The sequence below is a fragment of the Kluyvera cryocrescens NBRC 102467 genome (assembly GCF_001571285.1).
Taxonomy (GTDB): Bacteria; Pseudomonadota; Gammaproteobacteria; order Enterobacterales; family Enterobacteriaceae; genus Kluyvera; species Kluyvera cryocrescens.
The window spans coordinates 56566-113568 of the sequence record NZ_BCTM01000017.1 but is presented as its reverse complement, the minus strand read 5'-3'; the positions used below and the strand labels follow the sequence as shown (position 1 = coordinate 113568).

Here is a 57003-nt window from a genome sequence, read left to right as displayed (position 1 = left end):
TTTCCAGGATCGAGGTTCGCGCGATATCCGGTAATCACCCCATCCTGCTCGAGCGCCCGCAGGCGTCGATGACATGGAGAAAGGCTTAAATTCACCCGCTCTGCCAGTTCGGTAATAGATAAACGCCCATCGGCCTGTAGTTCAGCAAGAATTTTTCGATCAATGTTATCCATTTAGAAGATTCTCTCATTTGATACGCAATTCCAGCATAACATTGAAAGCTCATTGCGCCGTATTCCCGATATTCTTTCGTTAACGCAGCAGGCGAGAGAATAGAGGGTAACGCAATGAAAAATAAAGGAAGGTGTAGAGAATGGAAATGAGTCTGGTGGCCGGATTCTGGATGGTTTCATTTCTGCTAATCATGACGCCCGGTGCGGATTGGGCCTACACCATCAGCGCCGGGATCCACGGACAGCGCATTATTCCTGCCGTTGCCGGGCTAATGTCTGGCCATCTGCTGGCAACCCTGGTGGTGGTGGCGGGGTTAGGCGTGCTGATTGCCGGGCATCCGCTGGCGCTGTCAGCAATTACGCTTTTGGGCGCATGTTATTTACTCTGGCTTGGGATTTCACTGTTGCGCCATCCGGCGACGGTTTCCACCGCGCGACAGCTCAGCGGCGGCTGGAATCAGTGGGCATTGAAAGGATTGTGCATCAGTGGCTTAAATCCAAAGGTCTTTTTACTGTTTCTAGCGCTGCTGCCGCAGTTTACTGACCCGCACGGTCAATGGCCGATTGCCATGCAGATGTCGGCACTTGGGCTAATGCATCTGCTAACCTGCACCATCATCTATTTACTGGTGGGCTATGGTTCGCGGGCGCTGCTGGCCAGTCGTCCACAGGCGGCCAGGGCGGTAAGTCGATTCTCGGGGGGATTAATGGTCGCGATTGCGGCGCTGCTATTGTTTGAACAGATCCGCTGAAAAGAAGCTGCGCCAGCCAACGCTGGCGCAGAGATTCAGGCACGAATATCATCGTAATCGCGGGTGTTATCAAACTCATGTTTGGCGAACGGGCACAGCGGAATAATTTTGCGCTGTTCCTGACGCATTTTGGCCACCACTTTTGCCACCAGTTGCTTACCCACACCCTGCCCTTTCAGGCTCTCATCGACATCGGTGTGTTCAATAATGCTCAAGTGTTCGCCGGTAGGGACAAACACAATCTCAGCAACCTGATTACCGTCAGCATCGTTGACGTAAAACTTGTTATGGCCTTCCAGAATTTCCATATGTTCTCACTTAGTCATGATGACGGTACTTAAGGGCCCCGCTTGGGCAGGTATCAATCACGCGCACCACCGTGGCAACGTCAACTTCATCCGGGATAATCCACGGTTTACGTTTCAGGTTGAACAGCTTACCGCTGCCGCGAACGCAGTTACCGGAGTGCTGGCAAATGGCCGTATTGAAGTAGACATCAATCTTCTCCCCGGTGTAGACGCGATAACCCGCGTCCTGTAGTTCCTTATCCATGACATTGCCTCTATTTTTTATTTATCTTCGAGACTAAGCATAGACCTCTCACCGGTGAAAATCGTCAATCATTTTACCGTCACTTCATTACGAATGCGGTTCTGAAACTCGGTGGACTGGGCGGCAAACTTCTGCAGTTTATCGTTGAGTTCGGCGATCACCCGCTGGCCGTCGCTCGAGCGTCCATACAGGTAGTCAAAATACACCGTACAGTCGGCTATCTTGCATAGCTTGGCGTAGTCGTCCTGAAGATGGGGAAAATAGATGAAAATCAGTGCTTTAATTTTCGAATGCAGATGAGTGTTATCACCGTTGATGCTGGCCTGGGTCCCGCGATATTCCGCATCCTGCTTTTTCTTTATCTTGGCGAGGAAGAAATGGATGCTCGCAATACGATGCGTGTGCCACTCAATTTCCATCGCTAACAGCTCTTCATATTTCTGCAGCGTTTTCTGATGTTTTTCCTCCTCTCGTTTTAGCTCGAATTCATTCAGCATTTTCTTCTCTATTTTCATTTCAGTGCGCATGATGAGAAACCATCCTCCGCCCAGAACCAAAACACTGACGATCAGAAGTAATAAAACAACCATTGCGCTATCCATACACGAGCCCCTTCGAGAATGTGAAAACAAATGACCTCGTGTAAGAGCGACACAACTGAGCAGGAATATTAAAAAATATATGCCAATGCTAAAAAACAACGTAGATGAGGTTTATCGCAAAACAGAAGGGAGAGAACCCCGACGGTTTGCCGGGGAGTCTCTAATCGCGGATTGAATTAGAAGGAGTACGCGACACCAACGCGGAAACGGGTCTGGCGGTCATCGCGGTCGTTAACGCCAACGTTACCCACTTCGCCGTATGGCGCCCAGTTTTTGTCGATTTTGTACGCCACTTTGACGTTATATTCCTGAGAATACGGCTTGTTATTGTTACGCGCGTTGCCTTCCGTACTGCGTGCGTAAACGTAGTTCAGCTCAGTACGCCAGTCGCCGAATACATAGCCTGCCCACGCATCACCACGGTTAACTTTATCATCGTCTTTATTCGCATTTGACGGATAACGGGTGTAGTCATAACGATAACGCGCTGCTACGTAGAAGCCATTATCGAAGCTGTATTGCACGCGCAGATTTGGTTTATAGATAGAACGGCTGTCGTTACTTTCAATATTGAAACCAGGCTGCACAGAGAAGTTTTTGTTGAACTTGTACTGATAGCTAATCGATTCTTCGTGGCCGTTACCAATAAAGTCTGCGTACGGCTTATCGGTATTATCGCCGCCAGATTTCCACTTCGCTTCTACAGAGAAGCCGAAACCATTGGCAAAACGGTGAGAGACTGAAACACGGTCGGCGTTTGTTTTATCTGTCTTGCCGCCATCGATAAATTCGTGACGTAAATCAACTGTTACTGCGGATGCAGCGAAAGACGCGCCACATAAAGCCATCATGACCAGAGATTTTTTAAACATTCAATAACCCTCAATTGGAATCATGTTTCATTTTTATGAAACTGAATTTTATTTTTTTAAGAAAAATATTTTAGTGATCAAGATCGTAAAGATTTATTTCAAAGCCTGGTGAGGTTAAATGACGTGATGAGGTTCAAGTTAATAGCACTTGACGGGGTCAAATTAATGGCATGGATCACACCATAAGTTAATTTACAGTAAGCTTACATAACTTTAGATAGGTAAATTAATCATTTAAAATCAATGATAAAGAGGAAAAGATAACATCCGTTATTTGTTTTTGGTTAATAATTAACTATCACAACAATATAAAACCGAAGAATAATCCTAAGTTAAAATACATATTTGATACACATTCCAGCCGGATCCAGATGGCAAATCCGGTCCCTTTCTGGATCACATTTTCAGGACAAAATCGTTATCGCAGAAAATATCCGTGTTATCGTAGTACGGTTATTTCTTTGTTACGCACTTCGAGGCCTGCATGCTGGAGAATGTCATCATCAGATAATCAGCTACCCGACCTATTCAGGCCGGACTGATTATCGCTGCGCTTAAACCTTACGCTTTCACCTGCGGGTGATGGCTCGTTTTTGCACATGATGATTAAACAGGTTCTTCAGTATGAATTTATCCCGCCAGGAACAACGTACCTTACACGTTCTCGCCAAAGGTGGCCGCATCGCGCACGTCCGCGATAGCTCAGGCCGCGTCACCTCCGTTGAATGCTACAGCCGTGAAGGATTCTTGCTCAGCGACTGCACGCTCAGCGTATTCAAAAAACTCAAAACCAAAAAATTGATTAAATCCGTCAATGGGCAGCCTTACCGTATCAATACCACCGGGCTGAATAACGTTCGTGCCCAAACGGATAACCGTTAAGGAGCCTATCATGACCACACACTTTCCTTTTACCGATAGCTACAGCACCGCTCTGCTCCAGGAAGGCATGATGGGGCCTAACGCCATGCGTATTATGGAAGAGCTGACGGCAAGGCTGGATATCCAGCCGGATATGCGCATTCTCGACCTTGGCTGCGGAAAAGGCCTCTCCTCGATTTTGCTGGCAGAAAAATATGCGGCGACCGTGTTCGCCGCTGACCTGTGGATTTCCCCCACGGAAAATGCGCAGAGCTTTGCCGGGCTGAAGCTTGAGAAGCAGATATTTCCACTGCTTGTCGATGCCACGCAGCCCCTCCCATTCGCCGAGGGGTATTTCGATCTCATCGTCAGCGTCGATGCTTATCAATACTTTGGTGGCAATGACGTCATGTTGGGAAAACTGCTGCCCTACCTAAAGCCCGGTGGACAAATTGCCGTCGCTGTACCGGGATTTATCGGCGACTATTCACCGGAAAATCTGCCGGATATCGTCAAACCATTCTGGACTCCAGAATGGTATTTCTACTCCTGCGCGTGGTGGCGCGCGCTGTGGCTGAAAGAGTCAGGGCTGCAACATTTCAGCCTGCGAGAAATGGACTGCTGCCAGCAGGCATGGGATGAATTCATGCTGTGCCCGATGGCCCAGGAGACGATGGTACCGATCATGGATGCGGGCGCTGGGCGCTACTTTAACGTCATTGCGCTAAGCGGTCGTCGGCCACAATAAGCCCCTATTCGCCCTTCTTTATGGAGGGCGGATTTCATCACGAGAAAGTTTTTCTTTATCGTGATGCTATTTCTTCTGATTCGTCAGCCTCGCGCATCCCTGCCATTATCTCCCCATCACAAGCGGCGTACCGCGGCTTGATTCTATTTTGCATACGAGGTTAACGATGAACGCATTCTTTGCCGGTAAAAAACTGTTAGTGGTGGGTGGCACCAGCGGTATGGGGTTTGAGACGGCGAAAAAAGTTCTGCAAAACGGCGGCAGCGTCGTACTGGTGGGCAATCGTCAGGAAAAAGCGGAGCAAGCTCGCCGGACGCTTTCCGGGTACGGGCAGGTTGATATCATCGTCGCCGATCTGATGACCGACGCCGGTATGCAGCAGGTCACTGAAACCGTCAATGCTAAACATAAAGATATCAGTCTGCTGGTCAATGCTGCCGGCGTATTCTTCCCGAAACCGTTCACCGAACATGAAGCCACCGATTACGACATGTACATGAGCATTAACCGCGCCACCTTCTTTATTACTCGTGACGTGGTGCGCAACATGGTGGCGGCGGGCATTAAGGGCGCTATCGTCAATATCGGTTCAATGTGGGCACAGCAGGCCATTGGGGCTACCCCATCCTCCGCCTACTCAATGGCGAAAGCCGGCCTGCACGCGTTCACCAAAAACCTGGCGATTGAACTTGGCGGCAACGGAATTCGCGTCAACGCGGTCTCCCCGGCGGTGGTGCATACGCCGATTTATGAAGGCTTCATCCCGAAAGATGATGTCAGCGAAGTGATGACCAGCTTCGATAGTTTCCATCCCATTGGCCGCGTGGGAACCGCAGAAGACATCGCCGAAACCGTGGCCTTCTTACTGTCGGATAAAACCGACTGGGTTACCGGCGCTATCTGGGATATCGACGGTGGCGTAATGGCCGGACGCAACGGCTGATGAATCTCGCGCATGCTCATGTACGAGCATGCGCATTTTCTTTGTTACGCCGCATTATCCGGCACATCGTCAAGCGTGTAATAGATCGCCAGCTTAAGCTCACGGGCAATACGCACATCGTTATCCGCACCGATCGATGCCCCTTCAATACGTAAAACCGCATCACAGCGCGTCAACAGCCGGTGCGCGACAGGATAAAGAAACGCCTCGCTGATCTCATCGCCGATAACCTTTGCGCCTGCCGCTGCCGAAAGCGGGAACGCCAGCCATTCGCCAATCACCGGAATATGTCCCTTACGATAGACCGCCAGCGCGGCCTGCTCCATACGTGCCAGGTTCTCATGTATTTGTCGCTCATCACCGTTGGTACCACTTCTAACGGGACCAGCAATCAATACGATCATGCTCTTCATTTGTACTCTCCTGAGGTGTTGTTATTCTCTGTTGCAGGTGACAGCGCCCAACCTATCATGCATAATCGTGCATATTCAAGATCAAACGCGCAAAGAGGGCATGATGTTAGCCAGCCAAAGAAAGCAGCATATTCTGGAGATACTCGCCCGGGATAAACAGGTTCATTCAACCGAACTTAGTCAGCGTTTTAGCGTTTCTGAAGACTCTATCCGTCGCGATCTCCGTGAGCTGGCCGCAGCCGGTCTGCTGCAGCGGGTACACGGCGGCGCGCTGCCGGTTTCTGCAGCCATCGCGCCATTCGAAACAAGAAAAACCGTGCAGATAGATGCAAAACGAAGCGTCGCACAGAAAGCAGCTGCACTGATTGGCCCAGGCCAGGTGGTTATCATTGACGGGGGGACAACCACAACGGAGATGATTAAGCTGCTGCCGCAGGAGATGCCATTTACCGTCGTCACCCACAGCCCAAACATTGCCGTCGGGTTGATTGACTACCCGGCGATTGAGGTCATTTTGCTGGGGGGCACACTGTTCAAACATTCGGTGGTCACGATGGGGACCGCCATGACCGAAGCCGCCCATCGTATCAATGCCGACCTGTACTTTATGGGCGTCACGGGCGTGCACCACAGTGCCGGATTCACGACCGGGAGTTTTGAGGAGGCGGGGGTGAAGCGGTTATTAAGCCTGAGGGCTTCAGAGACCATTGTGATGGCCTCGCAGGAGAAAATTAACGCGGCCTCCGCTTTCGCTATCGGTGATTTGAGTCTCGCCAGCACGCTGGTTGTGGAGAGCGAACTGGATAAACCACTCGCCGAGGCATTAGCGCGGCACCGCGTTTCGGTGATCTTTTAGTTCAATAGTACGAGTCTAGTGCCTCAGTTTTAGCTGAGGCACACAGGTTTTCTTATTGCGTTAATACGCTTGAGATATCAATCGCCGGGTCGTCCACTTTGTACGGCTGCTGGCTTAATCCAAAATCATTGGTGTCAGAAACGCCATCAAAGAGATCGTAAGGTTGGATTTTCTCTGCGCGAATCCCCATCCAGCTAGCCAGCCCATTTACAAACAGTAAACCCGACTTCTGTGAAGAGATCACTTTCCGCTCACGATCGTCCGATGATATTTTCACCAGCGGAATATCATGATGATATTTACTGACATAGTTGTTATTCAGTTGAATCACACCGTCAACGTCGCGATGAGCCATACCATGATCGGAGAAATAAATCATCGAGAAACTCCGTCCATGGTTATTTTGTGTAATAACGTGATGCAGATTTTCCAGGAACATATCCGTTTGTTTGATGCTGGAAACGTAGCACGCAATATAGCTATCGACTTTATTGGTTACGGTGATCGGGTCTTTCATGCCTTCAATACGATCGCAAGCATGCGGATGCGATCCCATGGTATGAATCACGAATAAACGCCGCTTCGCTGTCTCTTGTTTAATAATAGGCTTTAATATTCGCAGCATAGCTGTATCAGGGATATTACGCTCATTATACCCCTGAAATTTGGTGAAATAGCTTTTATCACTTTTCTTGGCAATCGCTGATATTGGCGTATCCCACTGGCCAAATTGTCCCTGATTTGAGATCCAGTAGGTGCTAAAACCCGCTTTATTCGCTAAGCCAATCAGATTGCGATTATAGTTTGGCGTCCACTTTTCGGTATCGCCCAAGGTCAACATTAAACGCAGTGAACCAATTGTATAAGTTCCAGCAGATTCCAATCCATTGACAATAACGCCCTTGGTCGAGTCGAGGAACGGTGTATTCTTCACCGGGTATCCATAGGTATGAAAGTAGTCACGACGGGCGCTTTCGCCGATCACCAGATAGTAGTCATCGTATTGATTTTTCCCGGTTTGCTTAACCGTCTGCCAATCATTTCTGTTGACGTATTTCTCAAGCTCACTGTTTTCTTTCTCCACTTTCGCCACCGATGCTTTTGTTTCGCTTAAGAACAAAAATGCCCCTGAAGAACAGAATGAGAGGACGGCAAAAGACAAAATGAACAGCTTGTTGTTACAAGGTTTGATATTAAAGCGCAGGGCTATTCGATTGAGAATAAAAGGCGCAACCAGCAGCACCACCGTATACAAATATGCCTTAAGTGGAATTAATCGCAGAAATTCCAGCGACTCGCCCACGGTAGTGGCAAACAATGATGCAACATACTGATAGGTTGGGTATCCGTACGTCAGACCAATCGGTGCGTAGAGCGTCAGAATAAATAAGAACGGAATGGTAATCAGAAATGTTCTTTTCGCCGTAAAAAGAAAAGAACAGAGACCGGTTAACAACAGAACATTAACAACTTCCGGACGCCAATCTCCCGTCGCGCGTAATAAAAAACGCGAATAAAGATAGAGCGCGGTGAAGAAAAAAAGAACAACGAGGTTGTTTTTATATCGACTAAACATTTTTATGGGCAAATTTATTCGAGTGGCGGATTGTACTCCTGGAAATATTAACCCTCAACCCAATAGGTGAAATCCCAGCAAAAACTCTTATATATAGTAGTTTTTAACGAATAATAACAATATGTTCGCCAATAAAGTTAGCTGTCACATAATCATCATGATTATTATTTTTTAGATATTTATTATCTGTATCACAACACACGGACTCTTTATTCAACATCAGCCACTAAAATTGATAACGATTATTTTCCCTAACTTGCAATACATCTGGCAATCATGACGGTAGCGTCTTGCATCATTTGCTGGCTTCCGGCGGTACCGCTGGCGCGGGATACCAATCTTCGCGCCCCACCATCACCGCACCTTTGGGCTGCATGACAAAATTCGGCGACATAATCTGCACGCCAAATTCATTAAAAACATCCTGAATATTGCTATGCAACTCGTTACGGGCATCGGCCAGAGACTGCCCCACCACCAGCCTGACCTGAAGCTCGTAAGCAATATACCAGTCCATCAGGCTCAACTGGCGAACCAAAGGCGGCTGTGAAAGATCAATACCCTTCGCCCGTTTAGCGGCCAGCTCCAGCATGGCGTGGACCTGCCGCCAGGGGGTGTCGTAACCAATCGTCACGCTGACCGTCAGGTTGACGCCGCCCTCAGCGCTTTGCGCGCTAAGGTTCGTAATTTTTCCGCTCACCACGACCGCATTCGGCACCGTCACTACATAGTTTTCGCGGGTGATAATTTTGGTCGCCAGCATACCGATTTCGCTCACCTGCCCTTCGTTATCCGCAATTCGGATAACGTCTCCTTTCCGTAAAGCGCGGGAGTAAATCAGTACTAACCCGCTCATGGCATGGTTCATTACGCCCGCCGAGCCTAATGTCAGCATCAAGCCAAAGAAGACGCTAATGCCTTTAAACGCCAATGAGTTTGCGCCAGGCAAGAAAGGATATGCGGCAGAAAGTGCAAATAGCCATACCACCACCGATATCAGCTTGCGGGTAGCACTGACCGTCTCTGGATGAATACCGGGAAGCTGTAATCGCCCCGCGGCCACCTGGTCGAGAATCACTTTAAGGAGTTTCAGGATGAACGCGGTAATCACCACAATGATGAGAACAATCATTAGGCCAGGAAGAGCCGAGACAATCGACATGGCGATATCGCGGATGACGCGGATAGACCACTCGCCCAATGATTCTCCCCACACGCGCGTCCAGGGAAACAGGCTAAACGCCCAGCTCAGCCAAACATACAGCGCGACAATAGCCAGCAAGATCATCAGCAGCGCGTAGAGTCGCGTTTCAATTGCGCCGATAAAACGCCGCCAGCTCAGGGGAACCCAACTGCGATTCTCAATAATCCGCCGCTGATAAAAACGCCGGACGCCGCGCCAGGAGCGGTATGCGCCATACCAGAGCAGCAACATGCCCAACAGTCCCGCGACGGTTTTCAACGCCGAAAGGGCCAACCTGCTGCTGTCATACTGGTCGCGAAGTGCCGTACGCTGGGTTTCCATTCTCGCCAGGACGCGCTGCGCGGCCTGATCCAGGGTCAGGTCATCCCCCTCATCCAGATCGCCCTGCGTTAGCAGCATTAGCGGTTTGCCATTCATGACGATCAGTCTGCCCGGCTGACCATAGCGGTTAACCGGTACAATCTTCAGTGGCTCGCGGACATCGGCTTCGGTGAAATGACGCAGCGTATTGCGAATGCGCAACACGCGCTCTTCTGGGGTGGTGAGGCCAAATGTTGCCTGCAGCATGACAATCGGCTGATGGAATATATATACCGTCCTAGCGCGCTCTTGTTCGCTAGGATCCTGGCGGGGCTCCGCGGCCAGCGCGGTGAAAACAGATGACATCAATAAACACGTCAAAACAGCGAGCAGTATCCTGTTCATATCCGCCACCGGGCACAAGAGCGTTATCATTATTATGCAAAGGGCCCCCCAAAGACTGAGGGCACGTTTTCAGCATAGCCCAGCCTTCCTGCGACGCAATGTTGTGCCGAGATCTAAGATAACGCTTGCGCATTGGCAGAGACGAATTGCCTGCGGCGGGCACACTTTTATATGCGTGCCGTATGTTAATTAAACTGCATTGCCACGCGGCGCCCCGCGTCTTGTCTATTCCTGAAATTAACCACGAGTCTCCTGGTGCAGCGCGGGATATTGATGCTGGCAAAGGGTGTTAACGGTACGCGTATGGCTTTTAATCCCCGTATGAAGGTAAACCGATTTCCCCTCATTAACCCAGAAACTGTCTCCCGCCTGCGCCTGCGCATTAAAGAGCGTGGCCCCTGGGTACATCTCGCGTAAATAACCGCTGCTGAGGCCAAACCATTGCCGTGAAAGATCCCTGAACGCCTGAGTGGTTAATAATTTTCCGCCGAGACGTTCACAGTGTTTACGCGCCTGCGAGGTATTGGCATCAATGACGCCATCTCCCGTCAGCCAGGTTTTGACATAAAAAGAAAAGGCCTGCGATTGCCCGGTTTTACGATTGTGGATCACCAGCGTTGTTGCTCTTTCATCGGCCTTCGGTTGTCTGACCATCCGCAGCGTCACCCGCCCTTCGTGATGAGGTTTTACCTCCAGCCAATTACGGCTCACGCGAAAAGTCAGGTCATTAAGATTTAAAAATTTGCTATTACTGCTCATGGTGACGGATGCCCCCACGAAGCCAGAGGTCAGGATATCCGCCGTGCGATATCCGGGCATACTGGGAGAATGAAAGCTGATTTTCTTCAGGTAGTCGGCGGTGCCGGCCGCTTTCTCATTCGCAATAACGCCAAAAGGTAACATTAACGGTAGAACGGCGCAGACGAGCATTGGAGCTTTCATTGTTGACCATTCACTAAATAAAGAGAGGTTAAGTATGCAGAGTAGAGTCTTTTCCCGCCTTTCAAAGCAAATTTACACGTTCTGAATAAATGGGTTATCTCGCTAAAAAACCAGACAAAACTGACTTCCGCCGCCAATGAAATGAGGTTATGCCATCAGCCCCTTTGCATTTCCCTCAATGGCCGAGCACTTCACACGCCATGACGCCCCTTGCCACCCGTTTTGCGCATTCTGTCTATACTCACGTTAAGTAAAGCGCCGCATCGGGCAAGAAAATGCGAACAACTCTAAACGCCTCATTTACCACGACTATCCCTGCAGTCCTCCAGTGGGTATTAAATATTGGTATGCTGTGCCTGGCCGTTATCCTGCTGGTTTTTCTTGGTAAAGAATCCTGGTCTTTGGGAAAGACCTTTATTAATGCCGCCACGCTCAAGAGCTATGATTTTGTCGAAGGCTTATTGACGTGGTTTTTGTATTTCGAATTTATTGCCCTGATCGTGAAATACTTTCAGTCGGGTAGTCACTTTCCGCTGCGCTATTTCGTTTATATCGGCGTAACGGCAATTGTCCGTCTGATCATCGTACACTACGATTCACCGATTAACGTGCTGCTTTATTCTCTCTCAATTCTGATTCTGGTGATCACCCTGTGGGTGTGCAGCAGTTCTCGTCTGGCAGGGGATTGACCCAATAGCCAGACTACCACCACTTCGCTACAAGCCTCACTCGCTGGCGTGCAGTAAGGGGGAATGAGTCATCTCAACGTTCTATTTTGGCAATAAATGATGAAATAAAGACTCGACAAATTATTTGCTCAGCAGGCTAACGAATTAGCTTTCATTCGCAGGTCAATGACCCGCCAATATATACAAAACCCTTATTCTCTCTTTACATTAATTCACCATTCTCACTGTTAGAATTGGCACCTATTTATATCCAGGCTGAAATAACCCCTATTTTAATAGTGCTATTTTCAGTTTCTTTTTAAACCCTAAGGGTGAATCAATGCAGCAAAAGTTACTGACCGGCCACGTTGACCAGCGACTCTGGAATGGCATTATCCTCAAGGAGGGAGAGAGTAAACAATTTATTGAACTCCCCGCCGCGGTCCTTCCTCACGTTGAGCCAGGGCAATCCCTACGCCTGCTTTTTCGCAGACAGCAGTTGGTCAGGATCTTTAACGTTTCCACTAACCAATTATACGAAGCTGACTTCTTTGCCAATAAACCCCTGCGCCGCAAATATCAGATCCTTTTATTTTTACTGGTGGCCGTCATTTGCGGCATTCCGGCTATCGGGGCGTTATTTGGTCTGGCATTGATTGGCGGACTCATCGGAACCACCTTCAGGCGCAGTGAGTCTGGGGCATTACAGGTGGCGTTAGTCAGTACCGTGACGGCACTGCTCTATGTTGGAATGGGCGGATACCTGCTTATGACCGGGCAGTTTTTACTGGCCTTCGTGATCTGCACGATACTGGTTTTTGGTGCATTTATCTTCGCCAGAACCATCGGCGCAAAAGAGGCCCGGATTCTCGATAAAATGATCGTGGGCGAAACGACCGGGCTATCGTAGTAGCTCATCAGCCCGCACTACGCAGTGACAATAAATGAATGCCAAAGGCATCAGGGAATATAATCTTTGACGACGCTCTTGTATTGATAGCGGCGCTCTTTTAGTAAGAACTCATCACTCCCGCTAAAAGAAATAACCATACTAGTTTCAAAGCACCAGTGATGAATTAGCGCAACAGTAACGAGCCCATCAGCATTCTGATGGGCTCGTTGACGGTTATTTTTTTAACAGCCGAGGAAGTTGGTTTTCAAGCTCCAGCACGCAGGCATCCATCATTTTTTGCGTTTCCTGAGTAACCTTATCGTAATTATTGGCTCGCCACTCGCTCAATGGCGCCGTCTTACGGGTAGGCGCGCACTCGGACACAATAAATGCGCTAAACATATTCCCGCCCTCAGGTCGTTTGTAAAACTTCACCCGATAAGTTAAATCATAGTTGCTGTTGTTCGCGGACATATCAGTATAAACCAGTGACCACTGAGCGGCCGCAATAAACAGAGGCTGGGTATAAGCATAACCGTTAGCATTTTTTTCCAGCCAACTCTGGATTTTCATATCCGCTTTTGGCCCCAAATAGCGGGCGGTCGGCTCAGGCATCGCATCGATTGTCGTCCCTTTATAATTGTCCTTATCAAAGGCTCCACTGCTGATCACACCACCAAAAGCGGCGCCCAATACGGCTAACCCCATTCCAGCCCCTGAGTGCATTGGCGTAACTTCGCGTAGCTTTATGTCCGGATGGCGGTTATCGTTCATGTCTTCAGGTGCAAAGATAGTTGCAACATCCAGTGAACCACCACTAACCGACTTCACCTTATGTGAGTTATTATTTCCTGCACAGCCAACGATAAATACCAAAGGAAGTACACCCGCCATTAATACCTTTATCATGATCAAATTTCCATTTCTTTAAGATAATATTGATTATTATATTGGTTGCGAACAGGAAAAATATCATAGCTGAATAACACGCAGAAGCCATATTTATTCTTTTAAAATAAAAACAGCGATGTCTGGAAAACCGCGATAATAACATCTGACTTTAGCGCCATCTCATTATCGATTTAACCAGAGCCTATAATAAGTCAGGGAATAAGGATTTGCATAAACCCCTGCTTATCACTTAAAAATAGCCGGGAGAAATTATTGATATCGAAATAATAATTCCCATGCGTGATGGTTTATTCATTTTTGTTCGCGGCATTAGGATACTAAAAAAGGACTTTCCTGCAAGTACAGATATTGGTGGGGTTTTAAGTGAAATTCCTCTAGCATCGTTAGGAATATCGCTTACCGCGCGAATACATCCGAATGGGGAACGTTGAGTCCAACAAACCATAGAACCGTTGCGCTTTTGCTATCTGGGTTAGTTTGAATTGGATTGGCTTAATGAGGTTTTTGGAGCGGGCGAAGGGAATCGAACCCTCGTATAGAGCTTGGGAAGCTCTCGTTCTACCATTGAACTACGCCCGCAAAGGTGTGCGAGGAGCATTATAAACTTTACTCCTCGTCTGGCAAGGCTTTACGTGACTAAGTGACGATAAATTAACCGTTTAGCACTTCGGCTTACTGCCCTGCGGCGGTAGATAACGCAGCGGGTCGATAGCCGTCGCACGATAGCGAATCTGGAAGTGCAGCCTAACAGAATCAGCGTCAGAGCTACCCATCGTGGCAATCTGTTGGCCAATCTTCACGTTTTGCCCGTTATTCACCATCAGCTTATCGTTGTGCGCATAGGCGGTGATGTAATCTTCATTATGCTTAATCATCACCAGGTTACCGTAGCCGCGTAGCTGGTTGCCGACATAGACCACCTTACCTGCGCCAGCCGCATAAACCGGTTGGCCGCGGCTACCGGCAATATCAATCCCTTTGTTGCCGCCTTCCGAAGTGGAGTAAGTCATGACCACTTTGCCACTCGCCGGCCATCGCCAGCAGCGTTGGCCCACAGGAGGCCAGGACGATTTCGGTACCGCTGATGATGGCGTGACTTTTGCCGTCTGGGAGGATGACTTTTTGCTGCCTGACGATTTCGACGCCCCGCTAACCTTCAGCTTTTGCCCAATCTCAATGGTATAAGGCGGAGAAATACCGTTCATGCGCGCCAAATCCCGCACGCTGGTTCCTGTCATGCGAGAAATACGCGAAAGCGTATCGCCTCGTTTCACGGTGTAAACCGAACCACTGTAGCTGCCCTCTGATTTGGACGAGTTACCCGCACAACCAGAGAGTGCGAACCCAATAATCAGGCACATCAACAGGCGGATTGGGGAAGTGATTTGGCGTCCTGCTCGCAAAACGAATCCTCAGGTAATGAATGGTGGGGCTCTATCATAGCAGGGTAACGACGGATGCTAAACCACCCGTCGCGCTAGCGCCCGGGAAAGGGATAGCCTTCAGCTACCAGTTCCATGACCTGCGAGCACCAGTTAACGCCCGGCATTTTCACCATCGCCGGATAAAATATCTGCGGCGAAGGGAAGACATCCACGACGTAACACTGTTTAAGCGTCTCTGCACACACCTCTGATGAAGGCAGCAATGTTGCGGCGGCAAGACCTGACTCCAGCCAATCGAGGATCACCCCAGGCTGGGTAATATGCATGATAACTTTAGGGTCGACGCCGGATTTTCGGAACAGATCGATGAGCATTTCATAGGTACCGGAATCTTTCGCACGGTGAAGCAACACCAGCGGCATCTGGCCCAGCGCATGATAATCAAACGGGTTCGCCGGCGGTTCGGGCAGGCACTGCTTATTAATGACGGCCACCAGCTTAACCGGGTCGAAGGAGACGAAGTCAAATCCCTCACTGCGGTAAGGGCGCTGAATAAAAGCCAGATCGATAGCCCCTTCGTTTAACAGCCCCTCAAGGTGGCTGGAGTCCGTCACCGAGATATTAATTTCAATTTCCGGGTAGCGCTGATACAGCGCCAACAGCAGCGGCTTGAAGTAAGACTGAAAAAGATGGCTCATGCCAAAGCGAAAATAAGGCCGGTCTTTTTGCGCAATCTCCGTGGTTTCACGCGCGGCATCCTCCACCTGGCGCAGGATCTCGCAGGCTTTACGGTAGAGGAAAAAACCCGCCTCGGTGGGCTCAATACGGTTACCGTGACGTAAAAATAGCGGCGTGCGCAGTTCATCTTCCAATTCCTGAATACGCTTACTCAGCGGCGGCTGCGCCATATTCAGCACCTTTGCGGCCTGGCTAATGGACCCCTGCTCCACCACCCGACAAAAATACCGTAGTCGTTTTAAATCCATCTCGTACCCGTCTCCAGAATCGCATTATTTTAGTGTACGCATGATATTCCTACGGGTGTAGTCCCCTCTTTTTGATCTTCCCAGACCCAGCAAAACGGTATTTGCCCCTGAAAAGGGTAAGGAATAGGGTAAGCGCAAACATGCTTTCGCGATGATCAACAGGAATATACTGTGAAAAATACCCCTACCGTACGCGACCTCCGCTCGGCGCTGGCGCTGCTGAAAACGCTGCCGGGCGAATACGTTGAAACCGACACCGAAGTTGACCCACATGCCGAACTCTCCGGCGTTTACCGCTATGTGGGTGCCGGTGGTACCTGCCAGCGCCCAACGCGTAAAAACGGCCCGGCTATGGTATTCAATAAAATCAAAGGCTTTGATGATATCAGCGTCGCCATCGGCATTAATGGCTCACGTAAGCGCGTCAGCCACTTCCTCAACTGCCCGCCGGAGAAGTTGGGGCATCTGCTGAAAGACTCGGTGCAAAGCCCGATTCCACCGGTCCTGACGACGGGAAAAGCCGTCGCCCAGGAAGTGGTGCATCTGGCAACCGACGCTGATTTCGATCTCCGGACACTGCTGCCAGCACCGACCAATACGGAAGAGGACGCCGGCCCGTATATCACCATGGGGCTGTGCTACGCCTCCGATCCGCTGACCCACGAATCGGATATCACCATCCACCGCCTGTGCGTGCAAAGCCGCGACGAGCTCTCTATGTGGCTCACTCCCGGTCGTCATATTGATGCTTTCCGCATGAAGGCAGAAGAGCTCGGCCAGCCGTTGCCCATCTCAATTAGCATTGGCGTCGACCCGGCCATTGAGATTGCCGCCTGCTTCGAACCGCCGACCACGCCGTTGGGCTTTGATGAACTCAGCATTGCAGGTTCCCTGCGCGGCCAGGCGGTGGAAATGGTCAACTGCCTGACCATCAATGAAAAAGCCATTGCCCACGCCGAGATCATTATCGAAGGCGAACTGCTACCAAACGTGCGGGTGCGGGAAGATCAGAATACCGATACCGGGCGAGCGATGCCGGAATTTCCGGGCTATACCGGTGAATCAAAAGACGCGCTACCGGTTATCAAAGTGAAAGCCGTAACCCACCGCCATCAGCCAATCTGGCGTACTACCGTCGGGCCTGGCGAAGAGCATGTCAATATGGCGGGCATTCCAACTGAAGCCAGTATTCTCGACATGGTCGGCCGCGCAATGCCGGGCAAACTGCTGAACGTTTTCGCCCACTCGGCGGGCGGCGGTAAGCTACTTGCCGTGATGCAGTTTAAGAAATTCTCCCCGGCCGATGAAGGCCGCCAGCGCCAGGCCGCGCTGCTGGCCTTCTCCGCCTTCCCAGAACTCAAACATGTCATTTTGGTGGATGAGGACGTGGATATCTTCGACAGCGACGATGTGCTGTGGGCCATGCAGACTCGTTATCAGGGGGATATCGATACTCTCACCATTCCTGGCGTGCGCTGCCATCCGTTGGATCCTTCACAGGTGCCGGAGTACAGCCCGAGTATTTTGCAGCAGGGGATGTCCTGCAAAACCATTTTCGATTGCACCGTACCGTTCCATCTGAAGCATCACTTTGAACGTTCGAAATTTAAAGAAGTGGACGTTAAACGCTTCCTGCCAGACTTCGAGTAGGAGGAATCGACAATGACACCCCGCATCATTATCGGCATTAGCGGAGCATCCGGTTTTCAGTACGGCGTGAAAGCGCTGGAGCTGCTGCAACCGCTGCCGCTGGAAGTTCATCTGGTGGTTTCAAAAGGCGCTGAGAAAACCTGCGTGCTGGAAACCGACTATCGTCTGGATGAAGTGATGGCGATGGCTGACGTCGTACACCCGATAGGTCATCTTGGCGCATCTATCGCCAGCGGATCGTTTAAAACGCTGGGGATGCTGGTTGCTCCCTGTTCGATGCGAACGCTGGGTGCCATTGCCCATTGCCTTACCGATAATCTGCTGACGCGCGCGGCGGACGTGGTGTTAAAAGAACGCCGCCGTCTGGTGCTGCTGGCCCGCGAAACGCCGCTCAATCTTGGTCATATTCGCAATATGGCCGCCGTTACCGAGATGGGAGGGATCCTCTTCCCGCCGGTGCCGGCGCTTTATCAGCGTCCGCAGACCGCGGACGACATCATTACGCATAGCGTGAGTCGCGCCCTCGACCTGTTCGACATCGACGTGGAAAACATTCCACGCTGGGGCGAAGGATCGCTACGCCACGACGGCTCATGCTAAAAGGACACTATTTCCATGTTAATCGGCCCTTATGTAAATGGTTCCGCCATCATTATTGGCGGGCTTGTTGGTGCGCTGGCGGGAGGGAAGCTTCCGGAGCGCGTGAAAACGGCGCTGCCGATGACCTTCGGCCTCTGCTCCGTTGGTCTGGGTATCACCCTGGTGTTAAAAGTGAAATACATGCCTGCGGTGGTGCTGGCGATGATCGTCGGTGCGCTGATTGGCGAGCTGCTGCATCTGGAAAGCGGGATCGGCAAAGTTGCGGGCTCAACCCGTGGCCTAATCAATAAAGTACTGCCGCCGGTTCAAGGCTTAAGCCACGAAGAGTTTACTGAGAAGTTCGTGGCGATTCTGGTGCTGTTTTGCGCCAGCGGCACCGGCGTTTTCGGGGCAATGACCGAGGGCATGAGTGGCGATCCGTCGATCCTGTACATCAAAACCATTCTGGATCTGTTTACCGCCGGGATTTTTGCCACCCTGCTCGGCTACGCGGTGATGACTATTGCGATCCCGCAGTTAATTATCCAGCTGGCGCTGGCAATGCTTGCGGTTTTCCTGCTGCCGATGATTTCGCCGTCCATGATGGCGGACTTCTCCTGCGCTGGCGGTTTGCTGATGGTGGCCACCGGGTTGCGCATCTGTAACATTAAGCTTTTCCCGGTTGCCAACATGTTGCCAGGGCTTGTTTTGGTAATGCCTTTTTCCCATTTATGGGCTACGCTGGTCGCCTGAGTATATGACCCGGTGGGTTTATGCCGGGTCATCTTTCATTTTCAGGAGTAGTCATGACTGGCGAACATGTCATTTTGCTCGATGAGCACGATAAACCTTCAGGCATTCTGGAAAAGTACGCCGCTCACACCCTCTCCACTCCGCTGCATCTTGCCTTCTCATGCTGGTTATTCGATGACAGCGGCCAACTGCTGGCCACCCGACGTTCGCTGAGCAAAGTCGCCTGGCCCGGCGTTTGGACCAATTCAGTGTGTGGTCATCCACAGCAAGGCGAAACCTTCGAGCAGGCGATCACCCGCCGCTGTCGTTTTGAGCTAGGGGTCGAGATTGCCGACATTACCCCGATTGCCACTGACTTCCGCTATCGCGCCGTGGCGCCCAACGGTATCGTTGAAAACGAGGTCTGCCCGGTATATGCCGCGCGCGTGACCAGCGACGTGCAGGCAAACAATGATGAGGTCATGGAGCATCAATGGTGTGATTTGGCCGATACGCTGCAAGCCCTGACGCTGACGCCGTGGGCATTTAGTCCGTGGATGGTGATGGAAGCGGCGGACGAAAACGCGCGGCTGGCTTTTATCCGCTTCGCCAAACGAAGCTAGGCGCCAGAGCGCAGGCATAAAAAAACCCGGCATTGCCGGGTTTTTGCTTTTCGCAATGGCGATTATTTTACCGGACGCATTGCCGGGAACAAAATCACGTCACGGATGGTGTGGCTGTTGGTGAACAGCATCACCATACGGTCGATACCGATGCCCAGGCCAGCGGTTGGCGGCAGGCCATGTTCCAGCGCGGTAACGTAGTCTTCGTCGTAGAACATCGCTTCGTCATCGCCCGCTTCTTTCGCGTTAACCTGATCCTGGAAGCGCTGCGCCTGATCTTCAGCATCGTTCAGCTCGCTGAAACCGTTACCGATTTCGCGGCCGCCGATGAAGAATTCAAAGCGGTCAGTGATTTCTGGATTTTCATCATTACGACGCGCCAGCGGAGAAACTTCTGCCGGGTACTCGGTGATGAAGGTTGGCTGAATCAGGTGCGCTTCGGCAACTTCTTCGAAGATCTCGGTCACGATACGGCCCAGGCCCCAGCTCTTCTCAACGTGAACGCCAATGCTTTCAGCAATGGCCTTCGCGGAGTCGAAGTTATCCAGGTCAGCCATGTCGGTTTCTGGACGGTATTTCTTGATAGCTTCACGCATGGTCAGTTTTTCGAACGGCTTACCAAAGTCGAAAGTCTGGTCGCCGTAAGGCACCGCGGTGTTGCCCAGAATGTTCTGCGCCAGAGTACGGAACAGGGACTCAGTCAGTTCGATCAGGTCTTTATAGTCCGCATACGCCATATAGAGTTCCATCATGGTGAACTCTGGGTTATGACGAACAGAAATACCTTCGTTACGGAAGTTACGGTTAATTTCGAAGACGCGTTCGAAACCACCAACCACCAGACGCTTCAGGTACAGTTCCGGCGCAATACGCAGGTACATGTCCAGATCCAGCGCGTTATGATGGGTGATGAACGGACGGGCAGACGCACCGCCTGGGATCACCTGCATCATTGGGGTTTCCACTTCCATAAAGTTGCGGCCAACCATGAATTCACGGATGCCGGCCAGAATCTGGGAACGCACTTTGAAGGTGTTACGGGACGTATCGTTGGAGATCAGGTCCAGGTAACGCTGACGGTAGCGCGCTTCCTGATCCTGCAGACCGTGGAATTTATCCGGCAGCGGGCGCAGTGCTTTGGTCAGCAGACGCAGCTCGGTGCAGTGGATAGACAGTTCACCGGTTTTGGTTTTGAACAGTTTACCTTTTGCGCCCAGGATATCGCCGAGGTCCCATTTCTTGAACTGCTCGTTGTAGATACCTTCCGGCAGATCGTCACGGGCGACGTACAGCTGAATACGGCCGCCAACGTCCTGCAGGGTAACGAAAGACGCTTTACCCATAATACGGCGAGTCATCATACGACCAGCCACGGACACTTCGATGTTCAGCGCTTCCAGCTCTTCGCCTTCCTTGCTATCGAATTCAGCGTGCAGTTGGTCTGAGGTACGGTCACGACGGAAATCATTTGGGAACGGGATACCCTGCTCACGCAGTGCAGCCAGCTTCTCGCGGCGTGCCTTCATTTCGTTATTAAGATCGACTACCTCGTCAGCGCCTTGTGCGTTTTGTTCAGACATGTTGGTTCCTCATAACCCTGCTTTCAAGCTTGCTTCGATAAATTGATCCAGACTTCCGTCCAGTACCGCCTGCGTATTACGGGTTTCTACCCCGGTGCGCAGGTCTTTAATGCGGGAATCGTCCAGTACGTAGGAGCGAATCTGACTCCCCCAGCCAATGTCCGACTTGGTGTCTTCCATCGCCTGTTTTTCTGCATTCTTTTTCTGCATTTCCAGTTCATAAAGCTTGGCTTTCATCTGCTTCATGGCCTGGTCTTTGTTCTTGTGCTGTGAACGGTCGTTCTGGCACTGCGTTACGATCCCAGTTGGAATGTGGGTGATACGCACCGCAGATTCCGTACGGTTAACGTGCTGACCACCGGCACCGGAAGCGCGGTAAACGTCGATACGCAGATCCGCTGGATTAATCTCGATATCAATATCGTCATCCACTTCCGGGTAAACGAATGCGGAGCTGAACGAGGTATGGCGACGGCCACCGGAGTCAAACGGGCTTTTACGCACCAGACGGTGAACGCCGGTTTCGGTACGTAACCAGCCGTAGGCATAGTCACCAGAAACTTTGATGGTCACGGATTTAATCCCGGCCACATCACCTTCGGACTCTTCAATAATTTCGGTTTTAAAGCCGCGCGCTTCTGCCCAACGCAGATACATGCGTTCGAGAATGCTTGCCCAGTCCTGCGCTTCAGTACCGCCAGAACCGGCCTGGATATCGATGTAGCAATCCGCGCTGTCGTATTCACCGGAGAACATACGACGGAATTCCAGCTGTGCCAGCTTCTCTTCCAGCGTATTGAGCTCGGCAACGGCCTCGTTAAAGGTCTCTTCGTCGTCGGCTTCTACGGCCAGTTCCAGCAGGCCAGAAACATCTTCCAGACCCTGAGACATCTGATCGAGGGTATCGACGATGGCTTCAAGGGAAGAACGCTCTTTGCCCAGCGCCTGCGCGCGTTCGGGTTCGTTCCAGACATCCGGCTGTTCCAGCTCGGCGTTTACTTCTTCCAGACGCTCTTTCTTGGCATCATAGTCAAAGGTACCCCCTAAGAACGTCGGAGCGCTCCGTGAGGTCCTGAATGCGATTATTTACCGGGTTTATTTCAAACATGGTCTATTTTCTTTTAATGGACGAGAAAAATGCGGTTATAAGAGCGGAATCTTAGCGGATTCCCGCCCTTAATTACAGTCTAAGAGACGCTAAATTGGCCAGAGATTCTCGATGATCAGCTGTAAGCTGCGGTTGCCGCGATATTCGTTGATGTCCAGCCGATAGGCCAGCGTCACTTCCCGCACCCCATTATCCGGCCAGACGGCGGTATCGACGTTAAATGCGATACCATCCAGCAGCGGGCCGCCGCCCACTGGCTCGACCATCACCTTGAGGTGCCGCTCACCGACCAGCCGCTGTTGTAGCAGGCGGAAACGGCCGTCAAACAGCGGTTCAGGGAACATTTGTCCCCACGGGCCTGCTTCGCGCAGCATCTGCGCCATCTCGATGGTCATCTCCTGCGACGTCAGTTCACCGTCGGAGAGAATCTCCCCCTGTAACAGCGCCGGATCCAGCCACTCAGTGACCAGATCGCCAAAGTGCCGCTGGAACTCCTCGAAGCGCGCTTCTTCCAATGAGAGCCCCGCTGCCATCGCGTGACCGCCAAATTTCAACATCAGCCCAGGATGGAGGGTATCCAGACGCTCCAGCGCATCGCGCATATGCAGCCCCTGAATGGAACGCCCGGAACCTTTGAGCTGACCGTTACCCGCCGGCGCAAACGCAATCACCGGACGATGGAAACGTTCTTTAATGCGTGAAGCCAGAATGCCCACAACACCCTGGTGCCACTCCGGGTGGTACATTGCCAGCCCGCCCGGCAGCTCGTCGCTGCTGCGTTCCAGTTTTTCACACAGGGTCAGCGCTTCCGCCTGCATGCCCTGCTCAATCTCTTTGCGCGTTTGGTTTAACGCGTCCAGTTCGTTGGCCAGCACGCGCGCTTCGCCAAGGTTATCGCACAGCAGTAATGCCACACCGACCGACATATCGTCTAAACGCCCGGCGGCATTCAGGCGTGGACCGAGCGCAAACCCGAGATCGCTTGCCACCAGTTTTGCGGCATCACGATTGGCGATCTCCAGCAGCGCTTTAATGCCGGGACGGCAGACGCCAGCGCGAATACGGCTTAAGCCCTGCCAGGTGAGAATACGGTTATTGGTATCCAGCGGCACCACATCGGCCACGGTGCCTAATGCCACCAAGTCGAGGAATTCAACAATTTTGGGCACGGCAATACCGCGGGCCTCAAACCATCCCTTTGCCTTCAGATGATTACACAGCACCAGCATCAGGTAGAACGCCACGCCGACGCCCGCCAGCGATTTTGACGGGAAAGGACAGTCGGCGAGATTCGGGTTAACCATCGCATCCGCATCGGGCAACGTATCGCCCGGCAGGTGGTGATCGGTAACCAGCACGCCGATCCCCAGCTTATGGGCATGATCAACGCCGGCGTGAGAAGAGATCCCGTTATCCACCGTCATGATCATTTGCGCGCCGCGGGCGTGAGCCTGATCGACCACCTCCGGACTTAAGCCATAGCCGTCTTCGAAGCGGTTCGGCACCAGATATTCCACGCTTCGGCAGCCCATCGCGCGCAGCGCCAGAACGCTCAGCGCGGTGCTGGTCGCGCCATCGGCGTCAAAATCGCCCACCACCATAATGCGCAAATTTTTCTCGAACGCGTCGTGCAGCATCTCGACGGCTTTTTCAACGCCCGTCAGGTCACGCCAGTGCAACATGCCCTTCAGGCCGCGTTGCAGATCGTCCGGTGTTTTCACGCCGCGGCTGGCGTACAGACGGCGCAGCAGCGGCGAAAGTTCTTCCGGTAACGTGATTGAATCGTCCACCTCACGGCGGCGCAGTTGAGTCTGTGGTTTCACGCGAGTTATTTACCGCTGGTCTGTTTTTGATGTTCGTCGAGGAAAGCTTTCATCTCTTTCGGCCCCTGGTAACCGGGAACCACATAGCCGTCGTTAAGCACAATCGCTGGCGTTCCGTTAACGCCAAACTGCACGCCCAGCGCGTAGTGATTGGCAATGTCGAGATCACAGGTCGCCGCCTGTACGCCTTTGCCGTTCATCGCATCATCAAACGCCTTGTTGCGGTCTTTAGCACACCAGATAGCTTTCATGTCCTGCTCAGCCTGGCTTTGCACGCCCTGGCGTGGGAAGGCCAGATAGCGCACGGTGATGCCCAGCGCGTTGTAGTCTTTCATCTCTTCATGCAACTTGTGGCAATAACCACAGGTGATGTCGGTAAAGACGGTGATCACGTGTTTTTCCTGCGGCGCTTTGTAGACGATCATCTCTTTTTCCAGCGCTTTCAGATGGGTCATCAGCAGGCCGTTCGTCACGTTGACCGGCTGTGCGCCGCTCACGTCATACATTGGCCCCTGAATGATGTGCTTACCATCATCGGTAACGTACAGCACACCGCTGTTGGTCAGCACGGTTTTCATACCGGCAACTGGGGCAGGCTGGATATCGGTGCTCTGCACACCCAGTTTTGCCAGAGATTGCTTAATCGCGGCATCGTCAGCATGCGCTACGCCGGAAAAAGCGGCGGCCAGCAGGGTAAACATCATTAAACCTTGTTTCATAAACTGTCCTTTTAAATCAGCATCATGCTCGCGGATGGTGCTGTTGATGAAGTTGACGCAGGCGCTCTGTCGCGACGTGCGTATAAATTTGAGTGGTCGACAGATCGCTATGCCCTAACAGCATTTGCACCACGCGCAGATCCGCGCCGTGGTTTAGCAAATGCGTCGCAAAGGCGTGGCGTAAAACGTGCGGTGACAGCTTCTCGCTATCAATCCCGGCCAGTTGGGCGTAGTGCTTAATACGGTGCCAAAAGGTCTGACGGGTCATTTGCTGCGCACGCTGGCTGGGGAACAAGACGTCAATGGCTACGCCGTTTAGCATCCACGGACGACCGTGCTCTAGCCAGTTCTCGACCCAATAGACGGCTTCTTCCCCTAACGGAACCAACCGTTCTTTATTACCTTTCCCGATCACTCGAACGACGCCCTGACGCAGGCTGATATCGCTCATCGTCAGGCCGACCAACTCGGAAACGCGAAGACCGGTCGCATACAGTACCTCAAGCATAGCCTTATCGCGCAGCTCAAGGGGTTGATCCACCACCGGCGCCTGCAGCAGCCGTTCTACCTGCGCCTCACTGAGATCCTTCGGCAGCCGCTGGGGAAGTTTAGGCGATGCCAGCAGCGCGCTGGGATCGTCAGGACGAATCTTTTCACGATACAGATGCTGAAAGAAGCGACGCATGGCGCTAAGCAGTCGTGCCGTGCTGGTCGCCTTATAGCCGCCCTGCTGACGCTCGGCGAGCAGGTTTTGCAGATCGTCGCTTTGCGCGCTCTCAAGCGTGAGGCCGCGATGCGCCAGCCATTCCACCACCATCGTCAGATCGCGACGATAGGCGCTGAGGGTATTTTCCGCCAGATTTCGCTCCAGCCACAGCGCATCGAGAAACTGCTCGATTCGTGCAAGGTCCTTGTCCACATCGGCTCCTGTGCGTGTTTAATCAGCACCATTATGCCTGAATCAGATGCCTTTCTGGTACACTAGCGGCATCGTCATCGCAAGAATCGAGAGCTGTACGTCATGAATATTGGCCTTTTTTATGGTTCCAGCACCTGCTATACCGAAATGGCAGCGGAAAAAATTCGCGACATTATCGGGCCGGAACTGGTCACATTACACAATCTAAAAGATGATTCTCCAGCCTTAATGGAGCAATACGATGTGCTCATTCTCGGGATCCCAACCTGGGATTTCGGTGAAATTCAGGAAGATTGGGAAGCCGTCTGGGAACAGCTGGATACGCTGAATCTGGAAGGTAAAATCGTCGCACTCTATGGCATGGGCGACCAGCTAGGCTACGGCGAGTGGTTCCTCGACGCATTGGGCATGCTGCACGATAAGCTGGCCACCAAAGCGGTGAAATTTGTCGGCTACTGGCCAACGGAAGGGTATGAGTTCACCAGCCCGAAACCGGTTATCGCCGACGGGCAGCTGTTTGTCGGTCTCGCATTGGATGAAACGAACCAATACGATCTGAGCGATGAACGCATTCAGAGCTGGTGCGAGCAGATTCTCGGCGAAATGGCCGAACAGTTCTCTTAGTGCTTACTCGGCGCGGGCTGCTGCAAAAGAATACGCCGCAGATCGCGCCACTCTTCCGGATTCATACTGTCAGCCGCCAGCCACAGATGGTGACGCCGACCGCCGCCACAGCGACGAATACGCAACATCATGCCTGAGCTCAGCATCCACGGCGCGCCCTGAATATCCCACTCCTGATTGCGCCAACGCAGACGGGAGTCCATCAGCAGTTTAATCTCGCCTTGATGTGAATGAATGCGCCGTTGGCTGCGCACGCAGTCGAACACCACCAGCGACAGCAACAGCAGCCAAAGCGGGGTATAGCTCAACGGCCAGGGCATCAGCAGCACAAAAGCCGCCACCAGGCCGTGGAGCAGTAAAGAGAGCCACTGTGAGCGCCATGAGACGCGTAAATCAGATTGCCACAGGACCACGTTCCCGATTCCGTGTCTGAATAAGTTGTACCATACGCTGGAGTCTGGCATCGGCCGGTTTACCGTGGTTCATCAACCAATTGAACAGGTCCGGATCGTCGCATTCCAGCAGACGAATAAAGATAGCTTTGTCTTCATCGCTCAGCGTGTCGTACTCATGCTCAAAGAACGGCATGATGGAGATGTCGAGTTCACGCATACCGCGGCGGCATGCCCAATGGATACGGGCTTTATTATTGATGTCCATAATTTCCTTCCAGCATTACGTTGTTACTAGTTTAACGTGTTTTTTGCAGTTTCTTTACTGGAATCTCACGTCACGCGCGTCATATTCAGAAAAAAACCATATTAAACGCATGGAATTCATTTTCTTACGCCCCGCTTCGCTGAACGCGCGAACGGCACAAAACGGCCGTCAAAACCGCTTGCAATGGCGGACATCTCTTTTACCATGAGGGAATAAGCGCGTTCGTTACTCAATTCAGGACACTCATATGGCTTTTACTCCTTTTCCTCCACGCCAGCCTTGCGCCTCAGCGCGTTTACCGCTGACGTTAATGACGCTTGATGATTGGGCGTTGGCGACCCTCACCGGTGCCGACAGCGAAAAGTACCTGCAAGGCCAGGTTACCGCTGACGTCGCGCAAATGAACGAACACCAGCATCTGCTGGTTGCCCACTGCGACGCGAAAGGCAAAATGTGGAGCAACCTGCGTTTGTTCCGCCGTCACGACGGTTTTGCCATCATCGAACGTCGCAGCGTGCGCGAAGCGCAGCTGACTCAGCTGAAAAAATATGCCGTTTTCTCAAAAGTGACTATCGCCGCCAATGACGATCTGGTGCTGCTAGGCGTGGCGGGTTTCCAGGCGCGTGCTGCGCTGGCGAATCTGTTTGCCGAACTGCCGGGAGCCGAAAAGCCAAGCGTGCAGGACGGAGAAACATCGCTGCTGTGGCTGGCTCATCCGGATGAGCGTTTCCTGCTGGTCACCGACGTTGCCACCGCCGAGCGCGTGATGGAAGCGCTGCGCGGCGAAGCACAGCTCAACAACAGCCAGCAGTGGCTGGCGCTGGACATTGAGGCCGGCCTGCCGATCATTGACGAAGCAAACAGCGCGCAGTTTATCCCGCAAGCCACCAACATTCAGGCGCTGGGTGGTATCAGCTTTAAGAAAGGCTGCTATACCGGTCAGGAGATGGTAGCTCGTGCAAAATTCCGTGGTGCCAATAAGCGTGCGCTGTGGACGCTGGCCGGTTCTGCCGCACGCGTCCCGGTGGCTGGCGAAGATCTCGAGCTGAAAATGGGTGACAACTGGCGCCGTACCGGCACCGTGCTAGCCGCAGTACAGCTGGAAGATGGCCAACTGCTGGTGCAGGTGGTAATGAATAATGATATGGAAGCCGACAGCGTTTTCCGCGTGCGCGACGATGCAAATACCCTGAGCATCAAGCCGCTGCCGTATTCATTAGACGAAGAGTAACCGAGTCCTTCTCCGGGCTACCCGTAAAGTGTAGCCCGGAACAACGGGAAACTACGCAGCCTGCCCGACATACAGATAAATTGCCAGGAAATGGCAGGCGCTGCCGCCCAGCACAAACGCGTGCCAAATAGCGTGGTTGTACGGTATCCGCTTGCAGACGTAGAAAATAACCCCCAGCGAATAGACAATCCCCCCGACCGCCAATAGCGTCACACCGCCTATCGACAGCTTCACCGCCAGTTGATACACCACGATAAGTGATAGCCAGCCCATCGTTAAGTAAGTCACCAGCGACAGAACTTTAAAGCGATGTGCGATGGTCAGCTTAAATAAGATCCCCAGCAGCGCCAGGCTCCAGATAACAATCATCAGACCCCGCGCCAGCGGTGAATCCAGCCCAACCAGCAAAAACGGCGTGTAGGTCCCGGCAATCAGCAGATAAATGGCGCAATGATCGAATTTTTTCAGCCACACCTTCGCACGCTGAGAAGGGATGGCGTGATACAGCGTCGAGGCAAGAAACAGCAGGATCATACTGCCGCCGTAGAGGCTGTAGCTCGTGATAGCCGTCGCGCTGGCGTTGGCGTCAATCGCCTGAACCAGCAGCAGGACCAAACCGACAATCCCCAATACAAAACCGACACCGTGACTGATGCTATTGGCAATTTCCTCTGCCAGAGAATATCCCTGCTGAATGAGTGGCTTCTTATCCATTACGCGCTCCGGGCGGACGATAAATCGAACAAACACCCTAGCGTAACTGAGAATGATTTCAGTGAACACATGTAAGCTAAAATAAAATGATGATTTTTTGTAAAATCAGATTAATCAATAAGTTAACAAAATCATTCAACTAACACGTGTACCTTATTTCAATCAATGCATTTAAATTCAATGACATAGAAAGTATTTTCACCCGGATAAATATCAGAGATAACCTGCTTTAGCTCTGACAGCGTCATGTTTTCCTGCTCGGCATGGCGATCCGTCAGCGTATCCATGGTCACCGTTGACGTTGCCACTACGCGGATTGTGCAGAAATAGCCGTTATCTTCGTAACGCCCCACGCGAAGCACATCCCCAACCTTAAAATGGGACTCCGATGCATCGCGCAGCGTAATGGTCTTACGCCCAGCAAGAATGTCGGCCTGAAAGCGCTGAAAAAAAGTGATGTCGTTAGGCTGCATGGTATCATTCCCTGTAGATGATTTAATTGTACGAGTATCGCTACCGTGAGCCTATTCTCCCACGCTACTATCGCCAGTCTCAATAATCTTGAGATGATGGTCTACCACTACGTTATCAAAAATCGTGATACGGTGATGTATATGACCATCCGCGAGCTGGCCGATGCGGCAGGCGTTTCGACGACCACGGTGATGCGTTTTTGCCGCAAGCTAAACTGTGAAGGGTATTCAGAGTTTCGCGTACGCTTTAAATTATATTTAGAACAGGATGAACCGCAGCAGGCTAATTTCGGCGCCAGTGAGATCATCAGTTTTTTCAAAGGCGTGAATAATGACGAGTTTGATAAACTGCTCGATCATGCAGTCGATATTATTCTCTCATCCGAACGTATTATTTTTGTCGGTGCAGGGACCTCAGGCTCACTTGCAAAATATGGTGCACGATTCTTTTCTAATATTGGAAAATTCAGCAACCATATCGACGACCCTTATTTTCCCGTCACCAATGATATGGCAAAAAATGCACTGGCGATCGTGCTCTCGGTCTCTGGTGAAACGGAAGAAATTCTGCGTTTTGCCGGACAGTTCAGTCTGCACCGCTGCAAAGTCATGTCCATCACCAGCCACGAGCACTCGCGCCTGGCCAAACTCGCCGACTTTAATCTCTCCTGGCACGTCCCGCAAACCCGCATAGGCGGCGTCTACGATATTACGACACAGATCCCAGTTATCTATATTCTGGAATCACTTGGTCGTAAATTGGCGAAGAAATTAGCATAAAAATACAGGGTGTTTTTTCGATGTAACATATTCCCTGTGGTGGAATTTGTTATATCGTGACATTTAATTATCCTTTGTTAGACTCAGCGTTATTAAGCCCAATATATGAGCATAGCAAAGATGAAAAAACTGACCTTACCGAAAGACTTTTTATAGGGTGGCGCCGTTGCCGCACACCAGGTTGAAGGCGGCTGGAATAAAGGCGGCAAGGGCCCCAGCATCTGTGATGTGCTAACCGGCGGTGCCCACGGCGTTCCGCGCGAAATCACTCAGGAAGTGGTGCCGGGGAAATATTATCCGAATCATGAAGCAATCGATTTTCATGGCCACTACAAAGAAGACATCAAGCTGTTTGCTGAGATGGGCTTCAAATGCTTCCGAACCTCAATTGCCTGGACCCGTATCTTCCCTAACGGCGACGAAGCGCTGCCAAATGAAGAAGGGCTAAAATTTTACGACGACATGTTCGATGAGCTGTTGAAATACAACATCGAGCCGGTGATCACCCTCTCCCACTTCGAAATGCCGCTGCATCTGGTACAAGAATACGGCGCCTGGACCAACCGCAAAGTGGTCGATTTCTTTGTGCGTTTCGCTGAAGTCGTTTTCGAACGCTACAAGCACAAGGTCAAATACTGGATGACCTTTAACGAAATCAATAACCAACGCAACTGGCGCGCACCATTGTTCGGCTACTGCTGTTCCGGCGTGGTCTATACAGAGCATGAGAACCCAGAAGAGACCATGTACCAGGTGCTGCACCACCAGTTCGTGGCCAGCGCGCTGGCGGTGAAAGCCGCTCGCCGAATTAACCCGGAAATGCAGGTCGGCTGTATGCTGGCGATGGTGGCACTCTATCCATTCTCCTGCAAACCAGAAGACGTGATGTTTGCGCAGGAATCAATGCGTGAGCGCTATGTCTTTACCGACGTGCAGATGCGCGGCTACTACCCGCGCTACGTGCTAAACGAGTGGGAACGTCGCGGCTTTAATATCAAAATGGAAGCCGGCGATGAGGCCATCTTACGTGAAGGCACCTGCGATTACCTTGGACTCAGCTACTACATGACTAACGCCGTGAAGGCTGAAGGTGGCAGCGGCGACGCGATTTCTGGCTTTGAAGGCAGCGTACCAAACCCACACGTGAAAACCTCTGACTGGGGCTGGCAGATTGACCCGGTCGGCCTGCGCTACTCGCTGTGTGAATTGTACGAACGCTACCAAAAACCGCTGTTTATCGTGGAAAACGGCTTCGGCGCGTACGATAAAGTCGAAGCCGACGGCAGCATCAACGATGACTACCGCATCGACTATCTGCGTGCCCACGTCGAAGAGATGATGAAAGCCGTCACCTACGATGGCGTTGACCTGATGGGCTATACGCCGTGGGGCTGCATCGATTGCGTATCGTTCACAACCGGGCAGTACAGCAAGCGCTACGGCTTTATTTACGTCAACAAGCATGACGACGGTACCGGTGATATGTCGCGCTCACGCAAGAAGAGCTTCAACTGGTACAAAGAAGTGATCGCCAGCAACGGCGAAAATCTGTAATCACTCGCCCCTCTGCTCACGAGGAGAGGGGCTAACTTCGCTATTTACCGCCCGCCAACTCAATAAAACTGCCCGTCACGTACGACGCCTTTTCACTCAGTAACCAGACAATCGCCTGCGCCACCTCTTCCGGCTGGCCACCGCGCTGCATGGGCAACATCGACTTCACGCGGTCAACGCGGCCCGGCTCGCCGCCGGAAGCGTGCATCTCGGTATAGATAAGCCCCGGCCGCACGCAGTTGACGCGAATGCCCTGCGCCGCCACCTCAAGCGCCAGCCCGGTCGTCAACGTATCGACCGCCCCTTTTGAGGCAGCATAATCGACATATTCGAAAGGCGCCCCCAGCCGCGACGCCGCCGAAGAGACATTAACAATCGCGCCGCCAGCACCGCCATGCGGTACCGCCATGCGTTTTACCGCCTCCCGGCAGCATAGGAAGTAGCCGGTAACATTCGTCGTTAAAACCCGGTTAATACGTTCGGCGCTCAGCGCTTCTACGCGGCTTTGCGTAAACAGGATACCGGCGTTGTTCACCAGTGCAGTCAGAGGTTCAGGCCGTTTATCCAGCAGGTTAAACATGGCTTCAACCTGCTGTTCATCGCCAATATCCGCCTGCACGGCAAACGCTTTCCCCCCCGCCGCCTGAATAGCGTTAACCACCGCATCCGCCGCCTGCGCATTCTGATGATAATTTACCGCCACCGTATAGCCTTCCAGCGCCAACTGTAACGCCGTTGCCCGTCCAATCCCCCGGCTCGCGCCGGTTACCAATGCAAGTGTCATCCCATTCTCCCCAAAAAATAAAGGCGCCGAAGCGCCTTTAAAAGATAGTGTCACTCGCGGATTACTGGTATTCGCTCATCGGTACGCATGAGCAGAACAGGTTACGGTCGCCGTAAACGTCATCAAGACGTTTCACCGTCGGCCAGTACTTGATCGCCATGCCCGCCGGGAAGACGGCAACTTCACGGCTGTAGCCGTGGTTCCACTCTGCCACCAGCTCATTCTGGGTATGCGGAGAGTTGACCAGCGGGTTGTCTTCCAGCGTCCATTCACCGGCTTTCACGCGCTCAATCTCGCTGCGGATTGCCAGCATGGCATCGATAAAGCGATCCAATTCGGCTTTGCTTTCTGATTCCGTCGGCTCAACCATCAGCGTCCCCGCTACCGGGAAGGACATCGTTGGCGCATGGAAACCGTAGTCGATAAGACGCTTAGCGATATCCAGCTCGCTGATCCCCGTCTCTTCTTTTAACGGGCGAATATCCAGAATACATTCATGCGCCACGTGGCCGTCGCGACCGGTGTACAGCACCGGATAAGCGTCTTTCAGACGGGTAGCAATGTAGTTAGCGTTAAGGATGGCGACCTGACTTGCCTGTTTCAGCCCTTCCGCGCCCATCATGCGGATGTACATCCAGCTGATTGGCAGAATAGAAGCGCTGCCGAATGGTGCTGCGGAAACCGCACCCTGACGGGTCAGCATCCCTTCGATATGCACTACGCTGTGCCCCGGAACGAACGGTGCGAGGTGCGCTTTCACGCCGATTGGCCCCATACCTGGGCCGCCGCCGCCGTGCGGGATACAGAAGGTTTTATGCAGGTTAAGATGCGAAACGTCCGCGCCGATAAAGCCCGGCGAGGTAATACCAACCTGCGCGTTCATGTTCGCGCCATCGAGGTAAACCTGGCCGCCAAACTGGTGGACGATTTCACACACTTCACGGATGGTCTCTTCATACACGCCGTGGGTGGACGGGTAAGTCACCATGATGCAAGAGAGATTCGCCGCGTGCTGTTCTGCTTTGGCACGCAGATCGGCCAGATCGATGTTGCCGTTCTTATCGCAGGCCACCACCACTACCTGCATCCCCGCCATTTGCGCAGAAGCCGGATTGGTACCGTGCGCAGAGCTTGGGATCAGGCAGATATCACGGTGACCATCGTTGCGGCTTTCGTGGTAGTGACGAATCGCCAGCAGGCCGGCATATTCGCCCTGCGCGCCGGAGTTCGGCTGCATGCACAGTGCGTCATAACCGGTTAACTTCACCAGCCAATCGGAAAGCTGACCGATCATCTGATGATAGCCTTCAGCCTGCTCAACCGGGCAGAACGGGTGCAGTTCAGCAAATTCTGGCCAAGTGATTGGGATCATTTCCGCCGCGGCGTTCAGCTTCATGGTGCAAGATCCCAGTGGGATCATCGCCTGATTCAGCGCCAGATCTTTGCGTTCCAGAGAGTGCATATAGCGCATCATCTCGGTTTCGCTGTGATAACGATTAAACACCGGATGACTCAGGATTGCGTCATCACGCTGCATCGCTTGCGGGATAGAGCGGCTATCGAGCGCCACGTCTTTGTCGAGGGTGTCGATGTCCAGGCCGTGGTTGTCGCCCAGAATCACGCTAAACAGGCTCAGCACATCTTCGCGGCTGGTCGTTTCGTTCAGGGTGATGCCCACGGCGTTCAGGATGTCGCTACGCAGGTTAATTTCAGCAGCCTGCGCACGCGCCAGCACCGCGGCTTTATCTGCCACTTCTACACACAGCGTGTCAAAGTAGTGAGTGTGGCGCAGTTTCTGACCTTTTTGCTGCAGGCCGGCGGCCAGAATATCGGTCAGGCGGTGAATGCGGTTAGCAATACGTTTCAGGCCAACCGGGCCATGGTATACCGCGTACAGGCTGGCGATATTCGCCAGCAGAACCTGGGAAGTACAAATGTTGGAGTTGGCTTTCTCGCGGCGGATATGCTGCTCACGAGTCTGCATCGCCATGCGCAGTGCGGTATTGCCAGCGGCATCTTTCGATACGCCGATAATACGGCCAGGCATGGCGCGTTTGAATTCATCTTTAGCGGCAAAGAACGCCGCGTGCGGGCCACCGTAGCCCATCGGTACGCCGAAGCGTTGAGCGGAGCCGAAGACAATGTCCGCCCCTTGTTTACCCGGTGCAGTTAACAGCACCAGCGCCATGAAATCTGCAGCAACGCTGACCACCACCTTGCGGGATTTCAGCTCTGCTATCAGCGCAGAGTAGTCGTGAACTTCACCGGTCGTGCCTACTTGCTGCAACAGCACGCCAAACACGTCCTGGTGATCCAGCGCTTTGGCTGCATCATCAACAATCACGTCGAAGCCGAAGGTTTCTGCACGGGTACGGACCACATCCAGCGTTTGCGGATGCACGTCGGCTGCCACAAAGAAACGGTTCGCATTTTTCAGTTTGCTCACGCGCTTAGCCATCGCCATCGCTTCGGCGGCGGCGGTCGCTTCATCCAACAGCGAAGCGGAAGCCATATCAAGCCCGGTCAGATCCAGCGTAACCTGCTGGAAATTGAGCAGTGCTTCGAGGCGGCCCTGAGAGACTTCCGGCTGATACGGCGTATACGCGGTATACCAGCCCGGGTTTTCCAGCATATTGCGCAGGATAACCGGCGGCAACTGCACGGGGGCATAGCCCATGCCAATGTATGACTTAAAGCGCTTGTTGCGGCCGGCAATCGCCTTCAGCTCCGCCAGCGCGGCGAATTCTGTGGTGGCGTCGCCTACCTGCGGCGGCGTGGCAAGCTGGATATCTTTCGGCACGATCTGCCCAATCAGTGCGTTTAATGAATCCGCGCCAACTGTTTTGAGCATCTCTTGCTGCTGCTGGGCATCCGGCCCGATGTGACGTTCAATAAACGCGCCACGGTTTTCAAGCTGGCTTAAAGTCTGTGTCATGAGCGATGGTTCCTGAAACGTGCGGTGAATCGTGATTGTCTAACTAAGTTGCCCGGTGGTGCTTCGCTTACCAGGCCTACAAACTACGCCAAATACGCAAAATAATTCACGTTGCAGGGAGGCGGCAAGTAAGTGAATGCCCAGGAGCGTACATAAGTACGTGACTGGGCTGAACGAACGCAGCCAACGCGCCTGCAGCGCGAAGTATGAAGCGTATTTATTCGTCTTCGAGCAGAGCTTCGTATGCGGTCGCATCCAGCAGCGCGGCAACTTCGGCTTCGTCGCTGGCTTTGATTTTGAAGATCCAGCCACCGGCGTACGGTTCGCTGTTAACCAGCTCCGGAGAGTCGCCCAGCTCATCGTTGACGGCCACAATTTCGCCGCTGATTGGTGCGTAAATATCGGAGGCCGCTTTAACGGACTCAGCTACCGCGCAGTCGTCGCCAGCGCTCACCGTGGCACCCACTTCCGGCAGGTCAACAAACACCATGTCGCCCAGTAATTCCTGCGCGTGCTCGGTGATGCCGACGGTGTAGCTGCCGTCAGCTTCTTTGCGCAGCCATTCATGTTCTTTACTGTATTTCAGTTCTGCTGGTACGTTGCTCATCAAAGAATCTCCAGAATAATAATGGGTTACGCTACGGATTTACCGTTACGTACAAAAATAGGTTTCGTGACCTTCACCGGCATTTCACGGTTACGGATCTGCACAATCGCCGTCTCGCCAATTCCAGCCGGGACGCGAGCCAGTGCAATACTGTGGCCTAACGTCGGCGAGAACGTTCCGCTGGTGATCACCCCTTCACGGGCGTTGCCATTGGCATCGGTAAAGCGGACCGGCAGTTCGCCGCGCAGCACGCCTTTTTCAGTCATCACCAAGCCAACCAACTGTTCGGTGCCTTTCTCACGTTCCAGCTCCAGCACTTCGCGACCGATAAAGTTACGCTCAGCCGGCTCCCAGGCGATAGTCCAGCCCATATTTGCCGCCAGCGGAGAGATACTTTCGTCCATCTCCTGGCCGTACAGGTTCATGCCAGCCTCAAGACGCAGCGTATCGCGCGCGCCCAGACCGCAAGGCTTCACGCCCGCCTGCACCAGTTTCTGCCAGAAATCAGCGGCCTGCTCTTTCGGCAGCGCAATTTCATAGCCAGCTTCACCGGTGTAGCCGGTGGTGGCGATAAAGAAATCACCCGCCTGCACGCCAAAGAAAGGTTTCATCCCTTCAACCGCGTGACGCTGTTCATCGCTAAACAAGCTGGTTGCTTTCGCCTGGGCGTTCGGGCCCTGTACCGCAATCAGCGACAGGTCGTCACGGACAGTGATATCAATGGCATACGGTTCGGCGTGTTGGGTAATCCAGGAGAGGTCTTTTTCGCGGGTAGCTGAGTTGACGACAAGGCGGAAATAATCTTCGGTCAGGTAGTAAACGATGAGATCATCAATTACGCCACCCGATGCATTTAGCATACCGCTATAAAGCGCTTTACCGGGTTTGGTGAGCTTGGCGACATCGTTCGCCAGCAGGTAGCGCAGGAACTCGCGGGTCCGGCTGCCGTGCAGATCAACGATGGTCATATGCGACACATCGAACATCCCGGCATCAGTACGCACCGCGTGGTGCTCATCAATCTGCGAGCCATAGTGCAGCGGCATCATCCAGCCGTGGAAATCTACCATGCGCGCGCCACATAACACGTGCTGGTCATACAAAGGCGTTTGTTGAGCCATCATGTCCTCGTTGAATATATCGCACCACAAAAACTAACGACGACGCCCTTTCAGGTGCCGACGCAAACGTTCTCTTTTCCCTGAACTTACCACCGAACACCGTGCTAAACCATCGGGAAAAAAGGGACATCACATTAGCTTATGACCAAAAGCCGCCAAAAATCATACAGAATGATCAACTGCAAAAAAGCGAAATACGCCACATATAATTAACAATAATGGCGAGACATTCAGCATAAGATGATATTTCATGCGGAAAAGCAGGCGTGTTTTTCGTAACATGAAAACGAGTGGATTAAAAAATCTAATGCGAAAAATGGCGTAAAATTAGATTTTTTCAAATGAGGGGGAAGCCCCCCGGCAGAGCCGCCGGGAGGAAAAGTGTGATCGGCTTAACGAAGCCACTCGGGCAGGTCATTCAGACCCATCGCCTGACGAATCAACTGCGGTTTTACTCCGGGCAGCGTATCCGCCAACTTCAGACCAATATCACGCAGCAGTTTTTTCGCCGGGTTTTCGCCCGCGAACAGTTCGCGGAAACCCTGCATTCCCGCCAGCATCAGCGCAGCGCTGTGCTTGCGGCTGCGCTCATAGCGGCGCAGATAGAAATGCTGCCCTATGTCTTTGCCCTGCGCATGCAGGCGTTTGAGCTCATCGATAAGTTCCGCGGCATCCATAAAGCCCAGATTCACGCCCTGCCCGGCTAACGGATGAATGGTGTGCGCCGCATCGCCGACCAGCGCCAGGCGATGAGCAGCAAACTGGCGCGCATAGCGGCCAGTCAGCGGATAGATTTGCCGTTCACTTTCGACCTGACACAGCCCCAAACGATTATCGAAGGCAATGTTCAATGCCTGATTAAAATCGGCGTCACTGGCCTGCTGCATCCGTTCAGCTTCCTGCGGTGATAGTGACCACACGATAGAGCACAGGTGTGGATCGGACAGCGGCAGAAACGCCAGGATCCCTTCTCCGTGGAAGCACTGACGCGCAACGGCTTCGTGCGGCTCTTCAGTGCGTACCGTCGCCACCAGCGCGTGATGGCGATAATCCCAGAAGGTCAGCGGAATATCAGCCTTATTGCGCAGCCAGGAGTTGGCGCCATCGGCCCCGACCACCAGACGAGCGGTCAGCATGTTGCCGTCTTTCAGCGTCAGAAAAGCTTCGTTCTCGCCCCACACCACTTGCTGGAGTTCGGCAGGCGCCATCAGCGTCACGTCGGCACAGCGTTCGGCTTTCTGCCAAAGGGCCTGATGGATAACCGCATTCTCGACGATATGGCCGAGATGGCTGTAGCCCATGCTGCGATCGTCAAACGCGATGCGGCCAAAACTGTCTTTATCCCACACTTCCATACCGTGATAGCAACTGGCACGCTGAGCGACAATGGCCGACCAAACGTCCAGCTTTGACAACAGTTTTTCGCTGCCGGCATTAATCGCCGACACGCGCAGCGCCGGTGGCGCATCGGCGGCCAGCGCCTGTGGCTGCGATTGTTCCAGTACCGCTACCCGCAGGCCGCTGCCCTGTAAACCGCAGGCCACCGCCAGCCCGACCATTCCACCGCCTACGATGGCAACATCAACACTTTGCACATTAACTCCTTAACTGCTCTTAGCGGGCGACCCAGCCCAGCGTCCGCTGCGCGAGCCAATCGCGTGCAGGGGTAAACAATTCCATCGCCATCAGCCCTGCGTTACGCCCGACAACCAGCGGTACCCAGCGATTAGCAAACAGATGTACCAGGCTATCAGTGACGCCGATGGTGGCGGATTTATCCTCCGCGCGCTGGCGTTGATACTGACAAAGTAGCGCGTAGTCGCCGATATCCTGGTGGGCGTGATGCGCCTGCGTCAACGTTTCCGCCAGCGTCATCACATCGCGCATACCGAGATTGAATCCTTGACCTGCAATCGGATGCAACGTCTGCGCCGCGTTGCCGACCAGCGCCAGGCGATGCGATACGGTTCGCGTAGCCGTGGTCAACGAAAGCGGATAAGCGCTGCGCGCACCGGCCTGCGTAATACGGCCTAATCGCCAACCGAACGCTTGCTGCAGCTCACGACAAAAACGCGCATCAGACCAGCTTAATACTTCGTCATGACGCGCCAGCGGATGACACCACACCAGCGAGCAGCGGTTTTGCGACATTGGTAGCATCGCCAACGGCCCATGTTCGGTGAAGCGTTCGAAGGCGCGCCCCTGGTGAGCAACCGCAGTGGTCACGTTCGCGATGACCGCGACCTGGTTGTAAGGCTCCTGCTGCCAATGAATGCCGCACTGTTCGCCAAGCGTCGAGCGCGAACCATCAGCGGCCACGAGCAGTTTGCCATTCAGCGTTTCGCCGTTATCCAGCGTGACGCTGACGCCGTCGGTTTGCCGTACCACCTGCGTCACCCTTGATGGGCAGTGCAGCGTTACGCCGCGTGCTTTGTGCAGCAAACCAAATAAGCGTTGCCCCACATCGTGCAGCTCAACGACATTTCCTAACGCGGCCAGACGGTAGTCGGCTGCATCAAGAGTAACAAAACCAGCATGCCCACGATCGCTCACGTGGACGGTCGTGATAGGCGTCGCGCAGTCAGCGATAGCCTGCCAAAGATCGACTTTCGCCAACTGCTGGCAGGTACCGGCAGCCAAGGCAATCGCCCGGGCATCAAACCCCGGATGCTGGGCGGCGTTAATATCCGCAGCCTCAACCAAATGAACCGGTAAGCGGCCAGCCGTGAGGTGCGACACGGCTAATGCCAGCGTCGCGCCGGTCATCCCACCGCCGACAATAATCAGGCTCATAGCTGGCGCGCCGCCGCCATTAGCGCTTCAATCTCGTCGGCCGTTTTCACCACCGTCGCGGTGAGGTTTTCATTACCGTCTTCGGTGATAAGGATGTCATCCTCAATGCGAATACCGATACCACGATACTCCGCCGGCACGTCAGCATCCGGGGCAATGTATAAGCCGGGCTCAACGGTCAGCACCATACCAGGCTCCAGCACGCGAGAACGATCGGCGCCGTACGCGCCGACATCGTGAACATCCAGCCCCAGCCAATGGCTCAGGCCGTGCATAAAGAACGGGCGATGGGCATTATCGGCAATCAACTGTTCGACTTCCCCCTTGAGGATCCCCAGCCCCTGCAGGCCAGTCACCATGATACGCACGACTTCGGTAGTGACTTCCTGAATAGAGGTGCCGGGACGATACAGCTCAAGCGCTTTATGCAACGAGGCAAGCACGATGTCATAAATCGCGCGCTGAGCCGGGCTGAATTTACCATTGACCGGGAAAGTGCGGGTGATATCCCCGGCGTAACCCAGGTATTCACAGCCAGCATCAATCAGCACCAGCTCGCCATCGCGCAGCTCGGATTCATTTTCGGTGTAGTGCAGGATACAGCCATTTTCACCACCGCCGACGATGGTGTTGTAGGACGGATAACGGGCTCCGTGGCGGGAGAACTCATGCAGAATTTCTCCTTCCAACTGATATTCAAACATCCCAGGACGGCATTTTTCCATTGCGCGGGTATGCGCCAGCGCGCTGATTTCACCTGCGCGACGCAGGATTTCGATCTCTTCGCTGTCTTTGAACAGGCGCATTTCATGCACCATAGGACGCCAGTCGATCATCGAATCCGGCGCGGTCAGATTCTGACGCGATCCTTTACGCAGCTTATCCAATGCGGTGAAGACGATTTCATCCGCCCAGCTATACTCGCCCTGCGCGTGATAAATCACATCCAGACCGTTCAGCAATTGATACAGCTGCTGATTGATCTCGCTGAATGCCAGCGCGCGATCGACACCCAGTTTTTCCGGTGCCGCATCTTGTCCTAGACGACGACCAAACCAGATTTCAGCCGTCAGATCGCGGACGCGGTTAAACAGAACGCTATGGTTGTGAGTGTCATCGCTTTTAATCAGCACCAGCAAGGCTTCCGGCTCGTTAAAGCCCGTGAAGTACCAGAAATCGCTGTTCTGGCGATAGGGATACTCGGAGTCCGCACTACGAGTCACCTCTGGCGCGGCAAAAATCAACGCCGCGCTACCTGGCTTCATCTGCGCCAGCAGCTGCTGGCGACGGCGGAGAAACGCTTGCTGTGTCATGACATCTCCTTTCAATCCCTAAGCGCCCCGTCGGCGTCTTTGCGCGGTAAACGGAGCTGGTACGGTTAGTGTAATGTTGGTTTTTGAACTTCAGGCGCTGTCGGCTGCGGGCGGGTGAACGTATCGTGGCACAGCAGCGCGGCTACGCGAACGTATTCGATAATTTCTTCCAGCGACATCTCCAGCTCTTCCTGGTCTTCATCTTCTTCATAACCAAGTTGCGCAATATTACGAAGATCGTCAATGGCTTCGCCGGTTTCGTCTTTCACTTTATCCAGCTTTGGCTGCACCATACCCAGCCCCAGCAGGAAATGATTCACCCAGCCAGAGAGCGCATCGGCGCGTTCAAACACGCTAACGTCCTCGCCATCGGGCAGATAAAGCTGAAAAAGAAAGCCGTCATCTTCCAGCGCATCGCTGGTTGCCGCATGCATTGCACGCAATGACTGGGCCAGTTCGTGACCGAAGGCCAGACCTTCGTTGGTCAGGTCGTGAACCAGCGGCTGCCAGGAGCTGTCCTTGTTGCCGCCGCACAGCAGGCCGCTTAACAGGCCGTGCATTTCAGCAGGCGTCAGACCCACCCCTTGTTGGTTTAGTTGCTGGTTCACCACGGTGTAACCCGGCATTTCGTTCTGTATAGACATGCGCATTCGTCATTGTTGGGAGAATTTCATGATATGCTACCACTTTGGACCCTGGAGATACCAGAAAAGGGCTTGTATGTTCATACCAGGGTAGCTATAGTGTCGCCCCTTCACATCCTGAGAGTGAAGGTCGCGCAGTCAATCAGCAGGAAGGTGGCATGTCTGCAGAACCCGTCGATATCCATATTTTTGGCCGTTCACTGCGAGTGAATTGCCCGCCTGAACAAAGGGATGCTTTGAATCAGGCTGCGGACGATCTGAATCAGCGGTTGCAAGATCTGAAAGAACGCACTAGAGTCACAAATACTGAGCAGCTGGTTTTCATCGCCGCGTTGAACATCAGCTACGAGTTAACTCAGGAAAAGGCGAAGACGCGCGACTATGCTTCCAGCATGGAACAGCGCATTCGGATGCTGCAACAGACCATTGAACAAGCGTTGCTTGACCAGGGTCGCACATCTGATAAGTCAGGGCCAAAGTTTGAATAACACTTTGCAGTTTACTATGGTAGAGTGACTGTGAAGACAAAATTTCTCTGAGATGTTCGCAAGCGGGCCAGTCCCCTGAGCCGATATTTCATACCACAAGAATGTGGCGCTCCATGGTTGGTGAGCATGCTCGGTCCGTCCGAGAAGCCTTAAAACTGTGACGACGCATTCACCTTGAACCAAGGGTTCAAGGGTTACAGCCTGCGGCGGCATCTCGGAGATTCCCCTTCTACCTACCGGTCGTTATGACACAGCTTCCAGTGCATATTCTCTCCCGACAAGACATTCGCCAGTTTATCCGGCAGCGTCGTCGTGCGCTCACCTCAGCACAACAAATTGAGTTTGGCCAACAGGCCGCTGCCCGTATGCTGGCCTGGCCTCCGGTCGTTATGGCGCAAACCGTCGCCGTGTTTTTGTCCTTTGACGGTGAGCTCGATACCCAACCATTGATTGAACAGCTCTGGCAGGCTGGCAAGCGCGTGTATTTACCGGTACTGCACCCGTTTAGTGCGGGTAATTTGCTCTTCCTTCACTATCATCCGCAAAGTCAGCTAGTGACAAATCGCCTGAAAATCAGCGAGCCAAAACTCGACGTACGGGATGTACTGCCGCTAGATCAGCTTGACGTATTGATTACCCCGCTGGTTGCCTTTGATGAACACGGGCAGCGTTTAGGCATGGGCGGCGGTTTTTACGATCGCACCTTGCAAAACTGGCAGGCGCACGGCATTCAGCCCGTTGGCTACGCGCATGACTGCCAGCAGGTAGAAGCTCTGCCGGTAGAAGAGTGGGATATCCCCCTTCCCGCCGTCGTCACCCCCGCCAAAGTGTGGCAGTGGTAGCCATTTTCCATCGATCGACAGCGCTGTATTTTTGACCTAAATTCCCCGGTAAAGGGTGAGGGAGGCTAACCTCCCTCCTGCGTAAATACTGTTAATATGCTGGGCAAGCGATGATTAACAGAATCAGCAGCATGATGACGAGTCTCATCATTATCCCTTCCTTTTAAGAGCCCCTGCTTCGGTAGGGGCTCTTCCGTATCAGCCCCATGCAGAGCCTCTATCGTCAGTGGCTTTCTCACGTGAACAAGGCCCAGCGAAGCCTTTCATCACCGTTTGCGGCGAGGCTCGTAACTGAGATGTATCGGTTGCAGAAAGGGAGATGACGCAGGGAGGGCAGACGGAATACGGGCAGGCCATTAGCCTGCCCGTGAAGGAAAGATTAGTACAGCAGGCGAGCGCGCAGAGTGCCAGGAATCGCCTTCATGCTCAGTAGGGCTTTCTCGGCCACATCTTCTTCCGCTTCAATATCGATAACCACATAACCCATATCTGAGTTCGTTTGCAGATACTGTGCGGCAATGTTGACGCCCTGCTCAGCAAAGATCTGGTTCAGCGCAGTCAGTACGCCCGGACGGTTTTCATGGATGTGCAGCAGACGGCGTCCGCCGTGCAGCGGCAGCGATACTTCAGGGAAATTCACCGCAGACAGCGTCGAGCCATTGTCGGAGTACTTGGCCAGTTTGCCCGCCACTTCCAGACCGATATTTTCTTGCGCTTCCTGAGTAGATCCCCCAATGTGCGGAGTCAGGATCACGTTGTCGAATTCACACAGCGGCGACGTGAACGGTTCGCTATTAGTTGCAGGCTCCGTTGGGAAAACGTCAACGGCGGCACCGGCCAGGTGTTTGCTCGCCAGCACCGCACACAGCGCCGGGATATCAACAACCGTGCCGCGAGAGGCGTTAATCAACAGCGCGCCAGGCTTCATCAGCGCCAGCTCTTCCGCACCCATCATGTTCTTGGTAGACGCATTTTCCGGCACGTGTAGGCTCACCACATCGCTCATGTTCAGCAAATCGGAAAGATGCTGCACCTGCGTGGCATTGCCCAGCGGCAGTTTGCTTTCGATGTCGTAGAAGAAGACGTGCATCCCCAGCGATTCAGCCAGAATCCCAAGCTGCGTACCGATGTGGCCATAACCAATGATGCCCAATTTTTTACCGCGCGCTTCATAGGAGCCCGCAGCCAGCTTATTCCACACGCCGCGGTGCGCCTTGGCGTTAGCTTCTGGAATGCCACGAAGCAGCAGCAGCAGTTCGCCAATCACCAACTCCGCCACGGAACGTGTGTTGGAGAAGGGGGCGTTAAACACGGGCACGCCGCGTTTTGCCGCTGCTTTCAGATCAACCTGGTTAGTACCAATACAGAAACAGCCAATAGCGACCAGTTTTTCTGCGGCGGCGAGAACCTCTGCCGTCAGATGCGTGCGGGATCGCAGGCCGATGAAATGAGCATCACGGATCGACTCCTTCAGCTGTTCGGTATCCAGCGCACCCTTGTGAAATTCGATATTGGTGTAACCTGCAGCGCGAAGGCTATCCAGCGCCTTCTGGTGCACGCCTTCAACCAGCAGAAACTTAATTTTGTCTTTTTCCAGTGATACCTTAGCCATTTCCCCGTCCTGTCTTTGTTTTACTGATGTTGTGCTGAACGAAAGTTCATCTAAGCAACATATCAAAAATAAATATTGCGGCAATATGAACGTTTGCGTCGGGGTCATGAAGAAGCGTCATGCAGAGCAAAATGCCAGCATAAAATGCTAAAGCAGAAACTAAACGTGGGATGTTAATAAGGAAGGGGTTGTAAATGTGACACAAGTCACCAAATTTGGCCTAAATAAAAAAAACAGGGGAAATTGTCATTCCCCCCGGATCAGATCATTTCACGATAGTTTTTACGCCATCGGCGGTACCGATCAGCGCTACGTCAGCGCCGCGGTTAGCGAACAGGCCAACGGTGACGACGCCAGGAAGCGCATTGATGGCGTTTTCCAGAGCAATAGCATCCAGAATTTCCAGGCCGTGAACATCAAGGATCACGTTACCATTGTCGGTAACCACACCCTGACGATATTCCGGACGACCGCCCAGTTTGACCAGCTCACGGGCCACTGCGCTACGCGCCATTGGAATAACTTCCACCGGCAGTGGGAAGTTGCCCAGGATATCGACCTGCTTCGAGGCATCGGCGATACAGATAAATTTATCCGCCACGGACGCAATAATTTTTTCGCGCGTCAGCGCCGCACCGCCGCCTTTGATCATCTGCATGTGGCCGTTGATCTCATCCGCACCATCGACATAGATACCTAAGCGGTCAACTTCATTCAGATCGAACACGGTGATGCCGAGGCTTTTCAATTTCTCGGTAGAGGCATCAGAGCTGGAGACAGCGCCTTCGATCTGTCCTTTCATGGTGCCCAGCGCATCGATAAAGTGCGCCGCGGTAGATCCCGTACCCACACCCACAATCGTACCCGGCTGTACGTATTGAAGGGCTGCCCAGCCAACTGCTTTTTTCAGTTCATCCTGCGTCATGATCGTTTCGCCTGTGGTGTCATTCATCTGCGCGCATTATAGAACAGAACTCTGCAACAATTCGAGTCACGGGCCGGTCTCAGGAGGGGCATCGCGGATGACAACGTCAACACGTGAGCAATGTCACGGTAATCTGCAAACCATTTTCGTCTGTATCTACGGTAAATTTATGTCATAGTGCAGATAACACCTATACGGGAGTACCTCAGAGCAATGAAACGTCCGGACTACAGAACACTACAGGCGCTGGATGCCGTTATCAGGGAACGTGGGTTTGAACGCGCCGCGCAGAAACTGTGCATTACTCAGTCCGCCGTTTCGCAGCGCATTAAGCAGCTGGAGAATATGTTCGGCCAGCCGCTGCTGGTACGTACTGTTCCGCCCCGCCCAACCGAACAGGGGCAAAAGCTGCTGGCGTTACTGCGTCAGGTTGAGCTGCTGGAAGAAGAGTGGCTGGGTGATGAGCAAACCGGTTCAACGCCGCTGCTGCTATCGCTGGCGGTCAACGCCGACAGTCTGGCTACCTGGCTGCTGCCGGCTTTATCGGAAGTTCTGAACAACTCCCCAATCCGCCTCAACCTTCAGGTGGAAGATGAAACACGCACCCAGGAACGTCTGCGTCGCGGTGAAGTGGTTGGCGCGGTGAGTATCCAACCGCAGGCATTGCCAAGCTGTCTGGTCGATCAGCTCGGGGCGCTTGATTACCTTTTCGTCGGCTCCAAAGCCTTCGCCGAACGCTATTTCCCTAATGGCGTAACGCGCTCTGCGCTACTGAAGGCCCCTGCCGTCGCCTTTGACCATCTCGACGATATGCACCAGGCATTCTTGCAACAGAATTTCGACCTGCCGCCGGGCAGCGTTCCCTGCCATATTGTTAACTCGTCGGAAGCCTTCGTTCAATTGGCGCGACAGGGCACGACCTGTTGCATGATCCCACATTTGCAAATCGAGAAAGAGCTGGCCAGCGGCGAGCTCATCGATCTCACCCCAGGGCTGTTCCAACGCCGTATGCTGTACTGGCACCGCTTTGCGCCAGAAAGCCGCATGATGCGCAAAGTGACCGATGCCCTACTCGCCTACGGACATAAAGTCCTGCGTCAGGATTAAGGCCAAAAAAAAGCCCTCGCATCGCGAGGGCTTTTTTATTCTAGCGTTGATTACTTCGCTGCTGCGGGAGCAGGTGCTGCTGCCGGAGCGGGAGCTGCGGCCTGTTCAGGCTGCAGTTGGAACACAACATCAACCTGATCGGCAAACTGAATGGTGGCCTGCTCATAGCTTTCCTGTGCGGAAACTGGCGCTGCGTCAGCCTTCATCATGCGCACCATCGGGCTCGGCTGGTAATTAGAAACGTGGTAACGCACGCTGTATACCGGCCCCAGCTTGCTGTGGAACCCAGATGCCAGCGACTGCGCCTGATGAATGGCATCGTCAATGGCGGCTTTGCGTGCCTTATCTTTGTATGCGTCCGGCTGCGCGACGCCCAGCGAGACCGAACGGATCTCATTCAATCCGGCTTTCAATGCGCCGTCGAGCAGAGAATTAAGTTTATCCAACTGGCGCAACGTCACCTCAACGGTACGCACCGCACGATACCCCTTCAGCACGCTTTTCCCATTCTGGTAGTCATAATCCGGCTGAGTGCGCAGATTGGCTGAACTGATATCTTTCTTGTTTACACCGTTTTGCTCAAGGAAGGAGAGATATTGCGCAACACGCTGGTCAGCCTGTTTTTTAGCGCTGGCAGCGTCCTTAGCCGCAATATTCACTTCGATAGAAAGCGTCGCGATATCCGGTACCGCATCCACGCTCGCCGTCCCTGACGTGACAATATGTGGACCATCCGGCAACTCATTTGCCTGCACTGACATTGCGCTAAACCCGATTACTGCAGCCAGAGCCATCACTTTAAACTTCACTGTTGTATCTCCATGGTTATCACCCGACAACGGGGTCTTGCCTGCAAGCTTAGCCGTTGTCCGATGAAAGTCCATCAGATGACGCTTAGTTAAGAAGTGCCTGCAGGTGCCCAACGCCCTCTTTTGCCAACTGAAATGCGATAAGCCACATGACGATGCCGACGGCCAGGTTAATAATGCGCTGTGCTTTCGCCGTCCGCAGACGCGGCGCCAGCCAGGCCGCTAACAGTGCCAATGCAAAGAACCACAGGAACGAAGCGCTGATGGTGCCCAGCGCAAACCAGCGTTTTGGCTCAACGTCCAGTTGCCCTCCCAGGCTCCCCAGCACGACAAAGGTGTCGATATACACGTGTGGGTTTAGCCAGGTCACCGCCAGCATGGTGGCGATAATCTTCCAGCGCCCCTGCTTCATCACTTCGGCGTTGGCCAGCTCAATATTGCTGCCCATGGCCGTTTTCAGTGCCCCAAAACCGTACCACAGTAAGAAGGCGACGCCTCCCCATGTCACCAACGCCAGTAGCCACGGAGATGACATCAGCAGCGCGCTGCCGCCAAAAATACCGGCGCAAATCAGCAGCAAATCACTCACCGCGCACAGCAGCGCAATCATTAAATGATACTGGCGGCGAATCCCCTGATTCATTACAAAGGCATTTTGCGGCCCGAGCGGCAGAATCATGGCTGCACCAAGCATAAGACCTTGAAAATAATAAGTTATCACGAATTAACATCTCATCAGAAAGGAGCGATGGCGAGACTATAACTCGGGCCAATCATTAGATGAAATTGATATTTCTAATCACTTATTAACAAGTCTAATAACGAACAACAAACAAGCAATGCATATTCATTCATTAATGCTGCATTTTACTCGCTTCACCCGCCCTCTCATTTCAGAGATTCAAGGACAGATTATGAAACTTAAGGCCATTTTTGCATTGATATTGCTCGGCCTGATGTCCTCGGCATAGTCTGCAATTGTAATACCACCTGGCGCACCGCCAGCTTCTGGCATCAGCCCTTTCTGGAAAATGCAGGGGCCGGCGTCGTAGAAATGCCATGGAATACGCAGATTACTGAGGCATTACGTGACGGAAAGCTGAACGGACTGCTGGTTAATCTGGACAGCGGCGACGAAATTCAGGCCTGGCAGGCAGCCAAAGAGGTCCGCGTATCCCAACGGTCACGTCTATCTGCTGGTGATCAATAAACAGCGCAGGGAAAGCCTGGCGAAGGAAGACCAGCAGGCCATTCACCGCGCCGCTAAACGCACGAAGAAAATGCTGGGCATCACCCTGAATAGCAGCCAGAAAGAGATGATGAGCCAGATGAATCAGCATGGTGCACATGCTCGAATTCTGACGCCGAGCGAGCTGGAAAGCGGGCACAACATCAGCCAATACCAGACCGTTCAGGCGGCCTGGGTAGCGAGTCAGAAAGTAAGAGGGTCATAAAAGACAGCGGATATTCTTAACGCGGTGCCCGATCAGCTAAAGTCCGTAGAGTAATTACAGAGAGTTCTCCGCCGAAGAAACTCTCTGAACCATTCTCTAATATTTCAGCAGGTCAATCTTCAGGAGATACCCGCTTCCGTCCAGTCGAGGTCGAGTGAGAATCCATCATCCGACTTTTCCAAAGAGACTTGATAGCCGGAGTCGCGAAACAGTTTCATGATTTTCTCCAGCTCCTCTTCAGCGCCTTCGTTACCCAGAATCGGGAATTTCTCCCGGCTGAAAAAAGCAGAGACAACCCCCCTCTTATGCTTTTTAGGATCCCTTAACAAACGTACCAGGTCTCCAGAGATCAGCGCTTTCTCATTAGCGATACGCTGAGACAGATCGGAACGATGTTTTTTGTAAGTCTGGTTGAGTAAGTAAGCTTTCGGAATAAACATTTCAGTGACTGTCATTCATTATTTTATGTTTTCACGAATTCAGCGCCTGTGGCCAGGCCTTGGGAATTAAAACAAGCTCAAACGGCAAGCGCTGATTCATTCGCGGTAATGTTGTGCAACTTCCGCAAAGAGTGTACTGGCTTTAAAACCTGACGACTATTGCAGCAGCACGCATTATCAATACAGAAGTAAACTTTCTTCTGCCAATATCACCGCTGAAAATTCATTCAATAAAACTTATCGTCATCGTGAATATCACTTAAAAAAAATGGCCTCCCGAAAGAAGCCATTGATCGTTGTTCGCCTCTTACTGACCCGGCGATCGCGCGGCTATATTACGCCGATTCATTCTGCGCGTTTACCGGCTTCATATTCACATCGAGCTGCGGGTAAGGAAAACTGATTCCGTTTGCATCAAACTCGCGCTTAATCTGTTCCAGCACATCCCAGTAGACGTTTTGCAGATCACCGCTCAGGCTCCAGGCACGAACCACAAAATTCACGGACGACGGTGCCAGTTCATTTAAACGCACGGTAATATCACGGTCTTTCAGAATGCGGTTATCCGCCTCCAGGATCCGCGTCAGGATCTGCTTAACCTGATCAATATCCGCATCGTAGGAAACGCCGATAATAAATTCATTGCGACGCGCTGGCTCACGAGAGAAGTTGATAATGTTCCCAGCGATAATTTTACCGTTCGGGATAACCACAATTTTGCCATCAACGGTACGCATGGTCGTGGAGAAAATCTGCACGCTCAGCACCGTCCCTGCGACGCCACCCAGGTCCACATACTCACCGGCACGGAATGGACGGAACATAACCAGCAGCACGCCCGCAGCCAGGTTGGAAAGCGACCCTTGTAGCGCCAAACCAACGGCCAAACCGGCGGCACCCAGTACGGCGATAACCGACGCCGTCTGCACGCCCACGCGACCCAGCGCGGCAATCAGCGTAAAGGCGATAACCGCATAGCGCACCAGCGCGGAAAGGAAATCCGCCACGGTCGCATCAATTTTACGCGCCAGCATCAGACGGTTGACGGTATTCGACACAATGCGCGCCGCAATCATCCCGACGATAATGATGGCAATTGCCGCAACGATATTGACGGCATAACTCAGCAGTAATTCCTGATTACGCACCAGCCAGGAGCCAGCGCCATTTATGCTATCGACAACGTTTAAATCTTCCATTCAATATTCCTTATGGGAAACAAAAAGCGGCCTGTAAAAGTACAGGCAGGTATAAAGAGTAAACAAAAAATTAGCATTTTGCCAAATTGATCACATTTCCATGCCTGACCATAACATTGAAAAGACAATAAAAAAGCCCGCCAGAAGGCGGGCTTTTGCCGAAAAGTCGGTCTTTTCTTACAGAACGTCTTTCGCGTTCAGCTCAGAGAAAGCCTGTTCCAGACGGGCGATCATAGAGGTCTGAGCGGCACGCAGCCATACGCGTGGATCGTAGTATTTCTTGTTCGGCTGGTCTTCGCCTTTCGGGTTGCCCAGCTGACCCTGCAGGTAAGCTTCGTTTTCTTTGTAGTAGTTCAGGATACCTTCCCAAGTTGCCCACTGGGTATCGGTATCGATGTTCATTTTCACTACGCCGTAGCTTACGGAGTCTTTGATTTCCTGAGCAGAAGAACCGGAACCGCCGTGGAAGACGAAGTTCAGGCTGTTGTGCGGCAGGTTATGTTTCTTAGAAACATAGTCCTGAGAATCACGCAGAATAGTTGGGGTCAGAACCACGTTACCTGGTTTGTACACGCCGTGTACGTTACCGAAGGAAGCCGCGATGGTGAAACGTGGGCTGATTTTGCTCAGCTCGGTGTAAGCGTAATCAACGTCTTCTGGCTGAGTGTACAGTGCAGAAGCGTCCATGTGGCTGTTGTCCACGCCGTCTTCTTCACCGCCGGTGCAACCCAGTTCGATTTCCAGAGTCATGCCCATTTTGGACATGCGGGACAGGTACTTGGAGCAGATTTCGATGTTTTCGTGCAGGGACTCTTCGGACAGGTCAATCATGTGGGAAGAGAACAGCGGTTTACCGGTAGCGGCAAAGTGTTTTTCACCTGCGTCCAGCAGACCGTCGATCCACGGCAGCAGTTTCTTCGCACAGTGGTCGGTATGCAGGATAACTGGAACACCGTAGTGCTCAGCCATCTGGTGAACGTGGTGCGCACCAGAGATAGCGCCCAGGATTGCTGCACCCTGAGGAACGTCAGTTTTCACGCCTTTGCCTGCGATGAACGCAGCGCCGCCGTTGGAGAACTGTACGATAACCGGTGCTTTAACTTTTGCTGCGGTTTCCAGTACGGCGTTGATGGAATCAGTACCGACGCAGTTAACGGCTGGCAGAGCAAAGTTGTTTTCTTTTGCTACCTGGAAAACTTTCTGTACGTCATCACCAGTGATTACGCCTGGTTTTACGAAATCAAAAATTTTAGACATGTTACGAGTCCTGTATCTTCGGCCTTGGAAAGGGGCGCGCCCTAAAGCGCGTGAATAACTGGGCAGGTTGCCCTGCCCTTAAATGGCTTACTTCTTAGCGCGCTCTTCGAGCATTGCTACTGCTGGCAGTACTTTGCCTTCCACGAATTCGAGGAATGCGCCGCCGCCAGTAGAGATGTAGGAGATTTTGTCAGAAATACCGAACAGGTCGATAGCAGCCAGAGTATCGCCGCCGCCTGCGATGGAGAACGCTTCGCTGTCTGCGATAGCGTTAGCCACGATTTCAGTCCCTTTACGGAAGTTAGGGAATTCGAACACGCCAACCGGACCATTCCACAGAATGGTTTTCGCGTTTTTCAGGATGTCAGCCAGTTTCTGTGCAGAAACGTCGCCCAGGTCCAGAATCTGCTCTTCATCTTTGATGTCGTTAACAGATTTCAGGGTTGCGGTCGCAGTTTCAGAGAACTCAGTGGCAACGCGAACGTCAGTTGGGACTGGGATATCACAGGTGGTCAGCAGGCGTTTGGCTTCGTCAACCAGGTCCGCTTCGTACAGGGATTTACCGACGTTGTGGCCTTGTGCAGCAACGAAGGTGTTTGCAATACCACCACCAACGATCAGCTGGTCAGCGATTTTAGACAGGGAGTCCAGAACGGTCAGTTTGGTAGAAACTTTAGAACCACCAACGATAGCAACCATTGGGCGTGCTGGTTCTTTCAGTGCTTTACCCAGTGCGTCCAGCTCAGCGGCCAGCAGTGGACCTGCACAAGCGACGTCAGCAAATTTGCCGATACCGTGAGTAGAAGCCTGTGCACGGTGTGCGGTACCGAATGCATCCATCACGAATACGTCGCACAGTGCGGCATATTTTTTAGACAGCGCTTCGTCGTCTTTCTTCTCGCCTTTGTTGAAGCGAACGTTTTCCAGAACCACCAGCTCACCGGCAGCAACTTCAACGCCGTCCAGGTAATCTTTTACCAGACGTACTGGAGCAGACAGTTTGTCTTTCAGATAATTAACAACCGGCAGCAGAGAGAATTCTTCGTTGTACTCGCCTTCGGTCGGACGACCCAGGTGAGAAGTGACCATTACTTTAGCGCCCTGCTTCAGAGCCAGCTCAATGGTCGGCAGAGATGCACGGATACGCGCGTCGCTGGTTACTTTCCCTTCTTTAACTGGTACGTTCAGGTCCGCACGGATGAAAACGCGTTTACCAGCCAGATCCAGATCGGTCATCTTAATTACAGACATGGTGAATCCTCTCGTTGATACTTAAAGTTTTGTCGACGCTCAAGCGTCGAGCCTGAAACCAATAGCTGCCATTGCTAACGTCGTGTCGAGCATTCGGTTAGCAAAGCCCCATTCGTTATCACACCAGACCAGCGTTTTGATCAGATGTGCTCCACTGACCCGCGTCTGCGTGCCATCAACAATGGCGCTGTGCGGATCGTGATTAAAATCAGTCGAGACCAACGGTAATTCCGTATAGTCAACTATACCATGAAATGTACCCTGTGCTGCTTTTTGCAGCAACTGGTTGACTTCATGGGCTTTTACCGGCTTCTTCACCGTCACGCTTAGGTCAATCGCCGTCACGTTGATGGTGGGTACGCGCACTGCAATCGCTTCAAAATGGTCGCTAAACTGCGGGAAAATACGGGCAATACCCGCTGCAAGTTTAGTATCTACCGGGATAATGGACTGACTTGCCGCGCGCGTGCGGCGTAAATCCGGGTGATAGGCATCAATCACCTGCTGGTCATGCATCGCGGAATGGATAGTCGTGACCGTACCGGACTCAATGCCATAGGCATCATCTAACAATTTGATGACGGGAATGATGCAGTTGGTGGTACAGGAGGCATTGGAAACAATGCGGTGTTCCGCGCGCAGTTCGTGTTGGTTAACGCCAAACACAACGGTCGCGTCGAGATCGTTGCTGCCAGGATGTGAAAAGAGCACCTTCTTCGCGCCAGCGGCAATATGCGCTTCGCCGTCTTCGCGCGTACCGTATACGCCGGTACAGTCCAACACCACATCAACCGACAGTTCACGCCAGGGGAGCGCGTCTATTGAACGCTCGTGCAGAAGACGGATGGAATCATCGCCAACATAGAGCTGTTCTCGCTCCTGGCGGACATCCCAGGCAAAGCGCCCATGACTGGTGTCATACTTCAACAAATGCGCGATGCCGGCAGCATCGGCCAGTTCGTTGATAGCCACTACGGTGATTTCCGCACGGCGTCCGGATTCATACAAAGCACGAACCACGTTACGTCCAATGCGACCGAAGCCATTAATCGCTACGCGTACGGTCATAGGTCTCCTGCAAGGTTATCCCGAAGCAAAGTGGCTCACAGAGTAATGCAGCCACGAGTTCTGGGAAACCTTACCCGCCACAAACAGTGACTGATTGGTTAAATGTCGAACAAACTGCCAACTGAAACGCTTCAGCTAGAATAAGCGAAACGCGGAATAAAAGGAATGATTGTCCAGCCAGAGAAAGCGGTTATCTGACTTACGTCACATTTTTACGCAATGAGAAGCCCAATTTATTCCACATCCCAGAATTGGCCATAAGCGTAGCAAGATAACTTTATTGCTGCTGCGTAAATCTGGATTTCTATCTGAAAACGGATTAATCGCATCCATATCATGAACACGACTACCTTGTTGCCAGCACGAGACGTCCCTCGCCTTTCGTTCCGGCAAAAAAAACGGGCCGCCTGAGCGACCCGTCTTCCACTGCCTGAAAATTACAGCAGCGCTTTGGCTTTCGCGACCACGTTGTCAACGGTGAAGCCGAACTCTTCGAACAGCAGTTCTGCCGGAGCAGACTCGCCGAAGGTGGTCATACCGACGATAGCGCCGTTCAGACCTACGTATTTGAACCAGTAGTCAGCGATACCCGCTTCTACTGCCACGCGAGCGGAAACGGCTTTTGGCAGCACGGATTCACGGTACGCCGCGTCCTGCTTGTCGAATGCGTCAGTAGACGGCATGGAAACCACGCGCGCCTTCACGCCTTCGGCAGTCAGTTTTTCGTAAGCGGCAACCGCCAGCTCAACCTCAGAACCGGTCGCGATGAAGATAAGCTCAGGCTGACCTGCGCAATCTTTCAGCACGTAGCCACCGCGAGCGATGTTCGCCAGCTGCTCTTCAGTACGTTCCTGCTGTGCCAGGTTCTGACGGGAGAGGATCAGCGCGGTAGGGCCGTCCTGACGCTCTACGCCATATTTCCACGCGACCGCGGATTCAACCTGGTCACATGGACGCCAGGTAGACATGTTCGGCGTCACGCGCAGAGAAGCAACCTGCTCTACCGGCTGGTGAGTTGGGCCATCTTCGCCCAGACCGATGGAGTCGTGGGTATAAACCATCACCTGACGTTTCTTCATCAGTGCAGCCATACGCACGGCATTACGTGCGTATTCAACGAACATCAGGAAGGTTGAGGTGTATGGCAGGAAGCCGCCGTGCAGAGAGATACCGTTAGCAATCGCGGTCATACCGAATTCACGCACACCGTAATGGATATAGTTACCCGCGATGTCTTCGTTAATCGGCTTAGAACCAGACCAGATAGTCAGGTTAGACGGCGCCAGGTCAGCAGAACCGCCGAGGAACTCAGGCAGCAGAGGACCAAACGCTTCGATAGCGTTCTGAGAAGCTTTACGGCTGGCAATTTTAGCCGGGTTAGCCTGCAGTTTAGCGATGAATTCGTTCGCTTTCGCGTCGAAGTCTGCAGGCATATCACCTTTCATACGACGGGTGAATTCAGCCGCTTCCTGTGGGAAGGCTTTAGCATATGCCGCGAATTTCTCATTCCATGCGGATTCTTTCGCCTGGCCTGCCGCTTTCGCATCCCACTGAGCATAGATGTCAGCCGGGATTTCAAACGGCGCGTATTTCCAGCCCAGCTGTTCGCGAGTCAGAGCCACTTCTGCGTCACCCAGCGGTGCACCGTGGGAATCGTGGGTACCCTGTTTGTTCGGAGAACCGAAACCGATGATAGTTTTACACATCAGCAGGGACGGTTTGTCGGTCACAGCACGGGCTTCTTCTACTGCGCGTTTAATCGCTTCAGAATCGTGGCCGTCGATGCCGCGGATAACATGCCAGTTGTAGGCTTCGAAACGCTTAGCGGTATCATCGGTGAACCAGCCTTCAACGTGACCATCGATAGAGATACCGTTGTCATCGTAGAACGCGACCAGTTTGCCCAGCTTCAGGGTACCGGCAAGGGAGCACACTTCGTGAGAAATGCCTTCCATCATGCAGCCATCGCCCATGAACGCGTAGGTGAAGTGGTCAACGATGTCGTGACCAGGACGGTTAAACTGCGCCGCCAGCGTTTTTTCCGCAATCGCCATACCTACGGCATTTGCAATACCCTGGCCTAATGGGCCAGTGGTGGTTTCAACACCGGCGGTGTAACCAACTTCCGGGTGGCCCGGAGTCTGGGAGTGTAACTGACGGAAGTTTTTCAGCTCAGACATCGGCAGATCGTAGCCGGTGAGATGCAGCAGGCTATAGATCAGCATGGAGCCGTGGCCGTTAGACAGTACAAAGCGGTCACGGTCAGCCCAGGACGGATTTTGCGGGTTATGATTCATAAAATCACGCCACAGGACTTCGGCAATGTCAGCCATACCCATCGGGGCACCCGGGTGACCGGATTTGGCTTTCTGTACTGCGTCCATGCTCAGCGCACGAATAGCATTAGCAAGCTCTTTACGTGAGGACATTTTGACTCCAGTTCGGACTGTTGAAGGCGTACCCTAACGCCACGAGGCGCGCACGTTACGGGCTGTGCCAGAAAAAAGTGCCAACAATGTAACCTATGCGACAAAGCATGTACA

At 52.8% G+C, this 57003-nt stretch carries 57 protein-coding genes, 1 tRNA gene, 1 other RNA gene and 1 pseudogene (1 of these 60 only partly in view); 20 read left to right on the top strand and 40 right to left on the bottom strand.

Annotated elements, in window-relative coordinates; translation table 11 throughout:
* Positions 1 to 173 carry the 5' end (the start) of an Lrp/AsnC family transcriptional regulator gene (locus KCR01S_RS13895; protein ID WP_061283305.1) on the bottom strand. Its footprint begins 292 nt before the window's first position, so only the first 173 of its 465 coding nucleotides appear in the window; the start codon lies at positions 171 to 173; its stop codon lies beyond the left edge, outside the window.
* Positions 174 to 313: 140 nt separating this feature from the next.
* Here KCR01S_RS13895 and KCR01S_RS13890 point away from each other — a divergent pair, with 140 nt between their 5' ends.
* On the top strand, positions 314 to 925 hold the full coding sequence (locus KCR01S_RS13890; RefSeq protein ID WP_061283304.1) for a LysE family translocator: 612 nt from the start codon (positions 314 to 316) through the stop codon (positions 923 to 925).
* Between the two features lie 35 nt (positions 926 to 960).
* Here KCR01S_RS13890 and KCR01S_RS13885 read toward each other — a convergent pair whose 3' ends face one another.
* The 4 genes from KCR01S_RS13885 to KCR01S_RS13870 form a co-directional block, all read right to left on the bottom strand.
* Positions 961 to 1233, bottom strand: a complete 273-nt coding sequence (locus KCR01S_RS13885) for a GNAT family N-acetyltransferase (protein ID WP_061283303.1) — start codon at positions 1231 to 1233, stop codon at positions 961 to 963.
* A 10-nt stretch (positions 1234 to 1243) separates the two neighbouring features.
* Positions 1244 to 1477 (bottom strand): 4Fe-4S mono-cluster protein YjdI, encoded by a 234-nt coding sequence (gene yjdI / locus KCR01S_RS13880; protein WP_061283302.1) that lies wholly within the window; start codon positions 1475 to 1477, stop codon positions 1244 to 1246.
* Positions 1478 to 1545: 68 nt separating this feature from the next.
* The gene (locus KCR01S_RS13875; RefSeq protein WP_061283301.1) at positions 1546 to 2079 is read right to left on the bottom strand and encodes a hypothetical protein; all 534 of its coding nucleotides are present in this window, start codon (positions 2077 to 2079) and stop codon (positions 1546 to 1548) included.
* Between the two features lie 176 nt (positions 2080 to 2255).
* On the bottom strand, positions 2256 to 2951 hold the full coding sequence (locus KCR01S_RS13870) for an oligogalacturonate-specific porin KdgM family protein (RefSeq protein WP_052282023.1): 696 nt from the start codon (positions 2949 to 2951) through the stop codon (positions 2256 to 2258).
* Between the two features lie 624 nt (positions 2952 to 3575).
* On the opposite strand from KCR01S_RS13870, the gene KCR01S_RS13865 reads away from it, so the two are divergent.
* The 3 genes from KCR01S_RS13865 (at position 3576) to KCR01S_RS13855 (ending at position 5503) form a co-directional block, all read left to right on the top strand.
* Entirely contained in the window at positions 3576 to 3833 is a 258-nt protein-coding gene (locus KCR01S_RS13865; RefSeq protein WP_052282022.1) for a YjhX family toxin, read from the top strand.
* 10 nt (positions 3834 to 3843) lie between these two features.
* Positions 3844 to 4560 carry an SAM-dependent methyltransferase gene (locus KCR01S_RS13860; RefSeq protein WP_072277150.1) on the top strand — a complete coding sequence of 239 codons (717 nt, stop codon included), beginning with the start codon at positions 3844 to 3846 and terminating at the stop codon, positions 4558 to 4560.
* Between the two features lie 166 nt (positions 4561 to 4726).
* Complete coding sequence (locus tag KCR01S_RS13855) at positions 4727 to 5503, top strand: SDR family NAD(P)-dependent oxidoreductase (RefSeq protein ID WP_061283300.1); 777 nt, start codon at positions 4727 to 4729, stop codon at positions 5501 to 5503.
* 44 nt (positions 5504 to 5547) lie between these two features.
* On the opposite strand, the gene KCR01S_RS13850 is transcribed toward KCR01S_RS13855, so the two are convergent.
* Positions 5548 to 5916 carry a hypothetical protein gene (locus KCR01S_RS13850; RefSeq protein WP_061283299.1) on the bottom strand — a complete coding sequence of 123 codons (369 nt, stop codon included), beginning with the start codon at positions 5914 to 5916 and terminating at the stop codon, positions 5548 to 5550.
* A gap of 103 nt (positions 5917 to 6019) precedes the next feature.
* Here KCR01S_RS13850 and KCR01S_RS13845 point away from each other — a divergent pair, with 103 nt between their 5' ends.
* Positions 6020 to 6772 carry a DeoR/GlpR family DNA-binding transcription regulator gene (locus tag KCR01S_RS13845; protein WP_061283316.1) on the top strand — a complete coding sequence of 251 codons (753 nt, stop codon included), beginning with the start codon at positions 6020 to 6022 and terminating at the stop codon, positions 6770 to 6772.
* 52 nt (positions 6773 to 6824) lie between these two features.
* Here the strand turns inward: KCR01S_RS13845 and KCR01S_RS13840 are convergent, their stop codons facing one another.
* The 3 genes from KCR01S_RS13840 to KCR01S_RS13830 all read right to left on the bottom strand — a co-directional run bounded on the left by KCR01S_RS13840 (position 6825) and on the right by KCR01S_RS13830 (position 11199).
* A complete protein-coding gene (locus KCR01S_RS13840) occupies positions 6825 to 8348 on the bottom strand; it encodes a phosphoethanolamine transferase (RefSeq protein WP_061283298.1) in 1524 nt (507 codons plus the stop codon).
* Between the two features lie 295 nt (positions 8349 to 8643).
* Positions 8644 to 10257 carry a mechanosensitive ion channel family protein gene (locus KCR01S_RS13835; RefSeq protein ID WP_061283297.1) on the bottom strand — a complete coding sequence of 538 codons (1614 nt, stop codon included), beginning with the start codon at positions 10255 to 10257 and terminating at the stop codon, positions 8644 to 8646.
* A gap of 237 nt (positions 10258 to 10494) precedes the next feature.
* On the bottom strand, positions 10495 to 11199 hold the full coding sequence (locus KCR01S_RS13830) for a hypothetical protein (RefSeq protein ID WP_156478764.1): 705 nt from the start codon (positions 11197 to 11199) through the stop codon (positions 10495 to 10497).
* Positions 11200 to 11474: 275 nt separating this feature from the next.
* Here KCR01S_RS13830 and psiE point away from each other — a divergent pair, with 275 nt between their 5' ends.
* Both psiE and KCR01S_RS13820 read left to right on the top strand, forming a co-directional pair.
* On the top strand, positions 11475 to 11888 hold the full coding sequence (psiE, locus tag KCR01S_RS13825) for a phosphate-starvation-inducible protein PsiE (RefSeq protein ID WP_061283295.1): 414 nt from the start codon (positions 11475 to 11477) through the stop codon (positions 11886 to 11888).
* A gap of 319 nt (positions 11889 to 12207) precedes the next feature.
* A complete protein-coding gene (locus KCR01S_RS13820; RefSeq protein ID WP_061283294.1) occupies positions 12208 to 12777 on the top strand; it encodes a hypothetical protein in 570 nt (189 codons plus the stop codon).
* Positions 12778 to 12993: 216 nt separating this feature from the next.
* Here KCR01S_RS13820 and KCR01S_RS13815 read toward each other — a convergent pair whose 3' ends face one another.
* The 4 genes from KCR01S_RS13815 to KCR01S_RS13800 all read right to left on the bottom strand — a co-directional run bounded on the left by KCR01S_RS13815 (position 12994) and on the right by KCR01S_RS13800 (position 16042).
* Complete coding sequence (locus KCR01S_RS13815) at positions 12994 to 13668, bottom strand: hypothetical protein (protein WP_061283293.1); 675 nt, start codon at positions 13666 to 13668, stop codon at positions 12994 to 12996.
* A 508-nt stretch (positions 13669 to 14176) separates the two neighbouring features.
* Positions 14177 to 14250: transfer RNA gene (locus KCR01S_RS13810), tRNA-Gly, on the bottom strand.
* Between the two features lie 80 nt (positions 14251 to 14330).
* A complete protein-coding gene (gene actS / locus KCR01S_RS13805; protein ID WP_061283292.1) occupies positions 14331 to 15074 on the bottom strand; it encodes an amidase activator ActS in 744 nt (247 codons plus the stop codon).
* A 74-nt stretch (positions 15075 to 15148) separates the two neighbouring features.
* Positions 15149 to 16042, bottom strand: a complete 894-nt coding sequence (locus KCR01S_RS13800) for a LysR family transcriptional regulator (RefSeq protein ID WP_061283291.1) — start codon at positions 16040 to 16042, stop codon at positions 15149 to 15151.
* Between the two features lie 171 nt (positions 16043 to 16213).
* On the opposite strand from KCR01S_RS13800, the gene KCR01S_RS13795 reads away from it, so the two are divergent.
* From KCR01S_RS13795 to idi, 4 genes are read left to right on the top strand one after another with little or no spacing between them, the layout of a single operon-like run.
* On the top strand, positions 16214 to 17692 hold the full coding sequence (locus KCR01S_RS13795) for a UbiD family decarboxylase (protein ID WP_061283290.1): 1479 nt from the start codon (positions 16214 to 16216) through the stop codon (positions 17690 to 17692).
* Positions 17693 to 17704: 12 nt separating this feature from the next.
* Positions 17705 to 18292, top strand: a complete 588-nt coding sequence (locus KCR01S_RS13790) for a UbiX family flavin prenyltransferase (protein WP_061283289.1) — start codon at positions 17705 to 17707, stop codon at positions 18290 to 18292.
* 15 nt (positions 18293 to 18307) lie between these two features.
* The gene (locus KCR01S_RS13785; protein ID WP_061283288.1) at positions 18308 to 19024 is read left to right on the top strand and encodes a DUF554 domain-containing protein; all 717 of its coding nucleotides are present in this window, start codon (positions 18308 to 18310) and stop codon (positions 19022 to 19024) included.
* Between the two features lie 53 nt (positions 19025 to 19077).
* Entirely contained in the window at positions 19078 to 19626 is a 549-nt protein-coding gene (gene idi, locus KCR01S_RS13780; RefSeq protein ID WP_061283287.1) for an isopentenyl-diphosphate Delta-isomerase, read from the top strand.
* Positions 19627 to 19688: 62 nt separating this feature from the next.
* On the opposite strand, the gene lysS is transcribed toward idi, so the two are convergent.
* From lysS to xerD, 5 genes are all read right to left on the bottom strand, one after another.
* Positions 19689 to 21206, bottom strand: a complete 1518-nt coding sequence (gene lysS / locus KCR01S_RS13775; RefSeq protein ID WP_052282005.1) for a lysine--tRNA ligase — start codon at positions 21204 to 21206, stop codon at positions 19689 to 19691.
* Between the two features lie 9 nt (positions 21207 to 21215).
* Positions 21216 to 22314 (bottom strand): peptide chain release factor 2 gene (prfB, locus tag KCR01S_RS13770; RefSeq protein ID WP_112204501.1). Its coding sequence is split into 2 segments (ribosomal slippage): positions 21216 to 22238 and positions 22240 to 22314, totalling 1098 coding nucleotides; the frame shifts between segments, so codons are not numbered across the junction.
* An 89-nt stretch (positions 22315 to 22403) separates the two neighbouring features.
* Complete coding sequence (gene recJ / locus KCR01S_RS13765) at positions 22404 to 24137, bottom strand: single-stranded-DNA-specific exonuclease RecJ (RefSeq protein ID WP_061283285.1); 1734 nt, start codon at positions 24135 to 24137, stop codon at positions 22404 to 22406.
* A 5-nt stretch (positions 24138 to 24142) separates the two neighbouring features.
* Complete coding sequence (gene dsbC, locus KCR01S_RS13760) at positions 24143 to 24856, bottom strand: bifunctional protein-disulfide isomerase/oxidoreductase DsbC (RefSeq protein WP_061283284.1); 714 nt, start codon at positions 24854 to 24856, stop codon at positions 24143 to 24145.
* Between the two features lie 22 nt (positions 24857 to 24878).
* Positions 24879 to 25775, bottom strand: coding sequence for a site-specific tyrosine recombinase XerD (gene xerD / locus KCR01S_RS13755; RefSeq protein WP_061283283.1), 897 nt, complete (start codon positions 25773 to 25775; stop codon positions 24879 to 24881).
* Between the two features lie 102 nt (positions 25776 to 25877).
* On the opposite strand from xerD, the gene fldB reads away from it, so the two are divergent.
* Positions 25878 to 26399, top strand: coding sequence for a flavodoxin FldB (fldB, locus tag KCR01S_RS13750; protein WP_061283282.1), 522 nt, complete (start codon positions 25878 to 25880; stop codon positions 26397 to 26399).
* Here fldB and KCR01S_RS13745 read toward each other — a convergent pair.
* Both KCR01S_RS13745 and sdhE read right to left on the bottom strand, forming a co-directional pair.
* Complete coding sequence (locus KCR01S_RS13745; RefSeq protein ID WP_061283281.1) at positions 26396 to 26812, bottom strand: protein YgfX; 417 nt, start codon at positions 26810 to 26812, stop codon at positions 26396 to 26398. The genes fldB and KCR01S_RS13745 overlap by 4 nt on opposite strands.
* Positions 26793 to 27059 (bottom strand): FAD assembly factor SdhE, encoded by a 267-nt coding sequence (gene sdhE / locus KCR01S_RS13740; RefSeq protein ID WP_061283280.1) that lies wholly within the window; start codon positions 27057 to 27059, stop codon positions 26793 to 26795. Before sdhE ends, KCR01S_RS13745 begins: the two co-directional genes overlap by 20 nt.
* 247 nt (positions 27060 to 27306) lie before the next feature.
* Between sdhE and ygfZ the strand changes: the two genes are divergently transcribed.
* The gene (gene ygfZ / locus KCR01S_RS13735) at positions 27307 to 28290 is read left to right on the top strand and encodes a tRNA-modifying protein YgfZ (protein WP_061283279.1); all 984 of its coding nucleotides are present in this window, start codon (positions 27307 to 27309) and stop codon (positions 28288 to 28290) included.
* Between the two features lie 51 nt (positions 28291 to 28341).
* Here ygfZ and trhA read toward each other — a convergent pair whose 3' ends face one another.
* Entirely contained in the window at positions 28342 to 29004 is a 663-nt protein-coding gene (gene trhA / locus KCR01S_RS13730; protein WP_061283278.1) for a PAQR family membrane homeostasis protein TrhA, read from the bottom strand.
* A 158-nt stretch (positions 29005 to 29162) separates the two neighbouring features.
* Positions 29163 to 29477: a N(4)-acetylcytidine aminohydrolase gene (yqfB, locus tag KCR01S_RS13725; RefSeq protein WP_061283277.1), complete on the bottom strand. Its 315-nt coding sequence runs from the start codon at positions 29475 to 29477 to the stop codon at positions 29163 to 29165.
* A gap of 45 nt (positions 29478 to 29522) precedes the next feature.
* Between yqfB and KCR01S_RS13720 the strand changes: the two genes are divergently transcribed.
* The gene (locus KCR01S_RS13720) at positions 29523 to 30257 is read left to right on the top strand and encodes a MurR/RpiR family transcriptional regulator (RefSeq protein WP_072277149.1); all 735 of its coding nucleotides are present in this window, start codon (positions 29523 to 29525) and stop codon (positions 30255 to 30257) included.
* Between the two features lie 120 nt (positions 30258 to 30377).
* Positions 30378 to 31811: pseudogene (locus KCR01S_RS13715) on the top strand (6-phospho-beta-glucosidase).
* 40 nt (positions 31812 to 31851) lie between these two features.
* On the opposite strand, the gene KCR01S_RS13710 reads toward KCR01S_RS13715, so the two are convergent.
* The 8 genes from KCR01S_RS13710 to KCR01S_RS13675 form a co-directional block, all read right to left on the bottom strand.
* Positions 31852 to 32595 carry an SDR family oxidoreductase gene (locus KCR01S_RS13710; protein WP_061283274.1) on the bottom strand — a complete coding sequence of 248 codons (744 nt, stop codon included), beginning with the start codon at positions 32593 to 32595 and terminating at the stop codon, positions 31852 to 31854.
* A gap of 61 nt (positions 32596 to 32656) precedes the next feature.
* Positions 32657 to 35530: an aminomethyl-transferring glycine dehydrogenase gene (gcvP, locus tag KCR01S_RS13705; RefSeq protein WP_061283273.1), complete on the bottom strand. Its 2874-nt coding sequence runs from the start codon at positions 35528 to 35530 to the stop codon at positions 32657 to 32659.
* Positions 35531 to 35747: 217 nt separating this feature from the next.
* On the bottom strand, positions 35748 to 36137 hold the full coding sequence (gene gcvH / locus KCR01S_RS13700; RefSeq protein WP_052281990.1) for a glycine cleavage system protein GcvH: 390 nt from the start codon (positions 36135 to 36137) through the stop codon (positions 35748 to 35750).
* Between the two features lie 26 nt (positions 36138 to 36163).
* Positions 36164 to 37258: a glycine cleavage system aminomethyltransferase GcvT gene (gene gcvT, locus KCR01S_RS13695; RefSeq protein WP_061283272.1), complete on the bottom strand. Its 1095-nt coding sequence runs from the start codon at positions 37256 to 37258 to the stop codon at positions 36164 to 36166.
* Between the two features lie 392 nt (positions 37259 to 37650).
* Positions 37651 to 38853 (bottom strand): FAD-dependent 2-octaprenylphenol hydroxylase, encoded by a 1203-nt coding sequence (gene ubiI, locus KCR01S_RS13690; protein ID WP_061283271.1) that lies wholly within the window; start codon positions 38851 to 38853, stop codon positions 37651 to 37653.
* A gap of 19 nt (positions 38854 to 38872) precedes the next feature.
* Positions 38873 to 40051, bottom strand: a complete 1179-nt coding sequence (gene ubiH, locus KCR01S_RS13685; protein ID WP_061283270.1) for a 2-octaprenyl-6-methoxyphenyl hydroxylase — start codon at positions 40049 to 40051, stop codon at positions 38873 to 38875.
* Positions 40048 to 41364: a Xaa-Pro aminopeptidase gene (pepP, locus tag KCR01S_RS13680; RefSeq protein ID WP_061283269.1), complete on the bottom strand. Its 1317-nt coding sequence runs from the start codon at positions 41362 to 41364 to the stop codon at positions 40048 to 40050. The genes ubiH and pepP overlap by 4 nt, the downstream gene beginning before the upstream one ends.
* A gap of 65 nt (positions 41365 to 41429) precedes the next feature.
* Positions 41430 to 42008 carry a YecA/YgfB family protein gene (locus tag KCR01S_RS13675; protein WP_146751548.1) on the bottom strand — a complete coding sequence of 193 codons (579 nt, stop codon included), beginning with the start codon at positions 42006 to 42008 and terminating at the stop codon, positions 41430 to 41432.
* Between the two features lie 158 nt (positions 42009 to 42166).
* Here KCR01S_RS13675 and zapA point away from each other — a divergent pair, with 158 nt between their 5' ends.
* From zapA to KCR01S_RS13660, 3 genes are all read left to right on the top strand, one after another.
* Positions 42167 to 42496 carry a cell division protein ZapA gene (gene zapA, locus KCR01S_RS13670; RefSeq protein ID WP_052281984.1) on the top strand — a complete coding sequence of 110 codons (330 nt, stop codon included), beginning with the start codon at positions 42167 to 42169 and terminating at the stop codon, positions 42494 to 42496.
* Positions 42497 to 42537: 41 nt separating this feature from the next.
* A non-coding RNA gene (gene ssrS / locus KCR01S_RS13665) (6S RNA) lies at positions 42538 to 42721 on the top strand.
* Positions 42722 to 42741: 20 nt separating this feature from the next.
* Positions 42742 to 43338, top strand: coding sequence for a 5-formyltetrahydrofolate cyclo-ligase (locus KCR01S_RS13660; RefSeq protein WP_061283267.1), 597 nt, complete (start codon positions 42742 to 42744; stop codon positions 43336 to 43338).
* Positions 43339 to 43717: 379 nt separating this feature from the next.
* Here KCR01S_RS13660 and serA read toward each other — a convergent pair whose 3' ends face one another.
* Together serA and rpiA are read right to left on the bottom strand one after the other, a co-directional pair.
* Positions 43718 to 44950 carry a phosphoglycerate dehydrogenase gene (serA, locus tag KCR01S_RS13655; protein WP_061283266.1) on the bottom strand — a complete coding sequence of 411 codons (1233 nt, stop codon included), beginning with the start codon at positions 44948 to 44950 and terminating at the stop codon, positions 43718 to 43720.
* A 265-nt stretch (positions 44951 to 45215) separates the two neighbouring features.
* Positions 45216 to 45875, bottom strand: a complete 660-nt coding sequence (rpiA, locus tag KCR01S_RS13650; RefSeq protein WP_061283315.1) for a ribose-5-phosphate isomerase RpiA — start codon at positions 45873 to 45875, stop codon at positions 45216 to 45218.
* 213 nt (positions 45876 to 46088) lie between these two features.
* On the opposite strand from rpiA, the gene argP reads away from it, so the two are divergent.
* The gene (gene argP / locus KCR01S_RS13645; protein WP_052281981.1) at positions 46089 to 46982 is read left to right on the top strand and encodes a DNA-binding transcriptional regulator ArgP; all 894 of its coding nucleotides are present in this window, start codon (positions 46089 to 46091) and stop codon (positions 46980 to 46982) included.
* A gap of 50 nt (positions 46983 to 47032) precedes the next feature.
* Here the strand turns inward: argP and KCR01S_RS13640 are convergent, their stop codons facing one another.
* Together KCR01S_RS13640 and argO are read right to left on the bottom strand one after the other, a co-directional pair.
* On the bottom strand, positions 47033 to 47791 hold the full coding sequence (locus tag KCR01S_RS13640) for an oxidative stress defense protein (protein ID WP_061283265.1): 759 nt from the start codon (positions 47789 to 47791) through the stop codon (positions 47033 to 47035).
* Between the two features lie 85 nt (positions 47792 to 47876).
* Positions 47877 to 48512 (bottom strand): arginine exporter ArgO, encoded by a 636-nt coding sequence (gene argO / locus KCR01S_RS13635; RefSeq protein WP_061283264.1) that lies wholly within the window; start codon positions 48510 to 48512, stop codon positions 47877 to 47879.
* 478 nt (positions 48513 to 48990) lie between these two features.
* Between argO and KCR01S_RS13630 the strand changes: the two genes are divergently transcribed.
* Positions 48991 to 49245 (top strand): hypothetical protein, encoded by a 255-nt coding sequence (locus KCR01S_RS13630; protein WP_061283263.1) that lies wholly within the window; start codon positions 48991 to 48993, stop codon positions 49243 to 49245.
* 119 nt (positions 49246 to 49364) lie between these two features.
* Here the strand turns inward: KCR01S_RS13630 and KCR01S_RS13625 are convergent, their stop codons facing one another.
* The 6 genes from KCR01S_RS13625 to tkt all read right to left on the bottom strand — a co-directional run bounded on the left by KCR01S_RS13625 (position 49365) and on the right by tkt (position 56889).
* On the bottom strand, positions 49365 to 49700 hold the full coding sequence (locus KCR01S_RS13625; protein WP_061283262.1) for a hypothetical protein: 336 nt from the start codon (positions 49698 to 49700) through the stop codon (positions 49365 to 49367).
* A gap of 320 nt (positions 49701 to 50020) precedes the next feature.
* The gene (gene mscS, locus KCR01S_RS13620) at positions 50021 to 50884 is read right to left on the bottom strand and encodes a small-conductance mechanosensitive channel MscS (protein WP_061283261.1); all 864 of its coding nucleotides are present in this window, start codon (positions 50882 to 50884) and stop codon (positions 50021 to 50023) included.
* A gap of 177 nt (positions 50885 to 51061) precedes the next feature.
* Positions 51062 to 52141 carry a class II fructose-bisphosphate aldolase gene (gene fbaA / locus KCR01S_RS13615; RefSeq protein ID WP_052281975.1) on the bottom strand — a complete coding sequence of 360 codons (1080 nt, stop codon included), beginning with the start codon at positions 52139 to 52141 and terminating at the stop codon, positions 51062 to 51064.
* 87 nt (positions 52142 to 52228) lie between these two features.
* Positions 52229 to 53392: a phosphoglycerate kinase gene (gene pgk / locus KCR01S_RS13610; protein WP_061283260.1), complete on the bottom strand. Its 1164-nt coding sequence runs from the start codon at positions 53390 to 53392 to the stop codon at positions 52229 to 52231.
* A 39-nt stretch (positions 53393 to 53431) separates the two neighbouring features.
* A complete protein-coding gene (gene epd, locus KCR01S_RS13605; RefSeq protein WP_061283259.1) occupies positions 53432 to 54460 on the bottom strand; it encodes an erythrose-4-phosphate dehydrogenase in 1029 nt (342 codons plus the stop codon).
* Between the two features lie 437 nt (positions 54461 to 54897).
* Positions 54898 to 56889 carry a transketolase gene (tkt, locus tag KCR01S_RS13600; protein WP_061283258.1) on the bottom strand — a complete coding sequence of 664 codons (1992 nt, stop codon included), beginning with the start codon at positions 56887 to 56889 and terminating at the stop codon, positions 54898 to 54900.
* Positions 56890 to 57003 lie beyond the last annotated feature (114 nt).

Bases quoted from the DNA above. Each gene is read 5' to 3' on its own strand.
- pepP (WP_061283269.1), bottom strand. From the start codon at position 41,364: ATGACACAGCAAGCGTTTCTCCGCCGTCGCCAGCAGCTGCTGGCGCAG.
- trhA (WP_061283278.1), bottom strand. From the start codon at position 29,004: ATGGATAAGAAGCCACTCATTCAGCAGGGATATTCTCTGGCAGAGGAA.
- yjdI (WP_061283302.1), bottom strand. From the start codon at position 1,477: ATGGATAAGGAACTACAGGACGCGGGTTATCGCGTCTACACCGGGGAG.
- KCR01S_RS13855 (WP_061283300.1), top strand. From the start codon at position 4,727: ATGAACGCATTCTTTGCCGGTAAAAAACTGTTAGTGGTGGGTGGCACC.
- KCR01S_RS13790 (WP_061283289.1), top strand. From the start codon at position 17,705: ATGACACCCCGCATCATTATCGGCATTAGCGGAGCATCCGGTTTTCAG.
- KCR01S_RS13820 (WP_061283294.1), top strand. From the start codon at position 12,208: ATGCAGCAAAAGTTACTGACCGGCCACGTTGACCAGCGACTCTGGAAT.
- mscS (WP_061283261.1), bottom strand. From the start codon at position 50,884: ATGGAAGATTTAAACGTTGTCGATAGCATAAATGGCGCTGGCTCCTGG.
- KCR01S_RS13850 (WP_061283299.1), bottom strand. From the start codon at position 5,916: ATGAAGAGCATGATCGTATTGATTGCTGGTCCCGTTAGAAGTGGTACC.
- KCR01S_RS13840 (WP_061283298.1), bottom strand. From the start codon at position 8,348: ATGTTTAGTCGATATAAAAACAACCTCGTTGTTCTTTTTTTCTTCACC.
- KCR01S_RS13815 (WP_061283293.1), bottom strand. From the start codon at position 13,668: ATGATAAAGGTATTAATGGCGGGTGTACTTCCTTTGGTATTTATCGTT.
- tkt (WP_061283258.1), bottom strand. From the start codon at position 56,889: ATGTCCTCACGTAAAGAGCTTGCTAATGCTATTCGTGCGCTGAGCATG.
- fldB (WP_061283282.1), top strand. From the start codon at position 25,878: ATGAATATTGGCCTTTTTTATGGTTCCAGCACCTGCTATACCGAAATG.
- KCR01S_RS13800 (WP_061283291.1), bottom strand. From the start codon at position 16,042: ATGGATTTAAAACGACTACGGTATTTTTGTCGGGTGGTGGAGCAGGGG.
- KCR01S_RS13865 (WP_052282022.1), top strand. From the start codon at position 3,576: ATGAATTTATCCCGCCAGGAACAACGTACCTTACACGTTCTCGCCAAA.
- KCR01S_RS13885 (WP_061283303.1), bottom strand. From the start codon at position 1,233: ATGGAAATTCTGGAAGGCCATAACAAGTTTTACGTCAACGATGCTGAC.
- KCR01S_RS13890 (WP_061283304.1), top strand. From the start codon at position 314: ATGGAAATGAGTCTGGTGGCCGGATTCTGGATGGTTTCATTTCTGCTA.
- KCR01S_RS13785 (WP_061283288.1), top strand. From the start codon at position 18,308: ATGTTAATCGGCCCTTATGTAAATGGTTCCGCCATCATTATTGGCGGG.
- epd (WP_061283259.1), bottom strand. From the start codon at position 54,460: ATGACCGTACGCGTAGCGATTAATGGCTTCGGTCGCATTGGACGTAAC.
- dsbC (WP_061283284.1), bottom strand. From the start codon at position 24,856: ATGAAACAAGGTTTAATGATGTTTACCCTGCTGGCCGCCGCTTTTTCC.
- serA (WP_061283266.1), bottom strand. From the start codon at position 44,950: ATGGCTAAGGTATCACTGGAAAAAGACAAAATTAAGTTTCTGCTGGTT.
- yqfB (WP_061283277.1), bottom strand. From the start codon at position 29,477: ATGCAGCCTAACGACATCACTTTTTTTCAGCGCTTTCAGGCCGACATT.
- lysS (WP_052282005.1), bottom strand. From the start codon at position 21,206: ATGTCTGAACAAAACGCACAAGGCGCTGACGAGGTAGTCGATCTTAAT.
- KCR01S_RS13870 (WP_052282023.1), bottom strand. From the start codon at position 2,951: ATGTTTAAAAAATCTCTGGTCATGATGGCTTTATGTGGCGCGTCTTTC.
- idi (WP_061283287.1), top strand. From the start codon at position 19,078: ATGACTGGCGAACATGTCATTTTGCTCGATGAGCACGATAAACCTTCA.
- KCR01S_RS13875 (WP_061283301.1), bottom strand. From the start codon at position 2,079: ATGGATAGCGCAATGGTTGTTTTATTACTTCTGATCGTCAGTGTTTTG.
- gcvT (WP_061283272.1), bottom strand. From the start codon at position 37,258: ATGGCTCAACAAACGCCTTTGTATGACCAGCACGTGTTATGTGGCGCG.
- ubiH (WP_061283270.1), bottom strand. From the start codon at position 40,051: ATGAGCCTGATTATTGTCGGCGGTGGGATGACCGGCGCGACGCTGGCA.
- psiE (WP_061283295.1), top strand. From the start codon at position 11,475: ATGCGAACAACTCTAAACGCCTCATTTACCACGACTATCCCTGCAGTC.
- sdhE (WP_061283280.1), bottom strand. From the start codon at position 27,059: ATGGACATCAATAATAAAGCCCGTATCCATTGGGCATGCCGCCGCGGT.
- KCR01S_RS13845 (WP_061283316.1), top strand. From the start codon at position 6,020: ATGTTAGCCAGCCAAAGAAAGCAGCATATTCTGGAGATACTCGCCCGG.
- KCR01S_RS13625 (WP_061283262.1), bottom strand. From the start codon at position 49,700: ATGACAGTCACTGAAATGTTTATTCCGAAAGCTTACTTACTCAACCAG.
- KCR01S_RS13830 (WP_156478764.1), bottom strand. From the start codon at position 11,199: ATGAAAGCTCCAATGCTCGTCTGCGCCGTTCTACCGTTAATGTTACCT.
- ygfZ (WP_061283279.1), top strand. From the start codon at position 27,307: ATGGCTTTTACTCCTTTTCCTCCACGCCAGCCTTGCGCCTCAGCGCGT.
- rpiA (WP_061283315.1), bottom strand. From the start codon at position 45,875: ATGACGCAGGATGAACTGAAAAAAGCAGTTGGCTGGGCAGCCCTTCAA.
- argP (WP_052281981.1), top strand. From the start codon at position 46,089: ATGAAACGTCCGGACTACAGAACACTACAGGCGCTGGATGCCGTTATC.
- KCR01S_RS13710 (WP_061283274.1), bottom strand. From the start codon at position 32,595: ATGACACTTGCATTGGTAACCGGCGCGAGCCGGGGGATTGGACGGGCA.
- KCR01S_RS13860 (WP_072277150.1), top strand. From the start codon at position 3,844: ATGACCACACACTTTCCTTTTACCGATAGCTACAGCACCGCTCTGCTC.
- KCR01S_RS13835 (WP_061283297.1), bottom strand. From the start codon at position 10,257: ATGAACAGGATACTGCTCGCTGTTTTGACGTGTTTATTGATGTCATCT.
- gcvP (WP_061283273.1), bottom strand. From the start codon at position 35,530: ATGACACAGACTTTAAGCCAGCTTGAAAACCGTGGCGCGTTTATTGAA.
- fbaA (WP_052281975.1), bottom strand. From the start codon at position 52,141: ATGTCTAAAATTTTTGATTTCGTAAAACCAGGCGTAATCACTGGTGAT.
- gcvH (WP_052281990.1), bottom strand. From the start codon at position 36,137: ATGAGCAACGTACCAGCAGAACTGAAATACAGTAAAGAACATGAATGG.
- zapA (WP_052281984.1), top strand. From the start codon at position 42,167: ATGTCTGCAGAACCCGTCGATATCCATATTTTTGGCCGTTCACTGCGA.
- KCR01S_RS13675 (WP_146751548.1), bottom strand. From the start codon at position 42,008: ATGTCTATACAGAACGAAATGCCGGGTTACACCGTGGTGAACCAGCAA.
- pgk (WP_061283260.1), bottom strand. From the start codon at position 53,392: ATGTCTGTAATTAAGATGACCGATCTGGATCTGGCTGGTAAACGCGTT.
- KCR01S_RS13660 (WP_061283267.1), top strand. From the start codon at position 42,742: ATGACACAGCTTCCAGTGCATATTCTCTCCCGACAAGACATTCGCCAG.